This is a genomic window from Methylobacterium sp. Leaf118, from assembly GCF_920984675.1.
In the GTDB taxonomy this organism is placed as follows: Bacteria; Pseudomonadota; Alphaproteobacteria; order Rhizobiales; family Beijerinckiaceae; genus Methylobacterium.
Map to the genome: position 1 here is coordinate 1 of NZ_CAKLBV010000011.1, position 55,922 is coordinate 55,922.

Annotated in this window: 54 protein-coding genes and 1 tRNA gene (1 of these 55 running past the window's edge); 31 read left to right on the forward strand and 24 right to left on the reverse strand. The window is 68.7% G+C overall.

The genetic code is table 11. The annotated features are described in order from the left end of the window. Positions 1-312 precede the first annotated feature (312 nt). The 4 genes from LW587_RS06825 to LW587_RS06840 all read right to left on the reverse strand — a co-directional run bounded on the left by LW587_RS06825 (position 313) and on the right by LW587_RS06840 (position 3,880). A complete protein-coding gene (locus LW587_RS06825; protein WP_232628842.1) occupies positions 313-723 on the reverse strand; it encodes a dihydrofolate reductase in 411 nt (136 codons plus the stop codon). A 162-nt stretch (positions 724-885) separates the two neighbouring features. Continuing rightward, positions 886-1,629: an SDR family NAD(P)-dependent oxidoreductase gene (locus tag LW587_RS06830; protein ID WP_232628843.1), complete on the reverse strand. Its 744-nt coding sequence runs from the start codon at positions 1,627-1,629 to the stop codon at positions 886-888. A gap of 4 nt (positions 1,630-1,633) precedes the next feature. Then, the gene (purF, locus tag LW587_RS06835) at positions 1,634-3,109 is read right to left on the reverse strand and encodes an amidophosphoribosyltransferase (RefSeq protein ID WP_232628844.1); all 1,476 of its coding nucleotides are present in this window, start codon (positions 3,107-3,109) and stop codon (positions 1,634-1,636) included. A 171-nt stretch (positions 3,110-3,280) separates the two neighbouring features. Beyond that, a complete protein-coding gene (locus tag LW587_RS06840) occupies positions 3,281-3,880 on the reverse strand; it encodes a CvpA family protein (RefSeq protein WP_232628845.1) in 600 nt (199 codons plus the stop codon). 36 nt (positions 3,881-3,916) lie between these two features. Between LW587_RS06840 and LW587_RS06845 the strand changes: the two genes are divergently transcribed. Beyond that, positions 3,917-4,582, forward strand: coding sequence for a queuosine precursor transporter (locus LW587_RS06845; RefSeq protein ID WP_232628846.1), 666 nt, complete (start codon positions 3,917-3,919; stop codon positions 4,580-4,582). Positions 4,583-4,826: 244 nt separating this feature from the next. On the opposite strand, the gene radA is transcribed toward LW587_RS06845, so the two are convergent. The 10 genes from radA to LW587_RS06895 form a co-directional block, all read right to left on the reverse strand. After that, the gene (gene radA / locus LW587_RS06850; RefSeq protein ID WP_232628847.1) at positions 4,827-6,260 is read right to left on the reverse strand and encodes a DNA repair protein RadA; all 1,434 of its coding nucleotides are present in this window, start codon (positions 6,258-6,260) and stop codon (positions 4,827-4,829) included. A 90-nt stretch (positions 6,261-6,350) separates the two neighbouring features. Further along, on the reverse strand, positions 6,351-7,454 hold the full coding sequence (gene alr / locus LW587_RS06855; protein ID WP_232628925.1) for an alanine racemase: 1,104 nt from the start codon (positions 7,452-7,454) through the stop codon (positions 6,351-6,353). Between the two features lie 298 nt (positions 7,455-7,752). After that, entirely contained in the window at positions 7,753-9,240 is a 1,488-nt protein-coding gene (locus LW587_RS06860) for a replicative DNA helicase (protein WP_232628848.1), read from the reverse strand. A 358-nt stretch (positions 9,241-9,598) separates the two neighbouring features. After that, entirely contained in the window at positions 9,599-10,171 is a 573-nt protein-coding gene (gene rplI / locus LW587_RS06865) for a 50S ribosomal protein L9 (RefSeq protein WP_232628849.1), read from the reverse strand. 103 nt (positions 10,172-10,274) lie between these two features. After that, the gene (locus tag LW587_RS06870; protein WP_232628850.1) at positions 10,275-11,324 is read right to left on the reverse strand and encodes a DUF2232 domain-containing protein; all 1,050 of its coding nucleotides are present in this window, start codon (positions 11,322-11,324) and stop codon (positions 10,275-10,277) included. A gap of 131 nt (positions 11,325-11,455) precedes the next feature. Next, the gene (rpsR, locus tag LW587_RS06875) at positions 11,456-11,710 is read right to left on the reverse strand and encodes a 30S ribosomal protein S18 (RefSeq protein WP_091948993.1); all 255 of its coding nucleotides are present in this window, start codon (positions 11,708-11,710) and stop codon (positions 11,456-11,458) included. A 2-nt stretch (positions 11,711-11,712) separates the two neighbouring features. Further along, positions 11,713-12,168, reverse strand: coding sequence for a 30S ribosomal protein S6 (gene rpsF, locus LW587_RS06880; protein ID WP_232628851.1), 456 nt, complete (start codon positions 12,166-12,168; stop codon positions 11,713-11,715). Between the two features lie 351 nt (positions 12,169-12,519). Continuing rightward, on the reverse strand, positions 12,520-13,323 hold the full coding sequence (locus LW587_RS06885) for a hypothetical protein (RefSeq protein ID WP_232628852.1): 804 nt from the start codon (positions 13,321-13,323) through the stop codon (positions 12,520-12,522). 143 nt (positions 13,324-13,466) lie between these two features. Then, on the reverse strand, positions 13,467-13,943 hold the full coding sequence (locus LW587_RS06890) for an AAC(3)-I family aminoglycoside N-acetyltransferase (protein WP_232628853.1): 477 nt from the start codon (positions 13,941-13,943) through the stop codon (positions 13,467-13,469). A gap of 7 nt (positions 13,944-13,950) precedes the next feature. Then, complete coding sequence (locus LW587_RS06895) at positions 13,951-14,325, reverse strand: PH domain-containing protein (protein ID WP_232628854.1); 375 nt, start codon at positions 14,323-14,325, stop codon at positions 13,951-13,953. 404 nt (positions 14,326-14,729) lie between these two features. Here LW587_RS06895 and LW587_RS24000 point away from each other — a divergent pair, with 404 nt between their 5' ends. Then, a complete protein-coding gene (locus LW587_RS24000) occupies positions 14,730-16,907 on the forward strand; it encodes a matrixin family metalloprotease (protein WP_269780301.1) in 2,178 nt (725 codons plus the stop codon). 46 nt (positions 16,908-16,953) lie between these two features. On the opposite strand, the gene LW587_RS06920 is transcribed toward LW587_RS24000, so the two are convergent. Further along, positions 16,954-17,637, reverse strand: a complete 684-nt coding sequence (locus LW587_RS06920; RefSeq protein ID WP_232628855.1) for an ABC transporter ATP-binding protein — start codon at positions 17,635-17,637, stop codon at positions 16,954-16,956. Positions 17,638-17,859: 222 nt separating this feature from the next. Between LW587_RS06920 and LW587_RS06925 the strand changes: the two genes are divergently transcribed. From LW587_RS06925 to thpR, 3 genes are all read left to right on the forward strand, one after another. Next, positions 17,860-18,498 carry an arylesterase gene (locus tag LW587_RS06925; protein WP_332839824.1) on the forward strand — a complete coding sequence of 213 codons (639 nt, stop codon included), beginning with the start codon at positions 17,860-17,862 and terminating at the stop codon, positions 18,496-18,498. A 404-nt stretch (positions 18,499-18,902) separates the two neighbouring features. Then, on the forward strand, positions 18,903-20,159 hold the full coding sequence (locus tag LW587_RS06930) for a GGDEF domain-containing protein (protein ID WP_232628857.1): 1,257 nt from the start codon (positions 18,903-18,905) through the stop codon (positions 20,157-20,159). Positions 20,160-20,325: 166 nt separating this feature from the next. After that, entirely contained in the window at positions 20,326-20,895 is a 570-nt protein-coding gene (gene thpR, locus LW587_RS06935; protein WP_232628858.1) for an RNA 2',3'-cyclic phosphodiesterase, read from the forward strand. A 27-nt stretch (positions 20,896-20,922) separates the two neighbouring features. Here thpR and LW587_RS06940 read toward each other — a convergent pair whose 3' ends face one another. After that, entirely contained in the window at positions 20,923-22,602 is a 1,680-nt protein-coding gene (locus tag LW587_RS06940; protein WP_232628859.1) for an aspartate ammonia-lyase, read from the reverse strand. A gap of 246 nt (positions 22,603-22,848) precedes the next feature. Here LW587_RS06940 and LW587_RS06945 point away from each other — a divergent pair, with 246 nt between their 5' ends. From LW587_RS06945 to LW587_RS06995, 11 genes are all read left to right on the forward strand, one after another. Continuing rightward, positions 22,849-23,766, forward strand: coding sequence for a branched-chain amino acid ABC transporter permease (locus LW587_RS06945; RefSeq protein ID WP_232628860.1), 918 nt, complete (start codon positions 22,849-22,851; stop codon positions 23,764-23,766). 5 nt (positions 23,767-23,771) lie between these two features. Continuing rightward, on the forward strand, positions 23,772-25,163 hold the full coding sequence (livM, locus tag LW587_RS06950) for a high-affinity branched-chain amino acid ABC transporter permease LivM (RefSeq protein ID WP_232628861.1): 1,392 nt from the start codon (positions 23,772-23,774) through the stop codon (positions 25,161-25,163). Beyond that, the gene (locus tag LW587_RS06955; protein WP_232628862.1) at positions 25,163-26,047 is read left to right on the forward strand and encodes an ABC transporter ATP-binding protein; all 885 of its coding nucleotides are present in this window, start codon (positions 25,163-25,165) and stop codon (positions 26,045-26,047) included. The genes livM and LW587_RS06955 overlap by 1 nt, the downstream gene beginning before the upstream one ends. Then, positions 26,044-26,796 (forward strand): ABC transporter ATP-binding protein, encoded by a 753-nt coding sequence (locus LW587_RS06960; protein WP_232628863.1) that lies wholly within the window; start codon positions 26,044-26,046, stop codon positions 26,794-26,796. The genes LW587_RS06955 and LW587_RS06960 overlap by 4 nt, the downstream gene beginning before the upstream one ends. 5 nt (positions 26,797-26,801) lie before the next feature. After that, positions 26,802-27,170, forward strand: coding sequence for a DUF6867 family protein (locus tag LW587_RS06965; protein ID WP_232628927.1), 369 nt, complete (start codon positions 26,802-26,804; stop codon positions 27,168-27,170). An 89-nt stretch (positions 27,171-27,259) separates the two neighbouring features. Further along, entirely contained in the window at positions 27,260-28,384 is a 1,125-nt protein-coding gene (locus LW587_RS06970; RefSeq protein WP_232628864.1) for a branched-chain amino acid ABC transporter substrate-binding protein, read from the forward strand. 201 nt (positions 28,385-28,585) lie between these two features. Then, positions 28,586-29,497, forward strand: a complete 912-nt coding sequence (locus LW587_RS06975) for an amino acid ABC transporter substrate-binding protein (protein WP_232628865.1) — start codon at positions 28,586-28,588, stop codon at positions 29,495-29,497. Between the two features lie 22 nt (positions 29,498-29,519). Continuing rightward, complete coding sequence (locus LW587_RS06980; RefSeq protein ID WP_232628866.1) at positions 29,520-30,242, forward strand: amino acid ABC transporter permease; 723 nt, start codon at positions 29,520-29,522, stop codon at positions 30,240-30,242. After that, entirely contained in the window at positions 30,243-30,935 is a 693-nt protein-coding gene (locus tag LW587_RS06985) for an amino acid ABC transporter permease (RefSeq protein WP_232628867.1), read from the forward strand. A gap of 145 nt (positions 30,936-31,080) precedes the next feature. Continuing rightward, entirely contained in the window at positions 31,081-31,809 is a 729-nt protein-coding gene (locus tag LW587_RS06990) for an amino acid ABC transporter ATP-binding protein (protein WP_232628928.1), read from the forward strand. A gap of 203 nt (positions 31,810-32,012) precedes the next feature. Continuing rightward, positions 32,013-32,243 carry a DUF6894 family protein gene (locus LW587_RS06995; protein ID WP_232628868.1) on the forward strand — a complete coding sequence of 77 codons (231 nt, stop codon included), beginning with the start codon at positions 32,013-32,015 and terminating at the stop codon, positions 32,241-32,243. A 60-nt stretch (positions 32,244-32,303) separates the two neighbouring features. On the opposite strand, the gene LW587_RS07000 is transcribed toward LW587_RS06995, so the two are convergent. Continuing rightward, a complete protein-coding gene (locus LW587_RS07000) occupies positions 32,304-32,882 on the reverse strand; it encodes a TetR/AcrR family transcriptional regulator (RefSeq protein ID WP_232628869.1) in 579 nt (192 codons plus the stop codon). Between the two features lie 141 nt (positions 32,883-33,023). On the opposite strand from LW587_RS07000, the gene LW587_RS07005 reads away from it, so the two are divergent. The 14 genes from LW587_RS07005 (at position 33,024) to LW587_RS07070 (ending at position 47,738) form a co-directional block, all read left to right on the forward strand. Next, the gene (locus tag LW587_RS07005; protein WP_232628870.1) at positions 33,024-34,172 is read left to right on the forward strand and encodes an efflux RND transporter periplasmic adaptor subunit; all 1,149 of its coding nucleotides are present in this window, start codon (positions 33,024-33,026) and stop codon (positions 34,170-34,172) included. After that, positions 34,169-35,263, forward strand: coding sequence for an efflux RND transporter periplasmic adaptor subunit (locus LW587_RS07010; RefSeq protein ID WP_232628871.1), 1,095 nt, complete (start codon positions 34,169-34,171; stop codon positions 35,261-35,263). The genes LW587_RS07005 and LW587_RS07010 overlap by 4 nt, the downstream gene beginning before the upstream one ends. A gap of 16 nt (positions 35,264-35,279) precedes the next feature. Beyond that, the gene (locus LW587_RS07015; RefSeq protein WP_269780302.1) at positions 35,280-38,342 is read left to right on the forward strand and encodes an efflux RND transporter permease subunit; all 3,063 of its coding nucleotides are present in this window, start codon (positions 35,280-35,282) and stop codon (positions 38,340-38,342) included. 425 nt (positions 38,343-38,767) lie between these two features. After that, entirely contained in the window at positions 38,768-40,102 is a 1,335-nt protein-coding gene (locus tag LW587_RS07020) for an MFS transporter (protein WP_232628872.1), read from the forward strand. Positions 40,103-40,214: 112 nt separating this feature from the next. Further along, positions 40,215-41,363, forward strand: coding sequence for a ubiquinol oxidase subunit II (gene cyoA / locus LW587_RS07025; RefSeq protein ID WP_232628873.1), 1,149 nt, complete (start codon positions 40,215-40,217; stop codon positions 41,361-41,363). 37 nt (positions 41,364-41,400) lie between these two features. Continuing rightward, positions 41,401-43,410 (forward strand): cytochrome o ubiquinol oxidase subunit I, encoded by a 2,010-nt coding sequence (gene cyoB, locus LW587_RS07030; RefSeq protein WP_232628874.1) that lies wholly within the window; start codon positions 41,401-41,403, stop codon positions 43,408-43,410. Positions 43,411-43,415: 5 nt separating this feature from the next. Beyond that, positions 43,416-44,066 (forward strand): cytochrome o ubiquinol oxidase subunit III, encoded by a 651-nt coding sequence (gene cyoC / locus LW587_RS07035; RefSeq protein ID WP_232628875.1) that lies wholly within the window; start codon positions 43,416-43,418, stop codon positions 44,064-44,066. Next, on the forward strand, positions 44,063-44,458 hold the full coding sequence (cyoD, locus tag LW587_RS07040; RefSeq protein WP_232628876.1) for a cytochrome o ubiquinol oxidase subunit IV: 396 nt from the start codon (positions 44,063-44,065) through the stop codon (positions 44,456-44,458). The genes cyoC and cyoD overlap by 4 nt, the downstream gene beginning before the upstream one ends. Before the next feature lie 73 nt (positions 44,459-44,531). Next, positions 44,532-45,206, forward strand: a complete 675-nt coding sequence (locus LW587_RS07045; protein ID WP_442919096.1) for an SURF1 family protein — start codon at positions 44,532-44,534, stop codon at positions 45,204-45,206. A gap of 360 nt (positions 45,207-45,566) precedes the next feature. Then, positions 45,567-45,932 carry a hypothetical protein gene (locus LW587_RS07050; protein ID WP_232628877.1) on the forward strand — a complete coding sequence of 122 codons (366 nt, stop codon included), beginning with the start codon at positions 45,567-45,569 and terminating at the stop codon, positions 45,930-45,932. A gap of 168 nt (positions 45,933-46,100) precedes the next feature. Then, a tRNA-Lys gene (locus LW587_RS07055) sits at positions 46,101-46,176 on the forward strand. Positions 46,177-46,368: 192 nt separating this feature from the next. Further along, positions 46,369-46,608 carry a hypothetical protein gene (locus tag LW587_RS07060; protein WP_232628934.1) on the forward strand — a complete coding sequence of 80 codons (240 nt, stop codon included), beginning with the start codon at positions 46,369-46,371 and terminating at the stop codon, positions 46,606-46,608. Positions 46,609-46,613: 5 nt separating this feature from the next. Then, on the forward strand, positions 46,614-46,898 hold the full coding sequence (locus tag LW587_RS07065) for a hypothetical protein (RefSeq protein ID WP_232628878.1): 285 nt from the start codon (positions 46,614-46,616) through the stop codon (positions 46,896-46,898). Between the two features lie 189 nt (positions 46,899-47,087). Beyond that, on the forward strand, positions 47,088-47,738 hold the full coding sequence (locus tag LW587_RS07070; protein WP_232628879.1) for a hypothetical protein: 651 nt from the start codon (positions 47,088-47,090) through the stop codon (positions 47,736-47,738). A 716-nt stretch (positions 47,739-48,454) separates the two neighbouring features. On the opposite strand, the gene LW587_RS07075 is transcribed toward LW587_RS07070, so the two are convergent. Further along, the gene (locus tag LW587_RS07075; RefSeq protein ID WP_232628880.1) at positions 48,455-48,814 is read right to left on the reverse strand and encodes a hypothetical protein; all 360 of its coding nucleotides are present in this window, start codon (positions 48,812-48,814) and stop codon (positions 48,455-48,457) included. 324 nt (positions 48,815-49,138) lie between these two features. Here LW587_RS07075 and LW587_RS07080 point away from each other — a divergent pair, with 324 nt between their 5' ends. Continuing rightward, positions 49,139-49,963 (forward strand): KilA-N domain-containing protein, encoded by an 825-nt coding sequence (locus tag LW587_RS07080; protein WP_232628881.1) that lies wholly within the window; start codon positions 49,139-49,141, stop codon positions 49,961-49,963. Positions 49,964-50,056: 93 nt separating this feature from the next. On the opposite strand, the gene LW587_RS07085 is transcribed toward LW587_RS07080, so the two are convergent. The 6 genes from LW587_RS07085 to LW587_RS07110 form a co-directional block, all read right to left on the reverse strand. After that, the gene (locus LW587_RS07085) at positions 50,057-50,515 is read right to left on the reverse strand and encodes a hypothetical protein (protein WP_232628882.1); all 459 of its coding nucleotides are present in this window, start codon (positions 50,513-50,515) and stop codon (positions 50,057-50,059) included. Then, positions 50,512-51,264, reverse strand: a complete 753-nt coding sequence (locus tag LW587_RS07090) for a hypothetical protein (RefSeq protein WP_232628883.1) — start codon at positions 51,262-51,264, stop codon at positions 50,512-50,514. Before LW587_RS07090 ends, LW587_RS07085 begins: the two co-directional genes overlap by 4 nt. Then, a complete protein-coding gene (locus LW587_RS07095) occupies positions 51,261-53,840 on the reverse strand; it encodes a tape measure protein (RefSeq protein WP_232628884.1) in 2,580 nt (859 codons plus the stop codon). Before LW587_RS07095 ends, LW587_RS07090 begins: the two co-directional genes overlap by 4 nt. A 154-nt stretch (positions 53,841-53,994) precedes the next feature. Then, positions 53,995-54,291, reverse strand: coding sequence for a hypothetical protein (locus LW587_RS07100; RefSeq protein WP_232628885.1), 297 nt, complete (start codon positions 54,289-54,291; stop codon positions 53,995-53,997). 23 nt (positions 54,292-54,314) lie between these two features. Next, complete coding sequence (locus tag LW587_RS07105; RefSeq protein ID WP_232628886.1) at positions 54,315-55,319, reverse strand: S49 family peptidase; 1,005 nt, start codon at positions 55,317-55,319, stop codon at positions 54,315-54,317. Continuing rightward, positions 55,316-55,922, reverse strand: partial view of a hypothetical protein gene (locus tag LW587_RS07110; RefSeq protein ID WP_232628887.1) — the 3' portion only. 56 nt of this gene lie beyond the right edge of the window; only the last 607 of its 663 coding nucleotides appear in the window; its start codon lies off the right edge, out of view — the gene reads right to left on this strand; its stop codon occupies positions 55,316-55,318. The genes LW587_RS07105 and LW587_RS07110 overlap by 4 nt, the downstream gene beginning before the upstream one ends.

The window sequence follows — 55,922 nt, forward strand, 5'->3', positions numbered from 1 at the left end:
ACGGCCTACGCCGATCCAGGCCGCGACCACGTCCGCAAGACGGCACCGGCGACGCGCGCCAAGGCTCTCGCGCGACAGATCGAGCGCCTCGGCTTCTCATGTGCCATCACACCCGAAGAGACAGTTTCTATTTAGCCGGTCCGCACGATCGCGTCGCGACGACCTCCCCGGTCCTCGCGGCGCCCGGCGCCGTCGAGATCCCGTGGACCGTCTTGATCGGTCATCCGTGACCGGACGCGGCCTCCCCCGATCCCAGCGGCTTCCACAGCGTGCGGGCCGTGTCGCGACGCGCGGCGCCCCCTCCGCCCGGCCTCACCCCTGCCGGAACGGCCCGCCCACCAGCCAGGCCGGATCGAACCAGCGGTCGGCCTCGCCGTCATAGGGCAGGCGCGTGATGTCCCAGTGTTGGATGTAGGGCGCGTAGACGTTCCACACCGCGATGCCGCCGCCCACGAAGATGCGCCGGCCCGGATAGCGGGCCAGGACCTGCGCCGGGTCCTCGTGCGAGCGGATCACGTCGATGGTGCGGTCCTTGAACGCGAAGTCCGGGACCGAGGCCACGGTCTTGGGTCCGGCGATCAGGACATGGCCCATGGTGAGCGCGAAGAAGCGCGTCACGTCCTCCACGAAGAGCGGGTCGGTGTTGCCCTCCCAGGGGAGCTGTCCGTTCAGGCCGAGCTGGCCTCGCTGGCCGATGGCGCAGATGCAGCGGACGTCGATCATCGGGAGGCACCTTGGAACGAGGGGAAACCAGACCCCGATGATCCCCCATCATTGGGGTTCGCTCGCGCGGGGGCGCAGCGTCGGGCGTTCACCGGCAGCGACGCAACCGAGACAATAACGGGCTCCGCCCGAATCCCGCCGGGGCCGTGGCCCCGGACCCGTTCAGTCGGGGGCGCGGAAACCGAGGGTCCGATCGCTCGGGAAATCGTAGAGGCGGCCGGTTTCGTTCCATGCGGGCGCGGCGAGGCGCACGAAGTGGGGAGCGAGATCCTCCGGCGTGCGCAGGGTCTCCGGATCCTCGCCCGGCATGGCGGCGCGGCGCATCGCGGTGCGCAGCGGGCCCGGATTGACCAGCATGGCCCGGATCGGCGTCGTCTCGGTCTCGGCGGCATAGGTCCGCACCATCGCCTCCAAAGCCGCCTTGGTCACCGCGTAGGGCCCCCAATAGGCGCGCGCCTTGTGGGCGGCGCCGGAGGTGACGAACAGGGCCCGGCCGGCATCCGAGCGGCGCAGCAGCGGGTCGAGGGAGCGGAGCAGGCGCCAGTTGGCGGTGACGTTCACGTCGAGCGCCTGCTGCCAGACCTTCGGGATCACGTGGGCGAGCGGCATCAGCGCGCCGAGCACGCCGGCATTGCCGACGAGGATGTCGAGCCGACCGAAGCGCTCGTTGAGCGCGGCGCCGAGGCGGTCGATCGCGTCCCAGTCGGTGAGGTTGAGGGGCACCAGCGTCGCGCTGCCGCCGCCGGAGCGTATCGCGTCGTCGAGTTCCTCCAGCGCGCCCTGCGTGCGGGCGACCGCCACGACATGGGCGCCGGAAGCGGCCAGGGCGAGGGCCGCGGCCCGGCCGATGCCGCGCGAGGCACCGGTGACGACGGCGATGCGGCCTTCGAGGCTCGTCTCCGCCATGACCTCAATCCGCCTCGGCCAGCATCGCGAGGCGGCGCGGCCCGGCGATGGCGAGGTCGGAGAGCGGGGTCGGATACTGCCCGGTGAAGCAATGGTCGGTGTATTGCGGGCAGGCCTCGTCGCGGGCCTCCTCGCCCATCGCCCGGTAGAGCCCGGGGATCGACAGGAAGGCGAGCGAATCCGCGCCGATATATTTCCGCATGCCTTCCAGGTCGTGGGTGGCGGCGAGCAGCTTCTCACGCTCGGGCGTGTCGATGCCGTAGAAATCCGGATAGGTGATCGGCGGCGAGGCGATGCGGAAATGGACCTCGCGGGCGCCGGCATCGCGCATCATGCGGACGATCTTCACGGAGGTGGTGCCGCGCACGAGGCTGTCGTCGACGAGCACGATGCGCTTGCCCTCGATCGCCGCGCGGTTGGCCGAGTGCTTCATGCGCACGCCGAGTTCGCGCACGGTCTGGGTCGGCTGGATGAAGGTGCGGCCGACATAGTGGTTGCGGATGATGCCCATCTCGAAGGGCAGGCCCGCCTCCTGGGCGAAGCCGAGCGCCGCGGGCACGCCGGAATCCGGGACCGGCACGACGATGTCGGCCTCCGCCGCCGCCTCGCGGGCGAGCTCCCGGCCGATGGCCTTGCGCACGCCGTAGACGCTCTTGCCGTTCACGACCGAATCGGGCCGGGCGAAATAGATGTACTCGAAGATGCAGGGCCGCATCGGCTGCGGCTCGGCGAACCGGATCGATTCGACGCCCTCTTCCGAGATGACGATCACCTCGCCATTCTCGACATCGCGGATGAAGCGGGCGCCGATGATATCGAGCGCGCAGGTCTCGGAGGTGAGGATGTAGCGCCCGTCGAGTTCGCCGAGCACCAGCGGGCGGATGCCCAGCGGGTCGCGGGCACCGATGAGCTTCTTGTTGGTCAGGGCCACGATGGCATAGGCGCCCTCGATCCGCTGGAGCGCGTCGATGAAGCGCTCGACGATCCGGGGTTTGCGCGAGCGGGCGGCCAGATGCAGGATCACCTCGGTGTCCGAGGTCGATTGGGTGATGGCGCCCTCGCGCACGAGGTCGCGGCGGATCGAGAGGGCGTTGGTCAGGTTGCCGTTATGCGCCACCGCGAGGCCGCCGCTGGCGAGTTCGGCAAAGAGCGGCTGGACGTTGCGCAGGATGGTGCCGCCGGTGGTCGAGTAGCGCACATGCCCGATGGCCGAGCGCCCGGCGAGCCGCTCGATGGTGCCGCGATCGGAGAAATTGTCGCCGACGAGGCCCTGGCGCCGCTCGGAATGGAACACGCCCTCGTCGTAGGAGACGATGCCGGCGGCCTCCTGGCCGCGGTGCTGAAGGGCGTGCAGGCCCAGGGCCGTGATCGCCGAGGCGTCATCGTGCCCGTAGATGCCGAAGACGCCGCATTCCTCGCGGAGCGTATCGCCGTCGATATCCCAATCGAGGACATCGGCGCTCGCGCTGACAGATGGCATGGCGTTCTCGAATCCTGGAGGCGCGGAGGCATCCGCGGCTCGCATCCGGCACGGCGGGACACGGTCTTCGGCGCGGCGCGCGTCCTCTCGAAGGAGGCCCGCCGGCCGGGACCGTCGTGAAACCGTTACCTATGCGGGGATCGCGCCGTAACCAAGAGCGATTCCAGCATATCAGCGTTTCGGCGCAGGGGCTCCCGCGTCGCTGCGGCGCTGGGCGGGCAGGTCGGTCTCGGGCGGCGGTTCCTCGACCGGAGCGTCGCCCTTGGGCTTGCGCAACTGCTTCAGGAACCCCTCCGGATTGTCGGGCAGCTGCGCCACCAGCGCCTCGCCGGAGCTCTCGAGCAGGGGCTTGCTCTTCGCTTGGGCGGCCCAATCGGGCACCTTGCCCTGGACCAGCCAGGCCAGGAACACCCAGCCGATGACGCAGATCAGGAAGCCACGCCCGGCCCCGAACACGAAGCCCAAAGACCGGTCGACTGCGCCGATGCGCGAATCGAGCACGAGGTCGGAGACCTTCACGGTGATCAGGGAGACGACGATGAGGGTCGCGAGGAAGATCGCGCCGATCGAGGCGACGAGCGCCACCGTGTCGCTGGAGACGTGCTGCTTGACGGTCGGCAGCAGCATCGGGTGCAGCGACCACGCCAGGGCCGCGGCGGCGACCCAGGCGATGATGGCGAGCACCTCGCGGGTCACCCCCCGCACGGCGGCGAGCAGCGCGGAGACGAGCACGATGCCGAGCACCGCGAGGTCGAGGACGGAGAACGGCATCGCTGGATACGCATCATCGGGGCGGGAGACGGCGGCATGGCCGCGACGGCTCCCCCGGGACCGCGCGCCCTCAGTCATTTCCACCGATATACCTCGGCCGACCTCGGCCGTCACCTTCGGCCCGCAGCGACCTCCCGGACGCCGCCGCGGCATGAGCGCCGCGCCGCCCGCTGGCCAGTCCTCGTGCCGTTCGCCGGCCTGTTCAGCGGCGTTCTGATCGTCTCGCTGATCCTGGCGGGCAAGATCGCGCAGGTCGGCGGCCTCACCTTCACGGCCGCCGTGGTCGTCTTGCCCCTGTCCTACCTGTTCGGCGACGTGCTGACCGAGGTCTACGGCTCCGCGAGCGCCCGCAAGGTGGTCATGGCGGGCTTCGCGGTGCAGCTCATCTGGATCGCGAGCGAGTGGATCGCCGCCGCCTTGCCGTCGGGACCGTTCTGGCCCCACCAGCAGGCCTTCGAGACGGCGCTCGGCGCGACGCCGCGCATCGCTCTGGCCGGCATGGGCGCCGATCTGGGGGGCGAGTTCCTCAACGCCTACGTGCTGGCCCGGCGCAAGCTCGCGCTCGGCGGCCGGTTCCTGGCCCTCCGCCTCATCGCCTCGACGGTGGCCGGGCAGGCGGTCGATTCCGCCCTGTTCCTGACGCTGGCCTTCGCCGGCCCGCTGCCGGCGGGCGAGCGGGTCCGGCTCGGCCTCTCGGTCTGATACGGGCTCCGCTTGATCAGAGCGGAGCCCGGATCAGGCAAGCCCGCGCGGCGTTTGAGCGAAGCCCAAATCCGCCATCCCGAAGGGATCAACCGGATTTGGTATGACGCCTGAAGGTCGCCTGGGAGGTGCTGGCGCTGCCGCTCAGCCCGCCGCTGATCGCTGGGATGCAGCGGGGCAGGGCGTCGATGCCGACGACCGCGGGACGGACTTCAACCCGTTCCGCCTAACGGAATGAACTGGCTCACCCTTCCTCCTCGAAACGCACGGCCCGCGGGCGGCCGCCGCCGCCCCGACGCGGCGCGCCCGAGGCGATGCCGGCCACGAGGTCGGCGATGTGGCGCAAGGCGTCCGTCGGCAGCGCCCGGTCGCCCGCCTCGCCACGCCCCTGCGGGGTCACCGCCTTGCCGAAGCCGAGCTTGAGCGCCTCCTTGAGACGGGCCGGGGCCTGCGAGACCGGGCGCACGGCCCCCGACAGCCCGAGTTCGCCGAAATACACCGAGTCGGAGGGCAGGGCGGCCCCCGAGAGCGAGGAGACGAGCGCTGCCGCGACGGCGAGGTCCGCGGCGGGCTCGGTGATGCGCAAGCCGCCCGCGACGTTGAGATAGACGTCGTGGCCGCCGAGGCGGATGCCGCCATGGGCCTCCAGCACGGCGAGCACCATCGACAGGCGGTTCGGGTCCCAGCCGACCACCGCGCGGCGCGGCATCCCGAGCGAGGACGGGGCGACCAGCGCCTGGATCTCGACGAGCAGCGGCCGGGTGCCCTCCATCCCGGCAAAGACCGCCGTGCCCGGCGCGGCATGGTCGCGGCCCGCCAGGAACAGGGCGGAGGGGTTCGGCACCTCGGACAACCCCGCATCGGTCATCTCGAACACGCCGATCTCGTCGGTCGGCCCGAACCGGTTTTTTACGGCCCGCAAAATCCGGAAGTGGTGGCCCTGGTCGCCCTCGAACGAGGCGACGGCATCGACCATGTGCTCGACCACGCGGGGCCCGGCGATCTGCCCGTCCTTGGTGACGTGACCGACGAGGATGACCGCCGTGCCGGTGGTCTTGGCGAAACGGATCAGGGCCTGGGCGGAGGAGCGCACCTGGGTGACGGTGCCGGGCGCCGATTCCACCGTCTCGGTCCACATGGTCTGGATCGAGTCGATGATGACGAGCGCGGGCGGATGACCCTGGGCGAGCGTCTCGACGATGTCCTCGACATTGGTCTGCGCGGCGAGCTCCACCGGGTATTTGGCGAGCCCCAGCCGCTCGGCGCGCAGGCGCACCTGCCCCACGGCCTCCTCGCCGGAGATGTAGGCGACGCGCTCCCCGCTCCGCGCCATGGCGGCGGAGGCCTGCATCAGCAGGGTCGATTTGCCGATGCCGGGATCGCCGCCGAGCAGGATGACCGAGCCCCGCACGAAGCCGCCGCCGGTGACGCGGTCGAGCTCGGCGATGCCGGAGGGCGTGCGCGGTGCTTCCTTGGCCTCGCCCGTCAACCCTTCGAGGGCGAAGACCCGGCCCCGTGCCCGCGCGGGCCGCGTCGCCGCAGGGCCGGATTGCGGGCCGGCGGAGGCGACCTCCTCCTGGATCGTGTTCCAGCCATTGCAGGCCTCGCAGCGCCCGCGCCAGCGGTTGTAGACCGCGCCGCAGGACTGGCACACGAAGGTCTGTTGGATCTTGGCCATGACGCGCGAACCGGGGCAGGGGGGTCGTCGGAACATCCCACCCACGCCCCGCGCCTCCTCAGCACGGGAGGCGTGGTCGAGACAGGGCGCTCACTCTACATAGTCGCGAACATAACGGGAACCCAGCCCCGTCAGGATCTCGTAGCCGATCGTGCCCGCAGCCCGGCCGACCGCATCGATGTCGAGGCTGTCGCCGATCAGCGTCGCGAGGCCGCCGCGGCGGGCGTCCGGCGCGTCGGTGACGTCGAGGATGATGAGATCCATCGAGATCAGCCCGAGGATCGGGCAGGGCACGCCGCCGACGAGGGCATGGCCGGCTCCGCTTGCCGCGCGGGGATAGCCGTCGGCGTAGCCCAGCGAGAGGGTGGCGAGGCGGCGCGGGCCCGGCGCCCGCCAGCGGGCATTGTAGCCGCAGGTCTCGCCGGGTGCGACGTGACGGAGTTGGAGGATCGTCGCGTCGAGCCGCACCACCGGCCGCATCGGGTTCGGCCGCCCGGGCTCCGGATTGCCGCCGAACAGCGCATAGCCCGGCCGCAGCAGGTCGTGATGCGTGGCGTCCGCGAGACAGGTCCCGGAGGAATTGGCGAGCGAGGCGCGCAGGCCCGGAAAGGCCGCCCGGACGCGCACGAAATCGGCGGCCTGCCGGGCGTTGACCGGGTCGGCGGAAACTTCCGCGCTGACGAGATGGCTCATCACGAGGTCGATCCCGGCCCGGCCGATCACGGGATCGCCGGCCAGCGCCAGGGCCTCGGGCACGGACAGGCCGAGCCGGTTCATGCCGGTATCGACGTGGAGCGCGGCCGGAAGGCGCCCCTCCGAGAGGGCCGCCCATTCGGCGAGCTCGTCGGCGTCGCCGAGGACGGGACGCAGGGCGTGATCGCGAAACGCCTCGCCCGCGCCGGGGGGCAGCCCGTTGAGCACGTAGAGCACAGCCTCCGGCAGCCGCTGTCGCGCGGCGATGCCCTCGGACAGGTGGGCGACGAAGAAGGTGCGGCAGCCCGCGCGGGCGAGGGCCGGAGCGACGCGCGCCAGCCCGCAGCCATAGGCGTCGGCCTTCACCACGGCGCCGCATTCGGCCTGCGGGGCCTGGGCTGCGAGCCTGCGCCAATTGGCGACGATGGCCGCAAGATCGACGGTCAGGCGGGCGCCATGCCCGGCCGGGGGCCGGTCGCGGAAGGGAGAGGGGGCGGTGATGGCGGCGCCTCCGAGGCGGGCCCGATCCGGGATCGGGACGACGAGCGAGGGGTCGAAGGCCGCGGTGCCGGGCCGGCCCGCCCCGGAGGTGCCGCGCGGATCGGCCAGGACCCGCGCGCCGCCGACGCGGTCATCCGCACTCGCATGCACGGGGCCGTGAATCCAGAGGCTCGGGGCATGGGCCCCATGACGCCTCGGCGGCAGGTCGGCGGCGTCGAGTGTCCCGGTTCAGGCGCCCGCCCTGACGGCGCGCCGCGCGCCGACATCGCCCGCGGCAACGCGCTTGCACGCCCTCCGCTCACATCTGCTCGGGCATCCGGTCGCTCTGCGCGAGGTTCGAGAAGCGGGTGATGTTGGCGTCGAATTGCAGCTCGACCGTGCCGGTCGGGCCGTGACGCTGCTTGCCCAGGATGACCTCGGCCTTGCCGTGGACGCGCTGCATCTCCGCCTCCCAGGCGAAGAACTCTTCCGTGCCTTCGCGGGGCTTCTTGTTGCCGACGTAGTACTCTTCGCGGAACACGAACATCACCACGTCGGCGTCCTGCTCGATCGAGCCGGATTCGCGCAGGTCCGAGAGCTGGGGCCGCTTGTCGTCGCGGTTCTCGACCTGACGGGAGAGCTGGGACAGGCCGATGATCGGCACCGCCAGCTCCTTGGCGAGCGCCTTCATGCCGGTGGTGATCTCGGTCATCTCCTGCACGCGGTTGTCGGAGCGTTTGCCCGAGCCCGACAGCAGCTGGAGATAATCGACGATGAGGAGGTCGAGGCCCTTCTGGCGCTTGAGGCGCCGGGCCCGGGCAGCGAGCTGGGCGATGGAGATGCCGCCGGTCTGGTCGATGTAGAACGGGATCGACTGCATGTCCCGCGCCGCATCGGTGATCTTGTAAAAATCCTCCGGGCGGATGTCGCCGCGGCGGATCTTGTAGGAGGGCACGCCGGACTGTTCGGCGATGATACGCGTCGCCAATTGCTCGGCCGACATTTCGAGCGAGAAGAAGCCGACGATGCCGCCATTGACCGTCTGAATCGTGCCATCGGCCTGCTTCTCGCCGCGATAGGCTTTGGCGATGTTGAAGGCGATGTTGGTCACGAGCGAGGTCTTGCCCATGGCCGGGCGCCCCGCGAGGATGATGAGGTCGGAGGATTGCAACCCGCCCATCTTGGCGTCGAGGTCGGTCAGGCCGGTGGCGATGCCCGAGAGCTTGCCGTCGCGCTGGTAGGCTTTCGCCGCCATGTCGACGGCGGCGGTGAGGGCGTCGGAGAATTTCTGGAAGCCGCCGTCGTACTTGCCGGACTCCGCGAGTTCGTAGAGGCGGCGCTCGGTCGCCTCGATCTGATCGCGGGGCGCGGCCTCGACCGGAGCCTCGTAGGCACCGTTGACCAGATCCTCGCCGATGGTGATGAGGCGGCGGCGGATGGCCAGATCGTAGATGGTGCGGCCGTACTCGCCCGCGTTGATGACAGTGGTGGCCTCGGCCGCCAGCCGCGCGAGGTACTGCATCGGCGTGACGCCGCCGAGATCGGCATCGCCGAGATAGGTCTTCAGCGTGATCGGCGTGGCGAGCTTGCCGGCCTTGATCAGCGTGACCGCGACCTCGAAAATCTGGCGGTGGACTGCCTCCATGAAATGTTCGGGCAGCAGGAAGTCCGACACCCGGTAATAGGCATCGTTGTTGACCATGATCGCGCCGAGCAACGCCTGCTCCGCGTCGATGTTGTGCGGCGGCACCCGGTACTCGGCCTGGACCGCTTCGAGCTTGGCCGCGAGGGCGTTGGGCAAGGCCATGCGCGTCTGACGCTCCGTTGCCGGCGGCCCTGATCGGACCGCACCGTCTCCATGCCCGCCGGACCTTGCGCCGGGGTGGTGAATTTTTCTTAAGCCACCGCCCGCCGGGCGGCTGCGACACGCGCGCCACGGATCCCCGAAACGCGCGACGCCCGCGGCCCCCGGGCTCCGGGAATCGCGGGCGTCATGCTGGAACGAATTGAGAACAAGTCAACGATGGAGGGCGCGCCATGCCCGCTGTCCACCGCTGACGTCCGCGGTTTCGAGAGGACGCGTCTTTTCGCGGAGCCCGAGACGGATGCCGGGGCTGCGCCCCGCCCCCCCCGGCGAAGGGACGAATCCTTCGCCGGTCCGGACCTTAGCCGCGGTCGTCGGCACCCTCGCCGGCATCGGCCAGCGCCTGACCGACCTCGAGACCGAGGTCGTCGAGGTTGAACTGCTCGCGCTCGGTGACCGACTCGCCGCGGGCCTGACGCTCGGCCTCCTCGGGGGAGCGGGCGATGTTGACGGTGATCTTCACCTCGACCTCGGGGTGGAGCGTCACCGGCACGCTGTGCAGGCCGAGCGTCTTGATCGGCTGGTGGAGCACGAACTGGCCGCGCTCGACGCTGAAGCCGTCCTTGGTGACGACTTCGGCCAGATCGCGGGTCGAGACCGAACCGTAGAGCACGCCGGTCTCGCCGGACTGGCGGATCAGCACGAAGCTCTGGCCGTCGAGCTTCTCGGCCACCGTCTGGGCCTCGTTGCGGCGCTCCAGGTTGCGGGCCTCGAGCTGGGCGCGCTGGGCCTCGAAATGCTTCTTATTGTTCTCGGTCGCGCGCAGGGCCTTGCCGCGGGCGAGCAGGAAGTTGCGGGCGTAGCCGGGACGCACGTTCACGGTCTCGCCCATCTGGCCGAGCTTGGCGACGCGTTCGAGCAGGATGACTTCCATCTGACTTCTCCTTTGAGTGGGTTGGAAGCGGGGGGTCTCAGGCGCTGCCGCGGGTGGCGTTAGGCGTGGCCGCGGGTGGCGTTAGGCGTGGCCGCGGGTAGCGTTAGGCGTGGCCGCGGGCTTGGGGACGGCGCCGGTCGAGGGCGGTGTCGGCGATGCCGAACAGGACCAGGGCGAGCATGGCCACGCCCTGGGTGAGGAAGAGCACGACGTAGAGGCCGATCAGCAGGGCGAGGCGCCCGGGCCGGCCGCGGCTGCGGTCGTGGAAGGCGGCGAGCCCCTGCAACGCGAAGGCCGCGCTGAGGGCACCGATCAGCGCGATCCCAAGCATGCCGACATAGCCCGGGGCCAGGGCGAGCAGGACGGCGCCCGCGAGGACGAGGAGCACGGAGCGCGGCATCGCGGTCGCCGGAAGGTCCGGCCAGGGCCGGTGCAAGCGGCCGGAAACCTGGACGATGCGGGCGGCGGCCCAGAGATAGAGCGTGAACAGCACCGCGAGGCCCTGCGCGGCCAGCGCCGGCGCCACCATCGCCAGCGCCCCGGCCACCTCGCCGGCGATGTCGTCACCCGCCTTCGGGGCCTCGGGCGAGGCCTCGCCGCCGCCGGACTCGGGCCTGGACGCGCCGGGGGCCGGCGCGGTCCCACCTTGCCCCGTCCCTTGCGCCGCTCCTTGGGCCGGGGGCGGGATCCGCCCGCGCTGGACCTGCATGTCCACGATCCGGCGGCTCATCTGCTCGATCTGGGCGCGGAAGGTCGCGTGATCCGGCGAGGCGATGACCGCGATCGCTACAAAAGCCAGGGCCGCGGTCCCGGCGACCCAGGCGAGCAGCCGGCCGGTGGGATACCATTCGAGGGTGCCGTCGGGCCCCGTCCGGCCGAGGAGCGCGAGATAGGCGAGCCACCATGCGGGCAAGGCGAGGTAGGCCGCGAAGGCCAGGCCGAGATAGGGGGAAATGACGACGGCGAGCGCCAGGGCGCCGGAGACGGCGGCGGCGAGACTCGCCCGGTGGCTCCAGCCCAGCCCCACGATCAGGATCGGCAGGGGGGCGAACAGGTAGAGCAGGATGGCGAGGGGGCTGGCCTTCAGCAGCACGCCGAAGAGGAGCGCGGCGACGAGGCCGGCGCCGATGCCGTAAGCGATGTCCTTACCCATGAAATCCGCTGTCCCGCTGCTCGTCGTGAAGCAGGGTTAGAGGCGTCCCGTGACACCCCAACGAGGGGGCGGCCCGGGAGCCCGGGTCGCCCTTGCGAAGCTCCGCCGGTCCGGAGACCGGCGGACGCGCCCTACTTGATGACGTAGGGCAGCAGGCCGAGGAAGCGGGAACGCTTGATCGCCTGGGCGAGCTCGCGCTGCTTCTTGGCCGAGACCGCGGTGATGCGGGACGGCACGATCTTGCCGCGCTCCGACACGTAGCGGGAGAGCAGCTTCACGTCCTTGTAGTCGATCTTCGGGGCGTTCGCGCCGGAGAACGGGCAGGTCTTGCGACGACGGAAGAACGGACGACGGCCACCGCCGCCGCCACCAGCACCGAATGCCATGATCAGTTCTCCCCGCCGAAGTTGCGCTCGGGCCGCTCGGCGCGATCGCCACGATCACCGCCGAAGCCGCCGCCGAAATCGTCGTCGCGACGACGCGGACGGTCACCGCGGTCGCGATCCTTGCGGTCGTCGCGGTCGCGCTTCTGCATCATCGCGGAAGGCTCGGCCTCCAGCTGCTCGACGCGGACGGTCATGAAACGCAGCACGTCCTCGGAGATCTGCATCTGGCGCTCCATCTCGGCCAGGGCGGCCGGGGGGGCGGAGATGTTGAGGAGCGTGAAATGCGCCTTGCGGTTCTTCTTGATGCGGTAGGCGAGGGACTTGACGCCCCAGGACTCGATCTTCTCGATCGTGCCGCCGCCCGCCTCGATGACGCCCTTGTAGGTCTCGACCATGGTCTCGACCTGCTGGGACGTCACATCCTGGCGCGCCAGGAAGACGTGCTCGTAGAGAGGCATTTTCGGGCCTTTCATATCGTAAGGAGGCCCGGTCCGCGCGAAAGCGGACGGAATCAGGCCGGCTCAATCCGCATTCTCTCGGCGCCAAGCCCTTCGAGCCGAGAAGGCCCGAGCGGTTGATCGAAGGCGGAGACACGGGACGACGGGGAACCCCCCTGTGCCGAAACCGGCACCGTCCGTTCAGCCCCCGGCCGGAGCGAACACGAAGGCCGCGCCTTTAGAGGGTTTTTCGGAGGACGGCAAGGCCGGGTGGCGCGGCAAGGCCGGGCGGTGGGCCCTTGTCCCGAGGGGAGGAGGGGCTCGCGCGGCCCCAAAGGTCAGAGGCCGCGTGACGCCGGTCCGCGGATCCGATCAGCCCGCGGGCGGGCTTGCGGTCGCGGCCTGCGCCGTGTCGCGGACACCCAGCAGAACCCGGATGTCGTTGCGGCGGCAGGTCTCCTGCTGGCTCGGCTCCGCCCAGCCGAGATCCGAGACCGTGTAGCCGCAAGCCGCCATCGCCGCCGCGACGTCCGCCGTCGAGGAGGCATAGACACCGTGGGTCTCGACGAGGAGAACCCGCGGACGGATCGTCATCGCCGCGATGATCCCGATCTCGGCGCCCTCGCAATCGAGTTCGAGCACGTCGCAGGGCGGCAGCTGATCGGCCGGCAGCACGGCCCCGAGCTGGGACGCGTCCCCGTACACGGCGATGGATCGGCCGATGACGGCATGCCGCACGGTCAGGTTGCCGACACCGTTGAGCGCCGCCGTCCGGCCGACGAGGGTGCAATTCTCCAGGCTTCCCTCGAAACAGGTGACATGGCCGGTCGGTCCGGCGCGCAGGGCGGCATTCACCGCCGTGACACCGATGCCGCCGCCGACCACGACCACCCGGTCGCCCGGGCGGACCTGCGCGCCGAGACCGGTCACCAGGGCCGCCTCGTAGCTCGAATTGCCGGTCGGGTCGGTCATCCACCACGGCAGCCAGGCAGCGGGGACGTAGCGATCCGCAGCGGTCAGGCCGTAGCAGGTCAGGACCCCGCCGAGGCGGGCCGGCCCGGTGACCGGCAGCAACGGACGAAGCCCGCGCCGATAGGCGAAGCCGAGCCCGCGGCTCGCGAGACCGGAGACGCCGTCCTGCCGCAATACGCTGAGCACCTTGTGGAGACCGTGCATGGATGACCCTGGACTCGCCGCTCGTCGCGGGCGGGATGCCGGGCACCTTCGTCCGGATCAAGGCTCGCCTGCAATCGGGCCCGCGCGCCGGGCCTGTGCAAGGTGAGATCCGCCCGTCGGTCCCGTGCCCAGTCCGGCCGGCCTCACTCCTCCGGCCGGGACCGGGGCGCGGGCGCGACCGGGATGTCGAAATGCATCACGTCCTCGCGCAGGCCGAGCCCCGTGTAGAGCGCGATGGCCGGGTCGTCGCCGTGATCGGCCTGGACGAAGACGACCGAGCCGCCCCGCGTGGCGGCATGCGCGCGCAAGGCCGCGATCAGGGCGGTGGCGAGGCCGCGGCGGCGGTGCTCCTCGGCCACGGCGAGGTCGTAGAGGTAGAACTCGCTGCGGGCCTGCTCGAACTTCTCGAGTTCGTAGGCGACGAGCCCGCCCAGCACCGTGCCGCCCTCCATCGCGACGAGCGCGACGACGTGGTCCTTCGCCAGCAGCCCCGCGAGATAGGGCGCGTCCGGCGGCGCGCCGCCATAGGCCTGCGCGTCGTCGAAGGCGCGGCCGAACACGGCGTTCAGCGCGCGCATCGCCGGGAGGTCACCGGACCCGAGACGGCGGATGTCCGGCATAAGCGGACTACTTCAGCGAGCCGGCGATGGCCTGTTGAATCCCCAGAATGTCGGCGCCGCGCTTGAGCGTGCGCTGGATCGGATCGGGGCGGCCCGAAACCCAGATCTTCAGCTCCGAATCCATGTCGAAGCTGCCCGCGGTCTCAACCGAGAACGACGTGATCGCCCGGTAGGGGACCGTGAGGTACTCGACCTTGCGGCCGGTCATGCCCTGGCGGTCAACCAGGATCAGGCGGCGATCGGTGAAGACCATGAGGTCGCGGATCACCTTGAAGGCGACCCGCACGCTCTCGCCCGAGGCGAGCACGCCCGCCAGTTGCTGATCGACCTCGCCCGCCGACAGATCGCTGCCATGGCCGAGTAGCCCGTCGAGTAAGCCCATCGCCTTCCCCCCGTCTATGTCCGGCCCGTCATATGGGACCGGCCGCGCTTCCTCGGGAGGGGTCCGCCGCTCACGGACACGCCCCCCCGCGGGTATGGCCCGCCGGGCCCAGCGACGGTTCGCTCGCAAGATTTCGGAGGGCGGGCTTCCCGCGCGTCCGAGAGAGATATTAAAATAAAAATCCTGAAACCACAAACCATCTCGTAAATAGGATCATCCCAGCGATCAAAATCGCCCAATATCGGGCACACGAAAATTTGACCGACAACATGGTGCAACTTCATTATGAATGCGCACCTGGCCTCGCGGTTATCAGCAGTTTCCCCCTGTAAAATCCGGACAGGGACGCTTGTACGTAGGTCAATACATAAATATTGTGCAAAAACAAAAAGGGGATGGGCGCGATGGTGAGCTACGTTTCGGATTACAGGGCCTTGATGTCCGGGACGTCGTGGTGGGGTGCGGTGCCGGCGGGCCGATCGACCATCATCACCTACTCCTTCGAGACCAGCGTCTTCGATCATGTGAAGACATCCACCTACTCCGACGCGTTCCGGAGTTCGTTCAAGCCGCTGAACGCCAGCCAGAAGGCCGCGACGCTCGCCGCCCTCAAGCAGCTCGACGATGCGAGCGGCCTCCAATTCATCGAGGTCGCCCCCGGCCAGGGCGACATCAAGTTCGCCAACTACGATCTCAGCAAGGACCCGACCCAATCGACCGCGGCCGGCTACGCCTACTATCCGGGTGTCACGATCGGAGCCGACGCGAGCTTCATCGACGACATCGGTGGCGACGTCTTCCTCGATGACGGGACCATGACCTACAGCGCCGCCGACCAGCTCCACGTCATCCTGCACGAGGTCGGGCACGCGCTCGGCCTGAAACATCCCTTCCAGGGCGACATCCGGCTCGACCCGACGGTCGACAACACCAAGCAGACGGTGATGAGCTACACCGGATACGACCCGACGCTCGGCCCGATCGACATCGCGGCGCTGCGCGTCCTCTACGGCGACGACGCGGCCGACGGGACGCACATCGCCTCCTGGGCGTGGAATGCCGCGACCGCCACGATGACCCAGACCGGCGGCGCGGGCGCCGACACGATCCGCGGCGTCAGCACCGTGGACGTCATCCGCGGCATGGGCGGGAACGACCTCATCGTCAGCGGGAAGGGGAACGACTGGCTCTACGGCGATGCCGGCGACGACGTGCTGTTCGGGGGCGCCGACAACGACACGCTCGACGGCGGTGCCGACAACGACCGGCTCGACGGCGCCGACGGCGACGACACGCTCAACGGCGGCACCGGCAACGACACGCTCAACGGCTGGGCGGGGATCGACCGGCTCAACGGCGGCGCGGGCGACGACACGCTCGACGGCGGCGACGGCAACGACCGGCTCGATGGCGGTGACGGCAACGACACGCTCAACGGGCGCGCCGGCACCAACACCCTGCTCGGCGGCGGCGGCAACGACACGCTCCACGGTGGCGCCTCCGTCGACACCATGGACGGCGGCACGGGCGACGATCGCGTCTCCGGCTGGGAGGGCGCCGACGTGCTCGCCGGCGGGATCGGCCGGGACCTCCTCTGGGGCGGGATCGGCGACGACCGTCTCACCGGCGGCGACGGCGACGACGAGATGCAGGGCGAGGCCGGCAACGACACGCTGATCGGCGACGCCGGCAAGGACAGCCTCTGGGGCCAGGACGGCAACGACCGGTTGACCGGCGGCCTGGGCGACGACTTCATCAATGGCGGCACGGGCACCGACACGGTCGATTACAGCGCCACCACGGGCGGGATCATCGCCACTCTGGGCCCCACGATCAGCGAACTCGTGAACGGAACCTGGGTCTGGTACAACGCCAAGAGTGCCGAGATCGGCTACGACGTGGTGCTCGAGGTCGAGAACATTCTCGGCGGACAGGGCGCCGACACGATCACCGGAAACGGGGCCGCCAATCTCCTCGACGGACGCGGTGGCGCCGACCGATTGACCGGCGGCGGCGGCAACGACACCTACCGGGTCGACCATGCCGGCGACCGGGTCTTCGAGACCAAGGGGCAGGGCGTCGACAGGATCGTCGCCACGCAATCCTTTACCCTGGCCGCGGGCCAGGAGATCGAGACGCTGGAATTCGGGACGACGGGGGCGAGCGTCCTCACCCTGCGCGGCAACGAGTTCGGCCAGACGCTGATCGGCAATGCCGGCGCCAATGCCCTCGACGGTGCCCTCGGAAGCGACATCCTCACCGGCGGCGCGGGCGGCGACCGCTTCCTGTTCACGACGAAGCTCGGGACGACCAACGTCGATCGCATCACCGACTTCGCGTCGGAGGACACGGTCCAGCTCGCCCAGAGCATCTTCACCGCGCTCGGGGCCGGCACGCTCAGCACCACGGCGTTCAAGGACATCAGCAAGGCCGCGGCCGATGCCGACGACCGCATCCTCTACAAGCCGTCGACCGGCGAACTGTTCTACGACGCGGACGGCCTCGGCAGCGGCGCGAAGGTGAAACTCGCCGTGTTCGACAACAAGGCGGCGCTGACGGCGGCGGATTTCTTCGTCGCCTGACCCACCAGGGCGGCGATCCCCGGACCGCCGCCCCACCGACCTCCGCTCAGGCTGCCGCCGGCTGCTCGATCCGGCCCGCACGCAGGCGCACGGTGCGGTCGCACAGCCGGGCCAGGCCGGGATCGTGGGTGACGAGGACCAGCGTCGCGCCGCGGTCGCGCTTGAGGGCGAACAGGAGTTCGACGATCTGCCGGCCCGTCGCCTCGTCGAGATTGCCGGTCGGCTCGTCGGCCACCAGGATCGCCGGATCGGGCGCGAGCGCCCGGGCGATGGCGACGCGCTGCTGCTCGCCCCCCGAGAGCTGGGCCGGGTAGTGCCCGAGGCGGTGTTGCAGGCCCACGGCCTCCAGTTCCGCGGCTGCCCGCCCGTGCGGGTCGGGCGCGCCGGCGAGTTCGAGCGGCAGCGCCACGTTTTCCAGGGCCGTCATGGTCGGCACGAGGTGGAAGGCCTGGAACACGATGCCGATGTTGCGCCCCCGGAAGCGGGCCAACCCGTCCTCGTCGAGGCCGGACAGATCGGTGCCCGCGATGGTGACGCCTCCGGAATCGGGGCGCTCCAGCCCGGCCATCACCGTGAGAAGGGTCGACTTGCCCGATCCCGAGGGGCCGACGAGCCCGACCGCCTCGCCCCGCTCGACATCCAGCGAGATGCCGCGCAACACGTGGACCCGGGCGGCACCGCGGCCGAGGCTCAGCTCGATCTGCGACAGGGAGACGGCCTTGTTCGACATCGGGGAGGGACCGATCTTGGATCGAGGACGGACGGGACCGAACGGAGGACGGCGGCCTTGCGCAGCGCGAACGACATCAGGCCCGCGTCGGGCAGGGGCACTCCGTCCCGGCTCGGCCGGGTTGTTTCTTCGGTGCGGCTTGTCCCACGGACCCGCCGGATGCGCGAGACGCCGCGCGTGGCCGATATGGGGGTTCGTGCGATCCTGCGCAGGGTGGCGCTGATGGTCGTGCTCGCGGCCGCCGCGCTCGGCGCCCCCGCCGCCCGGGCGGCCGAGCCGCCGCTCAAGCTCGTGGCGCTGGGCGACAGCCTCACGGCGGGCTACCGCCTGCCCTCGTCCGCCGCCTTCCCGGCGGTGCTGGAGCGGGCCCTGACGGCGAAGGGTCGCAGCGTCGAGATCGCCAATGCCGGCGTGTCCGGCGACACGACGACGGGCGGGCTCGACCGCCTCGACTGGTCGGTGCCGGACGGGACCGACGGGGTCATCCTCGAACTCGGCGCCAACGACATGCTGCGCGGGACCGATCCGGCGGTCGCCCGCAAGGCCCTGGAGACCATCGTGGTGCGGCTGAAGGCGCGCGGCATCCCTGTGCTGCTCGCCGGGATGCGGGCCGCGCCCAATCTCGGCGAAGACTACCGGACGCGCTTCGACGCGATCTTCCCCGATCTCGCGACGGCGCACGACCTCATCCTCTACCCGTTCTTCCTCGAGGGCGTGACCGGCCACCGCGCCAACACCATGGAGGATGGGCTGCATCCGACCGCCCAGGGCATCGAGACGGTGGTGGCCGGCATCCTGCCCAAGGTGGAGACCTTTCTCGATCGGGTGAAGCAGGCCAAGGATGCGGGGACGGGGCGCTAGAGCGCTCTCCGCCGAAGTGGAAACCGGTTCGGCTTGAGAGCGCGCGACACAACAAAGACTGAGAGCCGTGCTCACGTCTCAACGTGATCGGGCACGGCGCTGGACACGCGCTCCGGATCGCGGCCCCGCCGGTCGGAGGGCCCGCACGCGGTCCATGGTGGCGTCCGGGCCCGCCAAGATCCCGACTCGTCCCGGCGGATCGGATGCCGATCGCTCGGACAGGGCACAGCTTGAGGTCAGAGCGGACTGGGAACCGATCAAATTGAAGCGATCGGCGGACGTCCCGTCAACCATTTTTCCAGGAGAATTTTTAAAGAATATCAGGTTCGCTGCAGCAAAGGAAAGCAAGCCCCGCTTCCGACCTTGATCGAATGGTCGCGGTTCGCTCGGAGGGATTGACTGCAGTGGACCTGAATACACTCCTCTTCGCCAGCGTGATGGCACGAAGTGGATTCATCCTGATTTTCATGATCGCGAGCCTGAAAGGCGACTCGGCCCATGCCTTCCGGTTCTGGACCGCAAGCATCCTCGGATCGGCTATAGGCCTCCTTCTGATTTACGGCGACCCTCACTACCCTTATTTCCTGCCCACTCGCGGGGCCCTCATTTTCGGTATCATTGGCTTGAGTCTGTCCTGCGTTTGGGCAGGCGGCCAAGTCTTTCTCAAACGCACTGTCAAGCCAACGCAGTTCGTTGTCATGGGTGTGGTTCCGGGACTGATCTACGGCAGCACCCGCAGCCTCGGTGCCGCGCCCGATCTGGCGCAGCTGCTGACGATGGCGACACTCACCTGTTCCACCGCGGCGGCGGCGCGTCCGTTCTTCGTTCGCACGGCGCCGCGCTACCTGCGATCCCAGCTGTTGGTCGGTGGCGCGATCGCGATGTATTCCGTCGCCCTCGTCTGCTCCATGATCCTGATCTCCGTGAGATTGTGGAACCTCAGTCCATCGATCGGCTCGGGACACTCGGATATCTTCCTGGCCCTATTCGTCGACCAGCTGATGAGCGTCCTGACCTATGTCGGCCTGATCGCGATGTCCCTGGAAGACGCGCAGAGGCGGATGAAGGAGATCGCAACGACGGATCCGCTCACGGGGCTCGCCAACCGACGCGGCGTTCAAGATCAGGCGCGGCTTGTGTCCGGCGCCAGTCATCGCGCCAAACGGCCCGTCGCCGTGCTGATCGCGGATATCGATCACTTCAAGGCCGTCAACGACCGATACGGGCACGAATGCGGGGACGCGGTGCTGAAGGAGTTCGCGCGCCGCCTCGCCGCGCACGGCCGACCGGGACAGGACGTCGTCGGCCGTTGGGGAGGCGAGGAGTTTCTGGCCGTCCTGAGCAACCGCACCCTCGACGACGCGGTCGGCGTCGCGGAACGGCTGTGCCGAGAGGTTTCGCAGACGCCCTTCGCTTGCGGCGATCGGGCCCTCACCGTGACCGTCAGCATCGGCGTGGCCGAAATGGCGGGAAACGGGTTTTTTCTGGAGCAGGCCGTCACATCGGCCGACGAGGCCTTGTATCTCGCCAAACGCAGTGGGCGGAATCGGGTCATGTGCGCCGCAGGTTCGGCCCGCTGGGACAACCCGATCTCCGCGCAGCCCTATCGGCCGACGCGCGGCCATCCCATCCCGATCGAGACCTCGGCGCTCGCGGGATGACGTCCGGCGCGTGAGGGCGCGGGGGCGGGCGACGCGGCGGCGCCGCGCGCGGTCAGCCGGGCGTGATCGCCCCCGCTTCCCACCGGAGGCGCGCCGGGCTTAGATCGCCCCCGGGCCCGAAAACGGCCTCGCCTTTCCTCCCAGTTCGGACGCCGATCGAGACCCGATGCCGCGCCTCTTCACCGGACTGGAGATCCCACCCGAGGTGGCCCACCGCCTCGCCCTGTTCCGCGGCGGCCTGCCGGGCGCGCGCTGGATCGAGCCCACCGACTACCACGTGACCCTGCGCTTCCTGGGCGAGGTCGACGGGACGATCGCGGCCGAGCTCGACGCGGGTCTGGCGCAGGCGCGGCTTCGGGCACCGCTGACCCTGACCCTCGACGGACTGGCGAGCTTCGGCGGGGACCGGCCGCGGGCGGTCATTGCCTCCGTCGCGCTCACGCCGGACCTGGCCGACCTCCAGGAGGAGCACGAGCGCATCGCCCGCCGGGCCGGGGCCGCGCCGGAGCGCCGCCGCTTCACCCCGCACGTGACCCTCGCCCGTCTCAACCGGGAGGCGGGCCCGGAGGCCGTGGCGCGCTGGCTCGCCGAAGCCGGCGTGTTCCCGCCCATCCCCTTCACGGCGACCCGCGCGGCCGTGTTCTCGGCCCGCGCCTCGCGGGGCGGCGGACCCTACCTCGTCGAGGCGGCCTATCCGTTCGGACCGGGCGATGAGGCGTGGGACGCGGCGGACTGACGCGGACAAGGAAGCCTTGCCGCGGCCTCACCCCGCCGTCCCGGTCTTCTGCCGCCGGGTCGGATGGGTCATCGCCTCCAATTCCAGGAGACCGTTGAGCTGGGCCTCGGTCAGGAGACCTTCCTCCAGCACCAGCTCGGCGACGGAGCGGTCCTCGGCCAGCGCCCGCCGGGCGATCCGGGAACTCGCCTCGTAGCCCAGCGTCGGCACGAGCGCGGTGACGAGACCGATCGAGCCCTGAACGAGGGCGCGGCAGCGCGCCCGGTCGGCTTCGATGCCCTCGACGCAGCGCCGCGTCAGGGTGTCGATGGCGGCGGTGAGCATGCGCAGGGAACTCAGCACGCAATAGCCGAGGGTCGGCTCGAAGGCGTTGAGCTGAAGCTGGCCGCCCTCGGCGCAGAGCGTCACCGTGAGGTCGTGGCCGATCACCATGTAGGCCACTTGGTTGACGGCCTCCGGGATGACCGGGTTGACCTTGCCCGGCATGATCGAGGAACCCGCCTGCACGGCAGGCAGGCGGATCTCGCCGATGCCGGTGCGGGGCCCCGAGGAGAGCAGGCGCAGGTCGTTGCAGATCTTGGAGAGCTTGACCGCGACGCGCTTGAGCACGCCGGAGAACAGCACGAAGGCGCCGAGGTCCGAGGTCGCCTCGATGAGGTTGGAGGCCAGCACCATCGGCTGGCCCGCGACCCGCGACAGTTCCTCCACGGCGAGCGCCGCGTAGCGCGGGTCGGCATTGATGCCGGTGCCGATCGCGGTGGCGCCGAGATTGACCTCGCGGAACAGGCCGACGAGGTCGGTGAGCCGGGCCACGTCCTCCTTGATCGTGGCGTGGAAGCCGTCGAATTCCTGCCCCAGCGTCATCGGCACCGCGTCCTGGAGCTGGGTGCGGCCCATCTTGAGCACGTCGGCGAACTCCACCGCCTTGCCCTTGAAGGCGTAGGCGAGGTCGTCGAGCGCCTTCACGAGCGGCTCGGTCGCGAAGATCACCGCGAGCCGCAGCGCCGTCGGATAGGCGTCGTTGGTCGACTGGGCCATGTTGACGTCGTCGTTGGGATGGAGCGCGGCGTAGTCGCCCGGCGCGCGCCCCATCAGCCCGAGGGCGACGTTGGCGATCACCTCGTTGGCGTTCATGTTGGTCGAGGTGCCGGCCCCGCCCTGGATCGCGTCGACGATGAAGGCGGCGGCATAGGCCGGATCGCTCGCCACCCGGGCACAGGCCCCGTCGATCGCCCGCGCCTTGGCTTCGGGCAGGTAGCCGAGCCGGTGATTGGCGCGGGCCGCGGCCTGCTTCACGAGGGCCAAGGCGCGGACGAGCTCGGGAAAATGGCCGATCGGCACGCCGGTGATCGGGAAGTTCGCCACCGCCCGCTTGGTGTGGATGCCCCACAGCGCGTCCGCCGGCACCTCGCCCTCGCCGAGGAGGTCGTGCTCGGAGCGGGTCCGCGCCCCGTCCATCGCGATGGTGCGCACCGTCGCGACGGCCAGCGCGTCCTCGGGGCTCGGTGCGGGCGTCGGCGCAGCGGCGGCGGAATTCTCGGCCGCATCCTTGGCTGCACGCTTGGCTTCATTCTCAGCCGCGCGCCGGGCGCGCTTCTTTCCCTTGCCGTCGGGTGAAGCCGCCTTTGTCTCGGTCGCTTTTGCCTTGCTGGCCTTCGCCAAACCTGCCTTCGCCAAACCCGCCTTCGCCATTGCCGCCTTCGCCATGCCCGCCTCGCGCCCGCATCCGGGGACGCGCCCGGACCTGATCCCGGGGAAGGCTAGGGCCGCACCCGGTCACCGGGAAGCCGCACCCGTGACACCGCGGCCGAGGGGTTTGCCGCTCGGCCCTTTCCGTGGAGGGCAGCGCCCGCTACGCTTGCGCCCTGCGCGGGGTCCGGCTCTCATCGGGACGCGCCCTCCGGCTTTCGCCGGGCGCGACCGGCACGAGAGTTGAGACAGGGCCCACGCCGCATGGACGTCTTCGTACAGCAGCTCATCAATGGCCTGACGCTGGGCTCGATCTACGGACTGATCGCGATCGGCTACACGATGGTGTTCGGCATCATCGGCATGGTGAACTTCGCCCATGGCGACGTCTTCATGGTCTCGACCTTCATCGCGCTGATCCTGTTCCTGCTGCTGACCGCGTGGCTCGGGATCTCGTCGGTGGCGCTCGCCTTCCTCCTCGTCCTCGTCGCCACCATGGCGCTGACGGCACTCTGGGGCTTCGCTGTCGAGCGGATCGCCTACCGCCCCCTGCGCGGCTCGTTCCGCCTCGCGCCGTTGATCTCGGCGATCGGCGTGTCGATCTTCCTGTCGAACTTCGTGCAGGTGGCTCAGGGAGCGCGCAACAAGCCCACCCCGCCGATGCTGGAGGGCGGCTTCACCCTCTTCGCCAGCGACGGCTACGCCGTGACCCTGTCCTACAAGCAGATCCTGATCATGGCCGTGACCAGCGTGCTGCTGCTGGGCTTCTGGTATCTCGTCCAGAAGACGCCGTTCGGCCGGGCGCAGCGCGCCTGCGAGCAGGACCGGAAGATGGCGGCGCTGCTCGGCATCGACGTCGACCGCACGATCTCGCTCACCTTCGTGCTCGGCGCCGTCCTCGCCGCGGTCGCGGGGCTCCTGTACCTGCTCTATTACGGCGTGGTCTCCTTCTCGGACGGGTTCGTGCCGGGGGTGAAGGCCTTCACGGCGGCGGTTTTGGGCGGCATCGGCTCGCTGCCCGGCGCGGTGATCGGCGGGCTCATCATCGGGCTGATCGAGACCTTCTGGTCGGCCTATTTCTCGATCGAGTACAAGGACGTGGCCGCCTTCTCGATCCTCGCCATCGTGCTGATCTTCATGCCCTCCGGCCTGCTGGGCCGGGCCGAGGTCGAGAAGGTCTGACGCGCATGGCTGCCGCCCCGGCTCCCCCCGCCGCGCTCCTCAAGGATGCCGGGCTCTTCGCCCTCGTGGCCTTCGGCCTCAGCGTGCCGATCGTCAGCTACCGCACCGATCTCGGGGCGAGCGGCCTCGAACTGACGCCCCGCTGGGGCCTCGTCGCATCCCTCTGCGCCGCGGTCTTTCTGCTACGGATCGCCCAGCGCCTCGTCCTCGACCGGCGCGCAGCCCGCGCCGCGCGGACGCCCGCGCCGCATCAGGCGAGCGAGGCCGCGAGTGCCGAGCCGAAGGCCGGGAGGTCTCTGTCGCAGCTTGGCCTGTCGCGCCTCGGCCTGCCGCTCTTCGTCGGCTTCGCGCTCACCCTTCCGCTCGTCGCCGCTTTGGCCACCGGCGGCCTCTCGCCGGCCCGCTACTGGATCGATCTCGGCATCCTGATCCTGACCTACGTGATGCTGGGCTGGGGGCTCAACATCGTCGTCGGCCTCGCCGGGCTGCTCGATCTCGGCTACGTCGCCTTCTACGCGGTCGGGGCCTATTCCTACGCGCTGCTCTCGACCGTCTTCGGCCTGTCCTTCTGGATCTGCCTGCCGCTCGCCGGTCTCTTCGCCGGCCTGTGGGGCGTGATGCTCGGCTTCCCCGTGCTGCGCCTGCGCGGCGACTACCTCGCCATCGTCACGCTGGCCTTCGGCGAGATCATCCGCCTCGTCCTCATCAACTGGGGCGAGGTCACGGGCGGCTCGGCCGGCATCACCTCGATCCCCCGCGCGACCTTCTTCGGGGTGCCGTTCAAGGCGGGGCCGGACGGGTTCTCGGCCCTGGTCGGCTTGGCGTTCGACCCAATGCACCGGATCGTGTTCCTCTACTACCTGATCCTCGCCCTCGCGCTCATCACCAGCCTCGTCACCCTGCGCCTGCGCCGTCTCCCGATCGGCCGGGCCTGGGAGGCTTTGCGCGAGGACGAGATCGCCTGCCGCGCGCTCGGCATCGACACGACGAAGACCAAGCTCACCGCCTTCGCGCTCGGCGCCATGTTCGGCGGCTTCGCCGGCTCGTTCTTCGCCGTGCGCCAGGGCTTCGTCAGCCCGGAGAGCTTCAACTTCCTCGAGAGCGCGATCATCCTGGCGATCGTCGTCCTCGGCGGCATGGGCAGCCAGTTCGGCGTCGCGGTGGCGGCGGTCGCCATGGTCGGCGGACCCGAGCTCCTGCGCAATCTCGGCTTCCTGAAATCCGTCTTCGGCGAGGGCTTCGACCCGAACGAGTTCCGCCTGCTCCTGTTCGGCCTCGCCATGGTCGCCATGATGATCTGGCGGCCCCGCGGCCTCATCTCGGACCGCATTCCGACGGTGGCGCTCGGACGGCGCAAGGCCATCGGCAAAGACCTCGTGCGCGAGGGCCACGGCTGATGGCCACCCGTCGCCCGCAGGACCCCGACGCGGTGCTCACGGTCGAGCACCTGACCATGCGCTTCGGCGGCCTCACCGCCGTCGACGACCTCTCCTTCCGGGTGGGGCGGGGCGACATCACCGCCCTGATCGGCCCGAACGGGGCGGGCAAGACCACGGTCTTCAACTGCATCACCGGGTTCTACCGCCCGAGCGAGGGCATGCTGACGCTCCGTCACGCCGACGGCAGCGCGCATCTGCTGGAGCGGCTGCCCAATCACGCGGTCAACCGGCGGGCCGGGGTCGCCCGCACCTTCCAGAACATCCGCCTGTTCTCCGGCATGACGGTGCTGGAAAACCTGATGGTGGCCCAGCACGCGCCGCTGATGCGCGCTTCCGGCTACACCCTGTTCGGGCTCCTCGGCCTGTCCGGCTACCGCCGGGCGGAAGCCGCGGCGATCGAGCGGGCGAAGGCGTGGCTGGAGCGGATCGACCTGCTCGCCCGCGCCGACGATCCGGCGGGCGACCTGCCCTACGGCGACCAGCGCCGCCTGGAGATCGCCCGCGCCATGTGCACCGGCCCGGCGCTGCTCTGCCTCGACGAGCCGGCGGCCGGGCTCAACCCGCGGGAATCGGCCGACCTCGCCCGGCTGCTGCGCCATATCCGCGACGACCACGCGACGTCGGTGCTGCTGATCGAGCACGACATGGCGGTGGTGATGGAGATCTCCGACCACGTGATCGTGCTCGACTACGGCCAGAAGATCGCCGACGGCGCCCCCGCCGAGATCCGCGAGGACCCGCGGGTCATCGCCGCCTATCTCGGCGTCGAGGACGAGGAGATCGCCCAGGTCGATGCCGAGGTCGGCCTGACGATCCCGGTCGCGGAAGGAGCCGGCGCGTGAGCGGCCCGCTCCTCTCCTTGCGCGGCGTCTCGACCTATTACGGCAGCGTCGCGGCCCTGCGCGGCGTCGATCTCGACGTGGGCGAGGGCGAGATCGTCACGCTCATCGGCGCCAACGGGGCCGGCAAGTCGACCCTGATGATGACGGTGTTCGGCGCGCCGCGCGCCCGCTCCGGCACCATCGCCTTCGCGGGGCAGGACATCACCGGCCTGCCCACCCACAGAATCGCCCGGCTCGGCCTCGCCCAATCGCCGGAGGGTCGGCGCGTCTTCCCGCGCATGAGCGTACTGGAAAACCTCCAGATGGGGGCAGCACTCCATGACGGCCGCCATCTCGCGCAGGATCTCGAGAAGGTCTGCACCCTGTTCCCGCGCCTCAAGGAGCGGCTGGGCCAGCGGGCCGGCACCATGTCGGGCGGCGAGCAGCAGATGCTCGCCATCGGCCGCGCCCTGATGAGCCGGCCCCGGCTGCTCATGCTCGACGAGCCCTCCCTCGGGCTGGCGCCCCTCGTGGTGAAGCAGATCTTCGCCGCGATCGCCGCGCTCAACCGAGAGGAGGGGATGACGATCTTCCTCGTGGAGCAGAACGCCTACCACGCCCTGAAGCTCGCCCATCGCGGCTCGGTCCTGGTCAACGGCCGCATCACCCTGAGCGGCCCGGCCCGCGCCCTCCTCGACGATCCCTCGATCAAGGCCGCCTATCTCGAAGGCGGCCACGCCCCTGTCGAAACCGTGCCGGGGGAGGCGTGAGCGGCGTGTTTCAGGGCATCCTGCACGAGGAGGATTCGGTCCTCCTGTTCCTCCTCGTCACCGTGGCGATGGGCGGCTGGGCCGGCGGGATGGCGGCCCGCGCCCTGGCCCGGAGCTGGCGGCCCTATCGCGACTGCCTGCCGGCCCTCCTCGGCGTCGCGGCCCTGGTGCGCTTCATCCATTTCGCGCTCTTCTCCGGCACGTTGCTGTCGGCACAGTATTTCCTCGTGGACGCCCTTGTCGTGCTGGCGATCGGCTCGGCCTCGTTCCGCATCACGCGGGCGGCGCAGATGACGACCCAGTACCGCTGGCTCTACGCGCGCACCGGCCCGTTCACGTGGCGCGAGCGCGCGGCGGAGACGGGGCGGCCGTGATCTTGCCTGCTGCGGCGGCCCAGGCATGGGGATGAAACGGATCGTACCGACCGTTCACGCACGGACGGGCGGATCGCAGGGGGTTCAGGATGCGGACATTCACGATGCTGGCCGGGCTCGCGCTCGGCCTCGCGCTCGGGGGGGCGGCCCAGGCGCAGATCAAGATCGGGGTGGCGAGCCCCGTCACCGGCAACAGCGCTGCCTTCGGGGCGCAGGTCCGCAACGGCGCCGTCCAGGCGGTCGAGGACCTCAACCGGGCCGGCGGCGTGAAGGGCAAAAAATTCGCGCTGTCCGTGGGCGACGACGCCTCCGACCCCAAGCAGGGCGTGTCGGTCGCCAACAAATTCGCCTCGGAAGGGGTGACGATGGTGGTCGGCAACTTCAATTCGGGCGTCTCGATCCCGGCCTCCGACGTCTATCTCGACGCCGGCATCATCCAGATCACCCCCGGCTCGACCAACGTGAAGTTCACGGAACGGGGGATGTGGAACACCTTCCGCACCTGCGGCCGCGACGACCAGCAGGGCGCGGTGGCCGGGGCGTACCTTGTCGGCAAGATGGCGGGAAAGAAGATCGCCTTCATCCATGACAAGACCCCCTACGGCCGCGGCCTCGTCGACGAGACCCTCAAGGTCTACCGGGCCAAGGGCGGCAAGGAGACGATGCTCGAGGGCGTCAATCCGGGCGAGAAGGACTACGCGGCCCTGGTGTCGAAGCTGAAGCAGAACGGGATCGATCTCGTCTATTTCGGTGGCTACTATACCGAGGCCGGCCTCATCATCCGCCAGATGCGCGACCAGGGACTCAAGGCGCCGCTGATGGGCGGCGACGGCATGGTCGACCGCGAACTCGTCGCCATCGCCGGCCCCGCGGCGGAGGGCACCCTGACGACCTTCCCGCCGGACGCCCGCAAGAACCCGGCGGCCAAGGACGTGGTCGCCGCCTTCAAGGCCAAGGGCATCGAGCCGGAGGGCTACACCCTCTACGCCTACGCCGCCGTCCAGATTCTGGCGCGGGCCATCGAGGCGACCGGGGCGACGGAGGGCGAGACGCTCGCGGCCTACCTGCACCAGGGCAAGCCGACCGCCACGGTGATCGGCGACATCGCCTACGACAAGAAGGGCGACATCACCCGCCCCGACTACGTGCTCTACGAGTGGAAGAAGAACGCCTCCGGCACGGTCGACTACACCGGCAACGAGATCGCGCCGTAACCGACCCGGCGAGGCCGGCTGCCGCCGGCCCCGCGCCCGGGCGGCACCTGCGCTGAACCGGACGCGGAGATTGCAGGGCGAACGTCATCGCCGACCGATGACAAGTGCAGCGGTCGCCTCCACTATGCGTTTCACGTGACGAGGCCCGGTCGCCGCAACGCGCGGCCGGGCGCCCCCCGATCCCCCAGGAAGGTCCGCTGCATGCGCCTGCGCCACGCGCTTCTCCTCGCCGCCCTCGCGTTGCCGGGGATCACCGCCCCGGCCGGGGCGCAGGACCTGAGCGGAACCCTCAAGAAGGTGAAGGACACGGGCGCGATCACGATCGGCTACCGCGATTCCTCGGTGCCGTTCTCCTATCTCGACGGCAACCAGAAGCCGGTGGGCTACGCCTACGAGATCTGCCTCAAGGTCGCCGAGGCGGTCAAAGCGCATCTGAAGCTCACCACGATGGAGGTGAAGCTCAACCCCGTCACCTCGGCCACGCGCATCCCGCTCATCGCCAACGGGACGATCGACCTCGAATGCGGCTCGACCACCAACAACCCCGACCGCCAGAAGCAGGCCGCCTTCACCAACACCCACTTCCTCACCGCGACCCGCTACGTCGCCAAGAAGGAGAAGGGGCTCGACAAGACCGACGACCTCAAGGGCCGCGCCGTGGTCTCGACCTCGGGCACCACCAACATCCGCCAGATCAACGAGATCAACACCGCCCGCTCGCTGGGCATGCGGATCCTGCCGGCCAAGGACCACGCCGAGGCGTTCCTGATGGTCGAGACGGGGCGCGCCGACGCCTTCGTGATGGATGACGTGCTGCTCGCCTCCCTGGTGGCGGGCTCTAAGACGCCGGACGCCTACGCGATCTCCTCCGAGGCGCAGTCGCGGCCGGAGCCCTACGGCATCATGCTGCGCAAGGACGACGCGCCCTTCAAGGCGGTGGTGGATGCCGCGACCGCCGCCCTCTACAAGAGCCCGGAGGGCAAGGCGCTCTACGAGACGTGGTTCACCCAGGCCATCCCGCCGCGCGGCATCAACCTGAAGCTCCCGATGAGCGAGGCGATGCAGAAGGCACTGGCCAATCCGAGCGACAGCCCGGACCCGGCCGCCTACTGACCGCCGATAGCGGGGGGCGGCCATGAACTACACCTGGAACTGGGGCATCTTCCAAGAGCCGTCGCCCGAGGGGGTCGGCACCTACGCCGACATGCTGCTCTCGGGCCTGTCCTGGACGATCGCCACGGCGCTCGCCTCCTGGGTCATCGCCTTCACCCTCGGCTCGGTGATCGGCGTGCTGCGCACGCTGCCCTCGCGCGCCGCCAACGCGGTCGGAACGGCCTATGTCGAGCTGTTCCGCAACGTGCCGCTGCTCGTGCAGATGTTCCTCTGGTATTTCGTGCTGCCCGAAATCCTGCCCGCGGGGCTGGGCACGGCGGTGAAGCAATTGCCCGACGCGCCGTTCTACACGGCGGTCCTGTGCCTCGGCTTCTTCACCGCCTCGCGCGTCGCCGAACAGGTGCGGGCGGGCATCCAGTCCCTGCCGCGGGGCCAGCGGATGGCCGGCACGGCCCTCGGCTTCACCACGGCGCAGACCTACCGCCACGTGCTCCTGCCCAACGCCTACCGGATCATCCTGCCCCCGCTGACCTCGGAATTCCTCAACAACCTGAAAAACACCTCGGTGGCGCTGACCATCGGCCTCCTGGAGCTGACGGCGCGGGCGCGCTCGATGCAGGAATTCTCGTTCCAGGTCTTCGAAGCCTTCACCGCGGCCACGCTCCTCTACCTCGTCCTCAACCTCGTGGTGGTCGCGGGCGCGACCCTGTTGGAGCGGACCGTCGCCGTGCCGGGGGGGCGCTAGATGTTCGCGCATTTCGACTTCTCGGTCATCGGCGCCTCGCTGCCCTACCTGTTCGGGCAGGGCATGGTCTTCACCGTGACGCTGACCGCCCTGGCGGCGACCGGCGGCATCGTGTTCGGCACGGCGCTCGCCATGATGCGGCTGTCCGGCATTCCGGGGGTGACGCACGCGGCCAAGGTCTATGTCGAGCTGATGCGCTCGCTGCCGCTCGTGCTCGTCATCTTCTGGTTCTACTTCCTCGTCCCCTATATCGGCGCCTGGGCGACGGGCTCGGCCACGCCGATCCAAGTCGGCGCCTTCTCCTCGGCGCTCATCACCTTCACCCTGTTCGAGGCGGCCTATTTCGCCGAGATCATGCGGGCGGGCATCCAGTCGATCCCCAAGGGACAGACCGCGGCGGCCTCGGCCCTGGGCATGAGCTACGCCCAGACCATGCGGCTCGTCGTGCTGCCCCAGGCCTTCCGCAACATGCTGCCGCTGCTCCTCACCCAGACGATCGTGCTCTTCCAGGACACCTCGCTCGTCTACGTTCTCTCGCTGACCGACTTCCTCGGCGCGGCGTCGAAAGTGGCCCAGCGCGACGGGCGCCTCGTCGAGATGTACCTGTTCGCCGCCCTCGTCTACTTCGCCGTCTGCTTCACGGCCTCCCTTCTGGTGCGCCGCCTGCAGACCCGCGTCGCCATCATCCGATGAGGTGTGTTCGACGATGACCTCGACCCCGATCCCGGGCCCGTCCGCGGACACGCCCGCTCCGTCGTCCGCGGCCGCTCCGGCCGATGAGGGCCTGCGCCAGGGCCCGCTCGTGTCCCCCCCGCCCGCCACCGCGTCGGGTGAGGCGATGATCGCCATCGAGGCGGTCTCGAAGTGGTACGGCGATTTCCAGGTGCTGACCGACTGCACCACGGCCGTGGCCCGCGGCGAGGTGGTCGTCGTGTGCGGGCCCTCGGGCTCGGGCAAGTCGACGCTGATCAAATGCGTCAACGCCCTGGAGCCGTTCCAGAAGGGCCAGATCACGGTGGACGGCACCCGGGTGAAGGACCGGGGCACGAACCTGCCGAAGCTGCGCGCCCGGGTCGGCATGGTGTTCCAGCATTTCGAGCTGTTCCCGCATCTCTCGATCACCGACAACCTCACCATCGCCCAGCGCAAGGTGCTCGGGCGCCCCGGCGAGGAGGCGAGGAAGCGCGGCCTCGATCTCCTGGAGCGGGTGGGCCTCTCGGCGCACGCGAAGAAACATCCGGGGCAGCTCTCGGGCGGGCAGCAGCAGCGGGTGGCGATCGCCCGGGCGCTGGCCATGAATCCCGTGGTGATGCTGTTCGACGAGCCGACCTCGGCCCTCGACCCCGAGATGGTCGGCGAGGTGCTCGACGTGATGGTGGAACTCGCCCGCGACGGCATGACCATGATGGTCGTGACCCACGAGATGGGCTTTGCCCGCAAGGTCGCCGACCGGGTGATCTTCATGGACCGGGGGGAGATCGTCGAGGACGCCACCAAGGAGGCCTTCTTCGGCCAGCCTCGCAGCGAGCGGGCTCAGCAGTTTTTGTCGAAGATCCTGGCCCATTGAGGTGGGGAGGATGCGCCCGCATCCTCCCGGGCGGCCTCCCACGACTTTATACATCGAGCGGTTCGACCGTGGCCGCAACCGGTCCCGCCTCCGGACGTTGGCTCGCACAACGTTCGACGAGGTCCCGGTCACCGCGCGATCGGACGGGCCGACGGTCAGGGGGCCTTTACCCGGCGGATTTCGAACAACAGCCCTTTGCGTCGATGCCCCGATACTTTTTCGACATTAACGACGGCACCCACCTGCGCGACGAGGTCGGACGCGAGATCCAGGAACCCCTGGCGCTGCGCCGCGAGGCCCTGCGGGTGATGACCGCCCTGATGGCCGCGGAGGCCGAGGACAGCCAGGATTGCACGCTGGTTCTGAGCGTGCGCAACGAGGCGAGCGAGACCGTCATGACGATCCGCCTCGTCTGCCAGGTCGACGATCGCTGAGCGGCCGCGCGCCTTCGACGGCGTCGGGCGGGATCCGAACAATCCGAGCGGAGGCCGCCCTCACGCGTCCGTGCCGGATTCCGGCGCGAGGGCCCGGGCCGCGCGCTCCAAAGCCCCGAACAGCGCCTCGGCCTGGGCCCCCTCGAGATCGTGGAACCCCAGGGTCCGGCCCATCACGAGGCCGAGCACGGCGAAGAACAGGGCGGCGCCGGCGCCCGGAGGATCCGCCGCCTCCAGCCGCTCCAGCCGCTCGGCCACGAAGGCCCGGTACCCGGCGAGCGCCTCCGGGTTCTCGGCCGCGGCGAGCAGCAGCGCCCGCGAGAACTCGTCGTCCTCGCAATAGGCCTCCCGCAGATGCGTCACCATGGCCAGCGCCAGCCCCGACGGGCCGGGCTCCCGGGCCGCCTCGCAGGCGGCGATGCCCGCGCGCAGCTCCGCCAGCTTGCGGGCGACGAGCGCCAGGATCAGCGCATCCTTCGAGGCGTAATGATGCAGGACGCCGCCCTTGCTGAGGCCCGCCTGCGCCGCCACGGCATCGATGGTCAGCCCGCGCGAGCCGCCGCGGCGCAGCACCGCGCTGGCCGCATCGAGGATCGTCTCCGCCCGGTCGTCGCGCCGGCTGCGCGTCCTCTCCGTCATGGCCTACCCCGAAAAACCGTCTGGACGGTCGGTAAGATACGCGATACGTCGGTGGAGCGAAAGCGAGGGGTTGTGCCGCGGCCCGCCGCGAGTCGCCTCGCCCCCGCGAAGCCCGGCGCTGCCGTTCGGAAAACCCGGCCGATGTCTCCACAGATCCGCCCCGTCCTCGCTCTGCTCGTCCTCGCCGCGGCGTCGGCCGCCGCCGTGCCGGCCGGCGCGGCGGGGAGCCGGCCGGACGCGGCGGGCGAGACTCTCGCGGCGATCGACGATCCCAGCGTGGCGCTGGTGCGGGTCACCGTGGCCCGCAAGAGTGCGGTTTCCGCGGACGTGGTGCTGACCGGCGACATCCAGGCCCAGGCCCAGACCAACGTGGCCTTCCGCACCAACGGCAAGGTTGCCGAGCGACGGGTCGAGGTCGGCGACCATGTCGGCGCCGATCAGGTGCTCGCCGTGCTGGAGCCGCTGGTGCAGCGGGCCAACCTCGACAACGCGCGGGCCGCCCTCGTCTCGGCCGAGGCGCAGCTGACCCAGGCCAAGGTCACCTACGAGCGCCAGAAGCAGCTTCTCGCCGGCGGCTACACGACCCGGCCGTCCTACGACAACGCCGAGCAGCAGCTGCGCACGAGTCAGGCCGCGGTCGATTCGGCCAAGGCGGCGCTCGGCACGGCGGAGGAGCAGTTCTCCTACACGGAGCTGCGCGCGGGCGTGCCCGGCATCGTGATGAGCCGGACCTTCGAGGTCGGGCAGGTGGTGCAGGCGGGCCAGTCCGTGATGGTGCTCGCCCAGGACGGCCCGCGGGACGCGGTGTTCAACGTCTACGAGGCGTTGACCGCCAGCCCGCCCGCCGGGCGGACGATCGAGGTCGTCCTGCAATCCGATCCGTCCGTGACCGCGACCGGGTCCGTCCGCGAGATCTCGCCCACCGTCGATGCCTCGAGCGGCACGGTGCGGGTGAAGATGGGGCTGGAATCGACGCCTCCCGCCATGACCCTCGGCGCGGTGGTGATCGGGCGCGGGCGCTTCGCCCCGCGGGAGGCGGTGGTGCTGCCCTGGTCGGCGCTCTACCGCTACGACGGCCGGCCCTCGGTCTGGATCTACGATCCGGACAAGCGCACGGTCGCGGTCCGCCCGATCGAGATCGACCGCTACAGCTTCGACGACATCGCCCTCAAAGGGGGTGTCGAGTCGGGCGAATCGGTGGTCGTCGCCGGCATCCAGTTCCTGCGCCCGGGCCAGCGCGTCGCGGTCGCGCCGACGGCCGAGGCGGGCGCGGGGGAGGGCGGACGATGACCCGCCTCGCCCGGCCCCTCGCGGCGCTCGCCGCCGCCCTGCCGCTCGCCGCCTGCCAGCCCTCTCAGGAGGAGCCCGCCCCGCCGCCGGTCCGGCCGGTCCTGACGACGGTGGCCCAGCCCATCGACAGCGTGATCTTCGGTCCCTTCGCCGGCACGGTCGAGCCGCGCTACCAGTCGCAGCTCGGCTTCCAGATCGGCGGCCGGGTGGTGGGCCGCGACGTCACCGTCGGCGACGTGGTGAAGAAGGACCAGCGCCTCGCCGCCCTCGACCCGATCGTGTCGCGGTTCGACCTGAGCCGGGCGGAGGCCGAACTCGCCGACGCGAAGGCCCAGGCCGAGAACGCCGTCGCCACCGAGGCCCGCACCCGGCGCCTGACGGAGGGCGGCAACGTCACCCAGGCCCAGCTCGACGCGGCGGTGGCCCGGCGCGACACCGCCCAGGCCCGCCTCGCCCAGGCCGGCGCGAGCCTCCAGAAGGCCCGCGACCAGATCGGCTACACCGAACTCCACGCCGATTTCGACGGCGTCGTCACCCAGCGGCTCGCCGAGATCGGGCAGGTGGTGAGCCCGGGGCAGGGGATCGTGTCGCTCGCCCGCCCCGAGACCCGTGAGGCGGTGGTCGACATCCCCGAGACCCTGGTCGGGGCGATGCCCAAGGACGGCGTGTTCACCGTGGTGCTCCAGAGCGCGCCCGAGATCACCGCCCGCGGGCGGGTGCGCGAGATCGCTCCCTTCGCGGATACCGGCACCCGGACGCGGCGCATCCGCATGACCCTGGAGAACCCGCCGGCCGCCTTCCGGCTGGGTGCCACCATCACGGTCTCGCTGGTGCGCGCGACCGAGCGCCGCTTCCTGCTGCCGGCCACCGCCCTGCTGACCGAGGACGGGCGCCGCTCCGTCTGGATCGTGCCCGAGGGTGGGCCGGAGCGACGCGTCGAGCGCCGCGACGTGACGCTGAGCAAGACCCCGGACGGGGAGGACCGCATCGCCGTGCGCGACGGGCTCAAGCCGGGCGAGCGCGTCGTGGTGGCAGGCGCCCATTCCCTGCGCGACGGCCAGACCGTCCGCCTTCCCGACGAACCGCGCTGATCGCCACGAGGCCTTCGTGAAGGACTTCAATCTCTCCGACTGGGCGCTCGCGCACCGTTCGCTGGTCTGGTTCCTGATGCTGGTCAGCCTGGCCGCCGGTGTGATGGCCTATGCGAGCCTCGGCCGCGAGGAGGACCCGCCCTTCGCCATCAAGACCATGGTGGTGCAGGCGACCTGGCCCGGGGCCACCATCAAGGACACCCTCGATCAGGTCACCGACCGGATCGAGAAGGAATTGCAGCAGATCAATGCCCTGGACTACGTCCGCAGCTACACGACGCCGGGCCAGTCGACGGTGTTCGTGCAGTTCCGCGACACCACCCGGAAGGAGGAGATCCAGCCGGCCTTCTATCAGGTGCGGAAGCGACTCGGCGACATCCAGCACACCTTCCCGCAGGGCGTTCAGGGCCCGTCCTTCAACGACGAGTTCGGCGACGTCTACGGCAACGTCTACGCCTTCACCGCGGATGGGCTGACCCACCGCCAGCTGCGCGACTATGTCGAAGGCGTACGCACCGAGATCCTCAAGGTCCCCAACATCGGCAAGACCCTGCTGATGGGCGTCCAGGGCGAGACGATCAACCTCGATTTCTCGACCCGCAAGCTCGCGGGTTACGGCATCGACATCCAGGCGCTCGTCAGGGCGCTGCAATCGCAGAACGCGGTCGCGGCATCGGGCGTCGTCCAGGCCGGCCCCGAACGGGTCAGCCTGCGGGTGAGTGGCCAGTTCACGTCGGAGGCATCGCTGCGCGACGTGAATCTGCGCTTCAACGACCGCTTCTTCCGCCTCGCCGACGTGGCCGAGATCTCCCGCGGCTACGAGGATCCGCCCGCCGCCATGTTCCGCGTCGGCGGCAAGCCCGCGATCGGCCTCGCGATCGCCATGCGCCCCAACGCCAACCTTCTGAAGTTCGGCGAGGACCTCAAGGCGCGCATGCACACGATCGAGGGCAAGCTGCCGATCGGGGTCGGCATCCACCTCGTCTCCGATCAGCCCAAGATCGTCGAGGAGGCGGTCGGCGGCTTCACCAAGGCGCTGGTCGAGGCGGTCGTGATCGTGCTCGCGGTCAGCTTCGTGAGCCTGGGCATGCGGGCCGGCCTCGTCGTCGCGATCTCGATCCCGCTCGTGCTCGCAATCGTCTTCGTCGTCATGCAGATCATGGGCGTGACGCTCCAGCGCATCTCGCTCGGCGCCCTCATCATCGCCCTCGGACTTCTCGTGGACGATGCGATGATCACCGTCGAGATGATGGTCGCCCGCCTGGAACTCGGCGACAACCTGAAGAAGGCCGCGACCTTCGCCTACACCTCCACCGCCTTTCCGATGCTCACCGGGACGCTGGTGACGGTGGCGGGCTTCCTGCCGATCGGCTTCAACGGCTCGTCGGCGGGCGAGTACACCTACTCGCTGTTCGTGGTGATCGCGGCCTCGCTGCTGGTCTCCTGGGTGGTGGCGGTGCTGTTCGCGCCGCTGATCGGCGTGACGCTTCTACCCAAGACCATGAAGCACCATGCCGAGAAGAAGGGCCTGTTCACCCGCGCCTTCATGGCGACCCTGCTCGTCGCGATGCGGCTGCGCTGGGTCACCGTGATCGCCTGCGTGGTCCTGATGGCGCTCGCCGTGGTCGGCATGGGCCATGTGCAGCAGCAGTTCTTCCCGTCCTCCGACCGCGCGGAGCTGCTCGTCGACCTGACGCTGCCGCAGAACGCGACCATCCTGGCCACCCAGGCCCAGCTGGACCGGTTCGAGGCCCACCTGAAGGACGATCCCGACATCGAGCGCTGGAGTTCGTATGCCGGCCAGGGCGCGGTGCGCTTCTACCTGCCGCTGGACCAGCAGCTCGCCAACGCCTTCTACGGACAGATCGTGATCGTCACGAAGTCGCTGGAGGTCCGCGACAGGGTCGCGGCTCGGCTTCAGAAGATCGGACGGCAGGACTTCGTCGGCACCGACGTGCTGGTCCAGCCGCTCAACCTCGGCCCCCCGGTCGGGCGCCCGATCCAGTACCGCCTCTCCGGCCCCGACGTGCAGGAGGTGCGCCGGCTCAGCCTCAGGCTCGCCGACGTGGTGGCGGCCGATTCCCGCCTGGCCGTGCCGACCTTCGACTGGAACGAGCCCGGCAAGGTGCTGCGGGTCGAAATCCTGCAGGACAAGGCGCGCCAGCTCGGCGTGACCAGCCAGGACATCGCCGGCATCCTCAACGGCGTGGTCGGGGGACAGGCGATCACGCAGGTGCGCGACTCGATCTACCTCGTGAACGTGATCGGCCGGGCCCGGACCGTGGAGCGCACCTCGCTCGAGACGCTGCAGAGCCTGCAGGTCGCCCTCTCGAACGGCTCGGTGGTGCCGATCCTGGCCTTCGCCACGATCGATTACGATCTCGAGCAGCCGATCGTCTGGCGCCGGGACCGGGTGCCGACGGTGACGGTGCGGGCCACCATCAACGACGCGACCCAGCCACCCACGATCGTGGCCGCGCTGCAGCCCGCCATCGACGCCTACGTCAAGGCGCTGCCGGAAGGCTACACCCTCGCCATCGGCGGCGCCGTCGAGGAGGCCGGCAAGGGCCAGGGACCGATCGCGGCGGTGGTGCCGGTGATGCTGCTCACCATGGCCCTGTTCCTGATGATCCAGTTGCAGAGCTTCCAGAAGCTGTTCCTGGTCTTCTCCGTGGCGCCCCTGGGCCTGATCGGCGTGGTTCCAGCCCTGCTGATCTTCGAGAAGCCGATGGGCTTCGTGGCGATCCTCGGGATCCTGGCGCTGATCGGGATCATCGTACGCAACGCCGTGATCCTCGTGAGCCAGATCGAGGAATGCGAGGCCGAGGGGATGGCCCCCTGGGACGCCGTGGTGGAGGCGACCCGCCACCGCATGCGCCCGATCCTGCTCACCGCCGCCGCCGCCAGCCTGGGCCTGATCCCGATCGCCCGCGAGGTGTTCTGGGGGCCGATGGCCTACGCGATGATCGGTGGCATTCTGGCGGCGACCTTCCTGACCCTGCTGTTCCTGCCCGCGCTCTATGTCGGCTGGTACCGGATCAAGGCGCCGCCCCGGGGCGTGGCCCACAGCGAGGGCTGAACCGGACGGGCCGGTCGCCGCCGCCCGGGGGCCGAGATCAGAGACGAGTCTCCGGGCGCCCTCGACGATCGAGGTCAGCGCCAGAATCCTAAAGGCAGGAAAGCCCGGCGCCGGCATCGGAACGGCGCTCATTCTCCCTCGCGCCGCCGGCTTCGGCCCTGACGACGCACTCCGGCTGTCCCGGCAAGCCGGGTCTCGGACACCATCGCCCGGGTGTCCGAGACCCGCACCGATGCACTTTCCTGCACCCGCCCGCGCCTGAACGTCTCAGCCCCGCATGAGTTGCATGGCGGTTCTGTGTGTCATCCCGCGACGCCGAAAGCACTTTGCGCGACCCGGCCCATCCGCTAGGCACAAACTCAACGCCGCGGGAACGCCGAACACGGCCGCGGCTGACGCATCCACAGGCGAGCCGGCTGCCCGCGATGACCACCGACCACGCCACGGCCTCCTCCCGGCCCCTCGAACGCGATGCCCAGGTGGCGATGAGCCACCACCACGTTCACCCCAACGACATCGCGCTCGGCGTGGTGATCGGCCGCGCCTCGGAATATTTCGACTTCTTCGTGTTCGGCATCGCCTCGGTGCTGGTTTTCCCGAAGGTGTTCTTCCCCTTCGCCAGTCCGCTCGCCGGCACGCTCTACTCCTTCGCGATCTTCGCGCTGGCCTTCATCGCGCGGCCGATCGGGTCGATCCTGTTCATGAAGATTCACGCCCGCTACGGCCGCGGCGTGAAGCTCACGGTGGCTTTGTTCCTGCTCGGCGGCTCGACCGCGGCGATCAGCTTCCTGCCGAGCTACGACGCGATCGGGCAGGTGGCGATCGAGCTGCTCGCGGCTCTACGCATTCTCCAGGGTCTGGCGCTCGGCGGCTCCTGGGACGGCCTCGCCTCGCTGCTCGCCCTCAACGCGCCGCGGGAGCGGCGCGGCTGGTACGCCATGATCCCGCAGCTCGGCGCGCCGATCGGCTTCATGGTGTCGAGCGCCCTGTTCTCGTTCTTCGTCGTCAACCTCACGCCGGAGGACTTCCTCGACTGGGGCTGGCGCTTCCCGTTTTTCTGCGCCTTCACCATCAACGTCGTGGCGTTGTTCGCGCGGCTGCGCCTGATCGCGACGCCCGAATTCACCCGCCTGCTCGACAAGGGCCACCTCCAGCCCGTCGGCATCGTCGATCTGGCCCGGAACCACGCCCTCGACGTGTGGATCGGCGCCTTCGTGCCGCTGGCGAGCTTCGCCCTGTTCCACCTCGTCACGATCTTCCCGATCGCCTGGCTCAGCCTCCACAGCGACCGGGCCGCGGGCGACTTCCTGATGGTGCAGTTCTCCGGCGCCATCATCTGCGCGGGCGCGGTCGCCGCCTCCGGGCTGATCGCCGACCAGATCGGGCGTCGCAACATGCTGCTCATCAGCGCCGGGCTGATCGCCGTGTTCGCCTGCGGCTCGATCCTGGCGCCGCTGATCTTCGGCGAGAACGCCATCGGCCAGACGATCTACGTCAATATCGGCTTCATGCTGCTCGGCCTGTCCTACGGCCAGACCGCGGGCGCCGTGACGTCCCGCCTCGGCCAGCGCTACCGCTACACCGGCGCGGCGCTGACCTCCGACCTCGCATGGCTGTTCGGTGCGGGCTTCGCCCCCCTCGTGGTGCTGTACCTCTCCACCGAGTACGGCCTCGCGGTGGTCGGCGTCTACCTGCTGTCGGGCGCGCTCGCCACGCTGTTGGCGCTGTCCCTCGACCGCTCCGAAATGCGCCAGATGTGATGTGTTTCCGCGCGCGGACATCGAGAGATGCCCGCGAACGGGGACGAGACCCGCGGCCGCGCTGATCGCGGCCTATGAGATGGAACGAAGACCCGTGGCGAGATTCCCGGCCATGAACGCCCTCCGTCTGCTCGGCGACCGTCCCTTCGGCGCGGCCGCGGGCCGGATCCTGCGCGGCCTCCTCCTCCTGCCCCTGTTCGGCCTCCTGGCCGGCTGCAACCTCACGGTCATGTTTCCCGCGGGCGACGTGGCCATGCAGCAGCGCAACCTCGTTCTGGCCTCCACCGGCCTGATGCTGCTCATCATCCTGCCGGTGATCGCCCTGACGCTGCTGTTCGCGTGGCGCTACCGCGCCTCGAACACCGAGGCCCGCCACGATCCCGACTGGGACCACTCGACCGGCCTCGAAGTCGTGATCTGGACGGCGCCGCTGCTGATCATCATCGCCCTCGGGGCGCTCACCTGGATCAGCACTCACACCCTCGACCCGTTCCGGCCGCTCTCGCGCCTGGAGCCCGGCAAGCCGATCCCGGCCGAGACCAAACCTCTCGAGGTGCAAGTCGTGGCGCTCGACTGGAAGTGGCTGTTCTTCCTGCCCGAGTACAACGTCGCGGTCGTCAACGAGCTCGCCGCGCCGGTGAACCGGCCGGTGACCTTCAAGCTGACCTCCGCCTCGGTGATGAACGCCTTCTACATCCCCGCCCTCGCCGGGATGATCTATGCCATGCCCGGCATGGAGACGAAGCTGCACGCCGTCATCAACAAACCCGGCACCTTCGAGGGCCTGGCCTCGCATTACAGCGGCACCGGCTTCTCGCGGATGACGTTCAAGTTCCACGGCCTCGACGGCGACGGCTTCGACAAGTGGATCGCCAAGGCGAAGGCCGAGGGCAAGGAATTGTCGCGCGAGGCCTTTCTCGAGCTGGAGCGTCCGAGCGAGAACGCGCCGGTGATGTACTACGCGTCGTTCGCCGACGGCCTCTACAAGTCGATCGTCGGCATGTGCGCCGTCCCGGGCAAGATGTGCATGCACGAGATGATGGCGATCGACGCCAAGGGCGGCGCCGGCAAGGACAGCCGCGAGAACGCCGCGCGGCTGCAATACGACAACCGCCACACCGAGCGGGGCGACGACGCCCCCGGCGCCACGACTCCCGCCACGCATCGCGCCCCGCGCAGCGAGGAGCCCGCCGGGGATTCCGACCACGGTCCGCACGGGAAGGGGCAGAACTCGCCCGCTCCCAACCAGACCAACAACTGATCCGTCGGCGACGAGCATCCACGGTACGAGACGATCCATGTTCTCTGACACGGACCTCCAGAAGCTGCTCTTCGGGCGCCTGACGCTCGCGGACATTCCCTATCACGAGCCGATCCTGCTCGTGACCTTCGCGGGCGTCGCCATCGGCGGCCTCGCCGTGCTCGCGACGATCACCTATTTCCGCTTCTGGGGGCCGCTCTGGCGCGACTGGTTCACGTCGGTCGACCACAAGAAGATCGGCATCATGTACGTCGTCCTGGCGTTCGTGATGCTGCTGCGGGGCTTCGCCGACGCGCTGCTGATGCGCTCGCAGCAGGCCATCGCCTTCGGAGCGAACGAGGGCTACCTGCCGCCGCACCATTACGATCAGATCTTCACCGCCCACGGTGTGATCATGATCTTCTTCGTGGCGATGCCGTTCGTCACCGGGCTGATGAACTACGTCGTGCCGCTGCAGATCGGCGCCCGCGACGTCGCCTTCCCGTTCCTCAACAATTTCTCCTTCTGGATGACGGTCTCCGGCGCCATCACCGTGATGATCTCGCTCTTCGTCGGCGAGTTCTCGCGGGCGACCTGGCTCGGCTATCCGCCCCTCTCGGGCGCCGACATGAGTCCCGGCGTCGGAGTCGATTACTGGATCTGGGGCCTGCAGATCGCCGGCATCGGCACGACCTTGTCGGGCATCAACCTGATCGCGACCATCGTGAAGATGCGAGCGCCCGGCATGTCGCTGATGAAGATGCCGATCTTCTGCTGGACCTCGCTCTGCACCAACGTGCTGATCGTCGCCGCCTTCCCGATCCTTGCCGCCGTTCTCGTGCTGCTGACCCTCGACCGCTACGTCGGCACGCATTTCTTCACGAACGACCTCGGCGGCAACCCGATGATGTACTTCAACCTCATCTGGATCTGGGGCCACCCGGAGGTCTACATCCTCATCCTGCCGGCGTTCGGCATCTTCTCCGAGGTCACCTCGACCTTCTGCGGCAAGCGCCTGTTCGGCTACACCTCGATGGTCTACGCGACCGTCGTGATCACGATCCTGTCCTACCTCGTGTGGCTGCATCACTTCTTCACGATGGGCTCGGGCGCCAACGTGAATTCGTTCTTCGGCATCACGACGATGATCATTTCGATCCCGACCGGCGCCAAGATCTTCAACTGGCTGTTCACGATGTATCGCGGCCGGATCCGGTTCGAGGTGCCGATGCTGTGGACCGTGAGCTTCATGGTCACCTTCGTGATCGGCGGCATGACCGGCGTGCTGCTCGCCGTGCCCCCGGCCGACTTTGTGCTCCACAACTCGCTGTTCCTGATCGCCCACTTCCACAACGTGATCATCGGCGGCGTGCTGTTCGGCATGTTCGCCGGCGTGAACTATTGGTGGCCCAAGGCCTTCGGCTTCAAGCTCGACGACTTCTGGGGCAAGGTCAGCTTCTGGTTCTGGACGATCGGCTTCTACGTCGCCTTCATGCCGCTCTACGTGCTGGGGCTCATGGGCGTCACGCGCCGGGCCCAGCATTTCGAGGACACCGCGCTGCAGCCCTGGTTCATCGTCGCCGCCCTCGGCGCGGGTCTGATCGCGCTCGGCATCGGCGCGACGATCGTGCAGATCGCGGTCTCGATCAAAAACCGCGAGGCGCTGCGCGACACCACAGGCGACCCGTGGGGCGGACGCACGCTGGAATGGTCGACCTCGTCGCCGCCGCCGGACTACAACTTCGCCTTCACGCCGGTCGTGCATCAGCTCGATGCGTGGTGGCAGATGAAGAACCGCAACTTCGCGCGGCCGGCCACCGGCTTCCACGCGATCCACATGCCGAGGAACACCGCCACCGGCGTCATCCTCGGCCTGATCAGCATCGTCTTCTCGTTCGCCATGATCTGGTACATCTGGTGGCTGGCGGCGCTGACCTTCGCGGCAACGATCGTCATCTCGATCCTTCACACCTTCAACTACAACCGTGATTTCTATATCCCGGCTGAGACGGTGGTCCGCACCGAAGGGCAGCGGACCGACGCGCTCGCCGTGGCGGGACGGGCCTGAGCGAGATGGCAACCCACGCAATCGACGCGCTGCACCGGGATTCGGTGGCGGAGCCGGACGACGTGCCGGTGTTCCAGGACCTGGAGGGCGAGCATCACCCAGAAGGGAGCACGATGCTCGGCTTCTGGATGTACCTGATGAGCGACTGCCTCATCTTCACGGTCCTGTTCGCCACCTACGCCGTGCTCGGCCGCAACTACGCGGCCGGCCCCTCGCCCAAGGACCTGTTCGACCTAAGCCTCGTCGCGGTGAACACCGCGATGCTGCTGTTCTCCTCCATCACCTACGGCTTCGCCATGCTGGCGATGGAGCGGGACGATCTGCCGAAGACGCAGCTCTGGCTCGCCGTCACCGGCCTGTTCGGCGCGGCCTTCATCGGCATCGAGCTCTACGAGTTCGCCCACCTGATCCACGAGGGCGCCACCCCGCAGCGCAGCGCCTTCCTGTCGGCCTTCTTCACCCTGGTCGGCACCCACGGCCTGCACGTCACCTTCGGCCTGCTCTGGCTCGGGGTGCTGATGCTGCAGCTGCGCCAGCGTGGGCTCATCGTCGAGAATCGGCGCCGGCTGATGTGCCTCTCGATGTTCTGGCACTTCCTCGACGTCATCTGGATCGGCGTCTTCACCTTCGTGTACCTGATGGGAGTGCTGCAATGAGCGGCGCAGCGGGCGGACATTCCGCACATGGTCACGGCGAGAGCGGGCATGGGGATGCCCACGGGCACGGCTCGTTCAAGGATTACGTGACCGGCTTCGTCCTGTCGGTGATCCTGACCGCGATTCCGTTCTGGCTGGTGATGGGCAACGTCATCGCCGACAAGGTGATCACGTCCGTGATCATCCTCGCCCTGGCCGCCGTACAGATGGTGGTCCACATGATCTACTTCCTGCACATGAACACGAAGTCGGAAGGTGGCTGGACCTTCCTGGCGCTGATCTTCACGGTCACGATCGTGGCGATCACCCTGTGCGGCTCGATCTGGGTGATGCATCACCTCAACGCCAACATGATGCCGATCTCCGCCGAGGACGCGCGCCACGCCCCCTGACGCGACGCCGGGGGCGCACGGCCTCACGTTCCGGCGCGCGCTGCTGGCGCTCGCCGGGCTCTCGGTCGTCGGCGTGTTTCTCGCGCTCGGCACATGGCAGCTGCAGCGCCGGGCCTGGAAGCTCGACCTGATCGAGCGGGTCGAGTCCCGCGTCGGCGCCCCTGCGGTCGCGCCGCCGGGCCGGGCGGAATGGGGGCGTCTCGACCCCGATGCGATCGCCTATCGCCGGGTGCGCCTCTCTGGCCGTTTCGACGACGGGCGATCGACCCTGGTCCAGGCCCTGACCGAGCGCGGCGCCGGGTTCTGGGTCCTGACCCCGCTCCGCACGGATCCAGACTCCAGCCTCGAAGGCGCGACCGTGCTGGTCAACCGCGGCTTCGTGCCGACCGGGCACCGCGCCCGCGCCGACCGGGCCGCGAGCGAAGGCGCGGTCACGGTCACGGGCCTCGTGCGGCTCACGGAGCCCGACGGCAGCGTCCTGCGGGGCAACGATCCGGCTGCCGACCGCTGGTATTCCCGCGATGTCGCCGCCATCGCGGCCGCGCGCGGCCTGCCGAAGGGCGACGTCGCGCCCTACTTCGTCGATGCGGACGCGACCCCCAATCCCGGCGGCCTGCCCGTCGGCGGCCTCACCGTCATCGCCTTCCGCAACCACCACCTCGTCTACGCCTTGACCTGGTACGCCCTCGCCCTGATGAGCGCGGGTGCTCTGATCTACGCGCTACGGTCGCCTCCGGCGCAGGCGTAAGACCCATCGACCATGGCGTCCGCGACGGTACGGCCGGCCGCGGCAGGGTCTCAAACGATCCGTCCTCAATCCGCGTGATCATCTTTCGCTTTCCAAAACGATGTTTTCCGCTCACGCTCATCAAATTCGGGTTAGCCCTCCGGCGCCTGGATGTTATGCCTCGAATCAGTGTCCCGAAATGGAGCAACGGGTGTCGCTCCCTCCGTCTCTCCTGATCCCCATGAAAGTGACGCAGCCCGTCGCAGCGTGGGGAAAGAAAGCGGCCGATCGGCGTTGGGTGGCTATCTCTCATGCTGCGGAGACGACATGCAGGTGCCGCCCTCCCGAGACTGGGCATCATCCGAACCGTTGGAGAGGCCGATGCACGCTCTCGCGATCTCGGCCACGGCGTCGGTCCCCGAGCCCCTGGCTGGCTTGATCACCGCGATGGATCGAACCTTGGTCGGCTTGGCCGAGGAGGGCGGCGGCCGCAACGAGTTGCACGCGTTGCGCAACCATCTCTCCGATCTCTGCGTCCTGACCGAGGAAGCACCACGGATCCTGCGGGCGGTCGACCGCCTCGTTGTGGCCGGCGACCGTCTCGGCGAGGCGGCCCTGGCCTCGCGGGGCCGCGACTGGCGGGCGCCGCGTCTCGTCAAAGCCCGCGCGGCGCTGGCCGCTCTCGAACGAACCCTGGCGGGCGCTCGTCCGAGCCGGATCGCGACACGATTGAACCGGGGCTGGTAGCCGTCCGGCGCGACGGAACCGAGGGCGAACGAGGCCCTCCACAGGGTGGGGCGATCAGCCGACCAACAAGCCTGCGGGTCCGAGTTGACCCCTACGCCCCGAGCCCCTATTGCGAGCCTCGCGCACCGGCCGCGCCCCTCTCTGCGGGCGGTTTTGGCGATACGGTGCGAGCGCGTAGCTCAGTTGGTAGAGCAACGGACTTTTAATCTGTAGGTCCTGGGTTCGAGTCCCAGCGCGCTCACCACAAAATCAACGACTTAGCTGAAATCTCCGAGCAACCGCCCTGGCAGGGGTAACGCGCAGGGTAACAGCAGGTGGTTTCGCGGCTGTCGTGGAATTTGCGAGCTGCACGCCGTGCACCAACCCAATCCGGGTTTCACCCGCATGCTCCATGAACCCCGCTGCCATCCGCTGGTTGGCTCGGTGGAGGTGCATCATGGCTGACACGACCAACCGAACCGACGATCTTGCGGTCCGGCAATACGGCGCCACGGACCCGAGGGCGTCGAAGGGCGATGGCAGCGCGGCCGACCACGCCGCAGACAATCAGCCTGAGGCGCCGGATCCGCCGCGCCTGACCCCGCAGGGGCACAGCTTCGGCACGGCCTCGGGCGAGGACAGCACCGATCCGCAGGGTGGCGCCAAGGAAGGCCAGAGCGACCCGGCTGAGGGATAGGAGCGGTGGCCTTCAACAGGCTTGCGCGTTCGAAGATTGCCCATCAGGCTGCCGCGATGGCTGATGAGGTTTCACCGCAGCGTCCGCTGCCTGAATGCCTGACGCGCTTCCTTTCGGATCCGGCACCGCGGGCACTGCCGCTGCCCGCTCATCCTTTCCCCCAGCCCCAGAGCGGCGACGGGCGGCCAGCCACGCCCAACCGCGCCTCGCCGATCTTCCTGGCCTGGGCGCTCGCCTACAAGGTCCTCGGCTTCGTGATCGTCGGCACGATGTGGCAGCGCATGCGGTAGGGGACCTCGGCTCGACCCGCGCATGACCCGGGACGATCTCGGGGGGAAAGTCCGGTGCGCGGCCTGCGGCCACCGCGGCGGTCACGTCATGAAGGACATGCACGCGTACTACGAGCGGTTGCGAGCCGAGGGCTGGGATTGCTCGCCGGGATCGTGGGGGCCGGCGCCGGGGGCGAAGGGGGATGAGCTATGAGCGTATATTGCTTCTTTAAAGACTTTGCTGGACCGATAAGCACGACATTGGCGGCAGCAGCTGCTGCAAGTATTACATACATATTTGCACGCAAACAGGCAAGAACGGCAGAAATCCAAGCAAAGATTGCTTTGGAGAAATTGAAGTATGATACTCTTAGCCAGCGTCTTGATGTTGTGGACGCCGTAGAAGAAATGATAGCTGCGTCAATAAATACAAGCGACGGTCAGCTAGCCGACACGCAAAAACTAATTCTAATACGAGCTCGTGTAAAAAGGGCTAGTTTCTATTTTCCACCAGAGGTGATTGTATATCTGAGCAATATTGTCAATAAATGTTTTGACGCAGCTCAGTATCAGCCCACCAAACCTATTGCGGAGCGCCGTGCTTGGGATGAGGGCAATCGCGCCTCATACGAGGCAGAAATAAAAGAAAGATTAGAGGCTAGAAGGTATCTATCTAAGGAAGGAAATAAAATACCAGAATTGCTTCGGCCTCATATTGCTGTAGATCTGTTCCAAGATACACGCCTGGCACCAAGCGCGCAGCATGAGGCCAGGATAAGAAAGCTCACCCGTGGCACCATCTCGATATTAGTATTAATCTTCTTCCTTGCAAGCGCGGCAGTGATCAGTCGCCTTGCCTAATTATAAAATTAATCCCCTTGATGTTGATCTGCGTTACCGCTGAACAAGGCTAGAAGCCTGGGCATTGCCGAGCAGCAGGCACAAACCCCGCCGCGGCTTTCGCCGGGCGGGGCTGAGGAGGCGCCCATCGGTGAGGAGGGGCATGGGGTCAACGGGTGAGCGGGGGCGTTTCGTCCCGGCGTCACCCGCACTGTGTAGGCCCGCCCCCGTCCGGATCGCGGTAGTCGCGCCCTCGGTCGAGATAGGGGCGCAGCGTGTCCGCCAGCGGGCGCAGATCGGGCATCACTACCACGTCGCGGGCGTCCTGCCGCTCGGGGGTATTCCTTGCGCCGTTCTGGACGATGACAACAATACTCGGATGCTGACGCAGACAGGCTTCCTTGAGGCGCTTGGGAGAGCAAAACCCCTAAGAGCAGCGGGAACTTCGGCCTCGCCAGCTTGCCCGCTTTTTTGAGGACAAAGAACTTAGAACCCTTTATTTTCAGTGAGTTGGCGACCTCGTCAGTCCCCGTCATTTTTGAGACGGAACGGCAAGGCAATGCCGGCGGCGGCCCTGCTCTAGGCTATAAGGCTCAGCTACTCCTTGACGTATGCTTGGTCTATCACGACGCAAGAATGCGGTCATCCGCGCATCGTAGCCCGAACCAAGGCTAACGGTAAGCGTTGGCGTGGGTGAGCTTGCTACCCACATCCGCGTCTTCTCATAGATCGAGAGATTAGGCTGAAGCGCAGCCAGAAATCTCGCGCCAAGCGCGTTCGGCGTAGAAGGTCGCGCCCATAAGGCTCCAAGCGCCGCGAATCACCACCGCGGCGCCTTTTCCCCGCTTCCGGATGTCCATGTCGACGAAGCGGTTGGTCGCCGAGCTGACCAGCCCGACGCTGGTCTCCTCCAGCGTGATCTTGATGGTATCGGCGCCGCGCAAATCGGTCAGCCGGGCCATGCCGGGATAGGCTCGATCGAGGATCGAATAGGCGCACGCGGCAAACCGGGCGTGATCCGTCGGCACCTCGTAGGCGAGATCGGCGCGAGCCGCCGCGGGCGCCAAGGCGAGACCGATACAGAGCGGTAGGCCCATCCTCATGCGCCATCCTGACCACGGGTTCGCTTGTGTTGGCAAGGCGGCGCCGGGGGCAAAGAGGGATGAGGCGCTGTAACCGATAGGCGACGGTCGGTGGATATCCAACCTGTCGTGGCTGAAGGCAGTCGACTTCGTCACCCGCCGACGCCAGCATGGGTGTCCCAAAACGAAAAGCCGCCCCGAATGATTCGAGACGGCTTTCGCGGAGGGGCTGGCCGAAACCAAGACACCTTCTGTGCAAGCGGATCTTCATCACGATCCGTAGGGCGTGTCCATCCTTCGGTCAGCGGTTCTTCACCGCAGTCTGAAGGAAGTGCGATTTTGCAACAGCATCTTGATCTCATCCCCCATCGGGTGGGCGGCGACCTCGTATGCCAGCGGCCGAGTGACGGCTACATCAACGCCACCGCGATGTGTCAGGCGACCGGAAAGCGCTTCCACGACTACATGCGGATCGGGCCCACGCAAGCCTTCCTGGCAGCCCTGGCGACCGAAACGGGTATACCCGTTCCGACGTTGGTTCAGACACTTAACGGAGGCGATGTCCGCTTCCAAGGCACGTGGGTTCACCCCCAGGTCGCAATCAACTTGGCGACGTGGTGCTCGGCGACCTTTGCGGTGCAAGTGAGCAAGTGGGTCTACGACTGGATGTCAGGGCGCACCGCGCTCCGCCCGCAGCTGCCCTATCACCTGCGCCGTCACATGGCGAACCACCCGAACGTGCCGCCTGGACACTTCTCGATCCTCGTCGAAATGACGACCCTGCTCATCGCCCCCATGGAGAGCATGGGCTACACGCTGCCGGACCACATGCTGCCAGACATCTCGCAGGGCCGGATCTTCTGCCGATGGCTGCGTGATGAGTGGGGTATCGACACCGACTCGTTGCCGACCTACCGGCACGACTTCGAAGACGGGCGCGTGGTCTCTCCGAAGGCCTATCCCGACGACATGCTGGCGGCATTCCGCAAGCACTTCTGGACGGTGTGGCTGCCCGAGCGGGCGGAGGATTATTTCAGGGGCAAGGATGCGCGCGCCCTGGAGTTCCTGCCGCGCCTGCTAGCCCGAGCCGCCGCTGCCGGACTTCCGGCGCCCTTCAAGAGGCTGCCTCCGCGGCCGGTGCCGAAGCAGAAGCGCCGCGCCTGAGGCGACAACAAAAAGCCCCGCTCCGGTTTCCCGGGCGGGGCTGAGTCTGTTGAGCCGTCTGGAAGGACATAGAAACCGGCACGGCCGTGGGCGTCAGGGGCGGGGCGGCATGGGGAGCGCTCCGAAGTCGCCAGGGCGTAGCAGCGGGCCGAGCTTCGGGCTGCCAAGGCCCGGCAGAGGCGTCGAGGGCTTGGCGTGCGCGCCGATGCGCTTCGCCGCCGCCTCCATGCGGGTCAGGGCCGAGATAGCGTCCGCCTGCGCCTGCCGGAATTCGGTGGCCGCCTGCACCTCGGCGAGGAAGGCCTGAACGACCGGCTCGGCGCCCTCGAAGAAGCCCAGGCTCCATTCTTCGATCTCGGCGGCGGTCCATCCATTGTCTGAGAGGCTGTGCGCGCCCGCGTGCTCGGCCCGCTCGAGAGAGGGTGCCAGAGCGCGGAGTAGGGCCAGATTCGTGCGTGCTCGCTCGACCGCGTTCCGGGCAATTTGCTGTCCGCTGGCCAAGCCATCGAGCCGAGCGGTGGAGGCGGCGCCTGTCGCGCCGGGGCCGGTCACGATGCCCTCTCCGCGGCGCGCCGCTGCTGCCGGGAGATCCCGGGCGCAGAGGGCACCCGGCCTTCGAGAATGCCCGGGTGGATCATCGAGCCGAGCTGATCGTCCCACGTGCGCGCCACCCGCTGAGAGATACCGGCCTCGGTGATCTCGGTCAGCACCACCTGGCCGCCGACGATGAAGCGCTCCACCGCGCCGGGCAGGCCGCCGACAGGCGTGAGGGTTCGGCGCTGCAACTCGATCAGCTTGAGAAGCAAGGCTTCCGGTTCCATCGTCGGGATGGTTCCGTTCACCAAAAGCCCGGCCTCGATCATCGTGTCGGCAGCCGGCAGCGGAGCGACCAGGATTTCTTGGCTCAGGAACGTGAAGGCGGGCAGGCCAGGGTGATCAACGCTGCTGATCACGTGCGCCTCGCATCGCCGCCGCGATACCGACCAACCGGTAATCGCCAGCTCAAACTCCGGCGCCCCTGCAAGGTCCGACCACCGCATGACGTGGTTCTGATAGGCGTCTTCGAGGAAGCGGGCACCGCCGGAAACCATCGCGTCGAAGGATGGAAAGGCGGCCGCGAGATCTGTCGCCAACGCGGGCAGCGCCGCGACGGCACCGCGGGTGGTGATCGCGCAGCGCAGATGCGGCAGGGTGATTACCTTGGAGACCCAAGCCCTCACCACACCGTCGCCATCAAGTCCGGCCGTGTCGCTTGCGATCAGGGCGAGGGCCCCCTTCGCATAGATGGTGGTGGTGCTCACGCTGCCTGCTCCTGCGGCTCGTCGTCGTTGGCGATGGTGAAGCCCGTCAGAGCGCCACCGACACAGCCCACGATCGGGTTCTGACTCTGGTAGCCGATGGCGGCACCGGCTCCGGCCGCGACCAGTCCGCCCCCGAGCTTGGACGACATGAAGCCGCCGCCCTCCTTCTGCGGCTTCAGCCATTCGGACATACTGTCGAAAATGCCGGTGGAGGCGCCGGAGGAAACGGCCTTTTCCATCTTGTCGAAGTCGAACAGCTTCAGCGCCGGGCTGTCCTTCCCGCTGAACAGCGGGGCGAGGATGTTCTGCTCGATCTGCCGTGTGCCGATCTTGGCCAGGCTCTTCGTGAGGTTCGAAACCAGCCCGTCCAAGCCCTTGTTGCCGGCGCTGAACATTTCATCGAACACGCCCGAGAAAGCGTGGGACATCTCCTTGGCAAGATCATCGGTCTTCGCCTTGACGCCCTCGAGTTCCTTGCCGTCGAGGTTCAGCTTGATTTTCGTCTCGATAGCGGTGACGTATCGCGGGTCGATCTTCGCAAGATGATCGCGATACTTGTCCAAGAGCCCTTGCAGTTCCTGGCCCTGCTTGCGCAGCGCGTCCTCCGGGAACAGTTTCTTGAAGGCTTCCTCCGCCTGGCTCTTGAACCTCTCGAACTCCTGGGCCGCGGCCTTGGCCGCCTTGCCGGCCTTGTCGATGTCCGCGGCCGCCTGCTTGGCGCCGTCGCCCGTGTTCCGGAGCGCGTCCGCGAGCTTGTCGCTGGACGCCTGGTCGGCGAGGCGCTTGCGCTCTTCGCGGGCCGCCTTGGACGCCTCCTTCAGCTCGTTGAACCGGTTCGCGATCGCGGTCCCGGCCTCGCCGAGGTAGTCGCGCGACATGGCCGCCTTGCCGATCCCAGCGAGGTCGGAGGCGAGCTGCGAGGCGGTCTTCCCGGATGCCGCCTCGACGCGGCCCAAGCTCACCTCTGCCGCGGTGGCGAGCCTCGAGAAACCGGGCACGTTCTCGCCGATCGCGTTGACCGCCTCCACGACCTTGTTGAAGCCGCGGACCACGAAATTCACGGCGCCCTCGACCGCCGATATCAGCGCGTTCGCCGCCGCAGCGCCGTAGCCGCCGAACGCGCTGGGCAGGCCTTCCCAGGCGGCAACCGCCATCTGGTAACCGGCCGTGAACACCCCGATGACGCCGTTGATGTAGGCCTTGTCCGCCTCAAGCGCCGTCGCCAGGAAGTCCGAGATCCTGCTGGCGCCTTGTGGAACGAGGGAGCCGTAATCGATCGTCTTGCCGCTCAGCACCTGGTCGAACTCGCCGACCATCTGCAGGACGATCTTCGCGGAGTCGTAGGCCTCGACCGCCGCCGCCCCCACGCTGCGCAGCGTGTCGACGACGGAGGCGAGCGAGCGCCCCCACTCCGCGGCGCCGTCCTGGCCCGCCCGCAGGAAGCCCGCCACGTCGCCGGCCGCCCGGGACAGCGCGTCGTTGAAGCCGTTGCGCGCGATCGTGTCCCGCAGCTCGAGCCACGCCGTGGACATGCGGTTGAGGTTGGCCTGGAGCCCGTTGGCCGCCTTCGCCGCGGCGTCGCCGTATGTGGCCTGGAGCTCCTTCGCCAGCTTCGGCAGGAGGTCGGCCGCGAACAGCTTGCCGTCGCCCATGAGCTTGAGGAGCGCCGTCTGAGTCATCCCCATGGCCTTGGCGGAAAGGCTGAGCGCGCCGGGCAACGCTTCGCCGAGCTGCCCGGTCATCTCCTCCGCGGAGACTTTGCCCTTCGACATCATTTGCTGAACGGCGATGAGGGCCCGGCCGGTCGTCTCCGAATCCTTGCCCAGCGCGCCCATGGCGGACGACACGGCGACGAAGACTTCCCGGGTCGCCTGGCCCTGTAGGGCGGTACCGCGGCTCGCCGCGAGGAAGCTGAGGTACTGCGTCGAGGTCTCACCGAGGGCGAGGCCGAGCCGTTCCGAGGTGTCCTTGATGAACGCGAACTCCCGGGCGCCCTGCTCCGCCGAGCCGGCCGCCGCCGCGAAGCCGCGTTCCAGCGACTCCATTTGCAGCCCCGCCTTCGCGATGCCGGCGAGCGCCGCGCCGCCGCCGATCAGCGCGAGCGCGCTCCCGACCATCGCGAGCACCGGCCCGAGGCGTGACGCCGCGCCGGCCATGGTGGCGAAGCTGCCGGCCGCATTGTCGTTGGCCGCGGAGAGCCGGGGCGTGATGCCCAAGACGCGTTCCTGTTTCGCCCGGTACGCGTCGAGCGTGGCGGCCGCCTGCGCCTGGGAGACCTGTCCGCGCCGGACGGCCCGGTCCGCATCGGACTGCGCCCGCGCCATCCGCTGTTCCAGGGCAAATTGGGAGTCGACCTTGGCGCGGAGCCGATCGAAGGCGCTCGAGCGTTCCGCAAGGAGTCGGGTCGCCTTCGAGTGAGCGTCCCCCGATCCATCGATTTTGCCCTGCAGGCGATCTTCCGCATTGGCGGCCCGGTCCGCCGCCGCGGCCGCCTTGTTCATCGCCTTCTCGTAATCGGACGCGCCAGCCTTCGCCGAGCGCGCATCGATCACGAGTTCCGTTACGACCTGGGGCATTGCCGATCCTCGAAATGGGGCCTCGGCGCTCGCCAGGACGAGGCTGAGGAATTTGCCGGCCGCGCCCCGGAGACGGGCCGCCGGCTGTCGGTGTTGTTGCGGTCACCGCCGACTGGACCGGCGCGCGGAGATGCTGAGACCGCGCGCGTGGAAATCAGGCCGCGATCCAGGCCAGCTTGTCGCCGGCATCGCAGAAGATCTGGCGGGTGACGTTCGCGGCCACGAAAATGCGACCTTCACCGTCCGGACTGGCGTCGGGGTTCGGACCGACGGCCACGAACGCGTCAACGGAGGTGCGGACCTCGAACGCGATCATCGCCACCGAGGGCGCCTTCAGCGTCGTGACGCCCGGGGTGGCCATCGTGTGCGACCACGCAGGGCGCTTGAGCAGGGCGATGCTCTGGTAATTTACGATCGGTGCGCACGTGACGTGGAGACCATTCAAGGCCATGTCGCTCTCTCCTTTGGTTGGGTTCAGCGGTACCGAAGCTCGTGCCGCAGACGCTGTGCGGCGAGTTGCTCGCGCGGATCGTCGCTCATCTGCATCCTGAGGAGTTGCCGCTTGGCCCTGAGCTCGTCCTGCGGAGATCCTGCGAAGGCGGATGAGGCAGACGGCCCCCGCACGGCCGGCGTCGAGGTGCTGAGGCGGGTGAGGGTCTGCCGGAGCGTGGCGACGCTGTCGGCCATGCCGAGCCGGACCGCATCACGGGCGCCGACCGTGCGGCCCTGGCCAAAGTCGGATTTGACCTTCTGGACGGACACGCCGCGACCGCGGGCGACAGCGCCGACGAAATCCCGCATGTAGCGGTCCACCTCACCCTGGAGGTGCCGGCGTCCCGCATCGCTGAGGGGCTCATAGGGATTTCCCTCCACCTTGAACGGGGAATCGGTTGCGGTGACGAAGGACACCGCCACGCCGTCCGCAGCGACCGCCGCCGAGATATCCCGGTGCATCATGTAGACGCCGATCGAGCCGACCTCGCCGCTCGGCGACATCACCACTTCGGTGGCACTGGAGGCGAGCCAATAGCCCGCCGACGCCGCAAGGCTGTTGACCTGTGCAACGATCGGCTTCTTGCGCCGGCCCGCGAAGATTTCGTCAGCGAGCTCCGGCACGCCGCTGACGCTGCCCCCGGGCGAATCGACGTCCAGGACGATGGCACTCACGGTAGGATCTGCCAGCGCCTGCCGCAGCGCGGCGGCCACCTGCTGGGTACTGACGCCTCCGCCGGAACTCATGTCGTTGATGAGGGGCGCCCTTTGGCTGACGATCCCAACGAGCGAGATCAGCGCCACGCTGGACGGCGGCGCCGCAGTCGACCCGGTCCGGCCGGGTCCGACACGGGCTTGGATTTCGGTTGGCGTGAACCGAACGCCCTGCGCTCGCAGTTCCAAGAAAGCAGCGACTTCGTCGATCTTGCTCGGCAGAAGAGCCAGGGGCTGACGACAGGCCGCGGCGAAAACTCGGTCAATGCTCATCGGCCGGTGACCTCCGTCATCTCCGTGCCATCAGGCAGGCTCTCCAGAATGGCCGCGAGCCGTCCTTCGATGCCGGATTGATCCAGGTCGAACTTCATCGCCTCAGCCGCGTCCCGCGCCGCGAGGATGGCCTTCCTCCGAGCAACCTTCGCGGCCGCGTTGCTCCAAATTTCGGGATATCTCTTGACCCGCTCTCGATCGAAATAGGTCCCGCGTTGCTCGTGATTCACGGGCTCTTCGAGATTTGCCTGCCACAGGGCATACAGATCCTGGATAAACTCGTCGATGATCGGCTCATGCGACGCGTGAACTTGGCGCCGCAGGCTCTCCTCCGAATACCGGAAGTCATGTTCTCGCCGGAAGCGCGCATCCTGAGCGGCGGCATAGGCTTTCTCGGCGGCCCGGAATGCCGGCGCCAGGCTCGCGAGGTGCTGTGCCGCCTTGTGCTCGGCCTCCGCGAGACGCGGCAGCTCGCGGTCCCGTTCGGCCGCCAGCGCGGCGAGGACGCTGCCAGCCTCATCGCGCCGTGCCGCGCGCTCCTCCGGAGATGGCAGTTCCGGCTCTGCCTTCGGGTCCGGCACCAGTCCCCGCAGCTTGGCGAGG

Bases quoted from the DNA above. Each gene is read 5' to 3' on its own strand.
- LW587_RS06825 (WP_232628842.1), bottom strand. From the start codon at position 723: ATGATCGACGTCCGCTGCATCTGCGCCATCGGCCAGCGAGGCCAGCTC.
- LW587_RS06830 (WP_232628843.1), bottom strand. From the start codon at position 1,629: ATGGCGGAGACGAGCCTCGAAGGCCGCATCGCCGTCGTCACCGGTGCC.
- purF (WP_232628844.1), bottom strand. From the start codon at position 3,109: ATGCCATCTGTCAGCGCGAGCGCCGATGTCCTCGATTGGGATATCGAC.
- LW587_RS06840 (WP_232628845.1), bottom strand. From the start codon at position 3,880: ATGCCGTTCTCCGTCCTCGACCTCGCGGTGCTCGGCATCGTGCTCGTC.
- LW587_RS06845 (WP_232628846.1), top strand. From the start codon at position 3,917: ATGGCCGCGACGGCTCCCCCGGGACCGCGCGCCCTCAGTCATTTCCAC.
- radA (WP_232628847.1), bottom strand. From the start codon at position 6,260: ATGGCCAAGATCCAACAGACCTTCGTGTGCCAGTCCTGCGGCGCGGTC.
- LW587_RS06860 (WP_232628848.1), bottom strand. From the start codon at position 9,240: ATGGCCTTGCCCAACGCCCTCGCGGCCAAGCTCGAAGCGGTCCAGGCC.
- rplI (WP_232628849.1), bottom strand. From the start codon at position 10,171: ATGGAAGTCATCCTGCTCGAACGCGTCGCCAAGCTCGGCCAGATGGGC.
- LW587_RS06870 (WP_232628850.1), bottom strand. From the start codon at position 11,324: ATGGGTAAGGACATCGCTTACGGCATCGGCGCCGGCCTCGTCGCCGCG.
- rpsR (WP_091948993.1), bottom strand. From the start codon at position 11,710: ATGGCATTCGGTGCTGGTGGCGGCGGCGGTGGCCGTCGTCCGTTCTTC.
- rpsF (WP_232628851.1), bottom strand. From the start codon at position 12,168: ATGCCTCTCTACGAGCACGTCTTCCTGGCGCGCCAGGATGTGACGTCC.
- LW587_RS06885 (WP_232628852.1), bottom strand. From the start codon at position 13,323: ATGCACGGTCTCCACAAGGTGCTCAGCGTATTGCGGCAGGACGGCGTC.
- LW587_RS06890 (WP_232628853.1), bottom strand. From the start codon at position 13,943: ATGCCGGACATCCGCCGTCTCGGGTCCGGTGACCTCCCGGCGATGCGC.
- LW587_RS06895 (WP_232628854.1), bottom strand. From the start codon at position 14,325: ATGGGCTTACTCGACGGGCTACTCGGCCATGGCAGCGATCTGTCGGCG.
- LW587_RS24000 (WP_269780301.1), top strand. From the start codon at position 14,730: ATGGTGAGCTACGTTTCGGATTACAGGGCCTTGATGTCCGGGACGTCG.
- LW587_RS06920 (WP_232628855.1), bottom strand. From the start codon at position 17,637: ATGTCGAACAAGGCCGTCTCCCTGTCGCAGATCGAGCTGAGCCTCGGC.
- LW587_RS06925 (WP_332839824.1), top strand. From the start codon at position 17,860: ATGGTCGTGCTCGCGGCCGCCGCGCTCGGCGCCCCCGCCGCCCGGGCG.
- thpR (WP_232628858.1), top strand. From the start codon at position 20,326: ATGCCGCGCCTCTTCACCGGACTGGAGATCCCACCCGAGGTGGCCCAC.
- LW587_RS06940 (WP_232628859.1), bottom strand. From the start codon at position 22,602: ATGGCGAAGGCGGCAATGGCGAAGGCGGGTTTGGCGAAGGCAGGTTTG.
- LW587_RS06945 (WP_232628860.1), top strand. From the start codon at position 22,849: ATGGACGTCTTCGTACAGCAGCTCATCAATGGCCTGACGCTGGGCTCG.
- livM (WP_232628861.1), top strand. From the start codon at position 23,772: ATGGCTGCCGCCCCGGCTCCCCCCGCCGCGCTCCTCAAGGATGCCGGG.
- LW587_RS06955 (WP_232628862.1), top strand. From the start codon at position 25,163: ATGGCCACCCGTCGCCCGCAGGACCCCGACGCGGTGCTCACGGTCGAG.
- LW587_RS06970 (WP_232628864.1), top strand. From the start codon at position 27,260: ATGCGGACATTCACGATGCTGGCCGGGCTCGCGCTCGGCCTCGCGCTC.
- LW587_RS06975 (WP_232628865.1), top strand. From the start codon at position 28,586: ATGCGCCTGCGCCACGCGCTTCTCCTCGCCGCCCTCGCGTTGCCGGGG.
- LW587_RS06980 (WP_232628866.1), top strand. From the start codon at position 29,520: ATGAACTACACCTGGAACTGGGGCATCTTCCAAGAGCCGTCGCCCGAG.
- LW587_RS06985 (WP_232628867.1), top strand. From the start codon at position 30,243: ATGTTCGCGCATTTCGACTTCTCGGTCATCGGCGCCTCGCTGCCCTAC.
- LW587_RS06990 (WP_232628928.1), top strand. From the start codon at position 31,081: ATGATCGCCATCGAGGCGGTCTCGAAGTGGTACGGCGATTTCCAGGTG.
- LW587_RS06995 (WP_232628868.1), top strand. From the start codon at position 32,013: ATGCCCCGATACTTTTTCGACATTAACGACGGCACCCACCTGCGCGAC.
- LW587_RS07000 (WP_232628869.1), bottom strand. From the start codon at position 32,882: ATGACGGAGAGGACGCGCAGCCGGCGCGACGACCGGGCGGAGACGATC.
- LW587_RS07005 (WP_232628870.1), top strand. From the start codon at position 33,024: ATGTCTCCACAGATCCGCCCCGTCCTCGCTCTGCTCGTCCTCGCCGCG.
- LW587_RS07010 (WP_232628871.1), top strand. From the start codon at position 34,169: ATGACCCGCCTCGCCCGGCCCCTCGCGGCGCTCGCCGCCGCCCTGCCG.
- LW587_RS07020 (WP_232628872.1), top strand. From the start codon at position 38,768: ATGACCACCGACCACGCCACGGCCTCCTCCCGGCCCCTCGAACGCGAT.
- cyoA (WP_232628873.1), top strand. From the start codon at position 40,215: ATGAACGCCCTCCGTCTGCTCGGCGACCGTCCCTTCGGCGCGGCCGCG.
- cyoB (WP_232628874.1), top strand. From the start codon at position 41,401: ATGTTCTCTGACACGGACCTCCAGAAGCTGCTCTTCGGGCGCCTGACG.
- cyoC (WP_232628875.1), top strand. From the start codon at position 43,416: ATGGCAACCCACGCAATCGACGCGCTGCACCGGGATTCGGTGGCGGAG.
- cyoD (WP_232628876.1), top strand. From the start codon at position 44,063: ATGAGCGGCGCAGCGGGCGGACATTCCGCACATGGTCACGGCGAGAGC.
- LW587_RS07050 (WP_232628877.1), top strand. From the start codon at position 45,567: ATGCACGCTCTCGCGATCTCGGCCACGGCGTCGGTCCCCGAGCCCCTG.
- LW587_RS07060 (WP_232628934.1), top strand. From the start codon at position 46,369: ATGGCTGACACGACCAACCGAACCGACGATCTTGCGGTCCGGCAATAC.
- LW587_RS07070 (WP_232628879.1), top strand. From the start codon at position 47,088: ATGAGCGTATATTGCTTCTTTAAAGACTTTGCTGGACCGATAAGCACG.
- LW587_RS07075 (WP_232628880.1), bottom strand. From the start codon at position 48,814: ATGGGCCTACCGCTCTGTATCGGTCTCGCCTTGGCGCCCGCGGCGGCT.
- LW587_RS07095 (WP_232628884.1), bottom strand. From the start codon at position 53,840: ATGCCCCAGGTCGTAACGGAACTCGTGATCGATGCGCGCTCGGCGAAG.
- LW587_RS07100 (WP_232628885.1), bottom strand. From the start codon at position 54,291: ATGGCCTTGAATGGTCTCCACGTCACGTGCGCACCGATCGTAAATTAC.
- LW587_RS07105 (WP_232628886.1), bottom strand. From the start codon at position 55,319: ATGAGCATTGACCGAGTTTTCGCCGCGGCCTGTCGTCAGCCCCTGGCT.